General features: G+C 60.7%; 52 protein-coding genes and 2 pseudogenes (2 of these 54 only partly in view). 20 read left to right on the top strand and 34 right to left on the bottom strand.

Features of this window, described 5'->3' with window-relative positions:
• From tdh to FJ979_RS14910, 13 genes and pseudogenes are all read right to left on the bottom strand, one after another.
• Positions 1-287 carry the beginning of an L-threonine 3-dehydrogenase gene (gene tdh / locus FJ979_RS14965; RefSeq protein WP_140581838.1) on the bottom strand. Its footprint begins 748 nt before the window's first position, so the window shows 287 of its 1035 coding nt (coding positions 1-287); its start codon is at positions 285-287; the stop codon falls past the left edge of the window.
• Complete coding sequence (locus FJ979_RS14960; protein WP_140581916.1) at positions 287-1474, bottom strand: glycine C-acetyltransferase; 1188 nt, start codon at positions 1472-1474, stop codon at positions 287-289. Before FJ979_RS14960 ends, tdh begins: the two co-directional genes overlap by 1 nt.
• Positions 1475-1512: 38 nt before the next feature.
• Complete coding sequence (locus FJ979_RS14955; RefSeq protein WP_140581836.1) at positions 1513-2457, bottom strand: homoserine kinase; 945 nt, start codon at positions 2455-2457, stop codon at positions 1513-1515.
• Between the two features lie 37 nt (positions 2458-2494).
• Entirely contained in the window at positions 2495-3922 is a 1428-nt protein-coding gene (gene thrC / locus FJ979_RS14950; RefSeq protein WP_140581833.1) for a threonine synthase, read from the bottom strand.
• 167 nt (positions 3923-4089) lie between these two features.
• Positions 4090-5412: an FAD-binding oxidoreductase gene (locus tag FJ979_RS14945; RefSeq protein ID WP_140581914.1), complete on the bottom strand. Its 1323-nt coding sequence runs from the start codon at positions 5410-5412 to the stop codon at positions 4090-4092.
• 273 nt (positions 5413-5685) lie between these two features.
• Positions 5686-5814: pseudogene (locus FJ979_RS33070) on the bottom strand (IS481 family transposase); the annotation flags it as partial.
• Positions 5815-5925: 111 nt separating this feature from the next.
• Positions 5926-6277, bottom strand: a pseudogene (locus FJ979_RS33065) (IS481 family transposase); the annotation flags it as partial.
• Positions 6278-6351: 74 nt separating this feature from the next.
• Positions 6352-7662 (bottom strand): FAD-binding oxidoreductase, encoded by a 1311-nt coding sequence (locus tag FJ979_RS14935; RefSeq protein WP_140581830.1) that lies wholly within the window; start codon positions 7660-7662, stop codon positions 6352-6354.
• Positions 7663-7717: 55 nt separating this feature from the next.
• Entirely contained in the window at positions 7718-8596 is an 879-nt protein-coding gene (locus tag FJ979_RS14930) for an ABC transporter permease (protein ID WP_140499530.1), read from the bottom strand.
• 32 nt (positions 8597-8628) lie between these two features.
• A complete protein-coding gene (locus tag FJ979_RS14925; RefSeq protein WP_140499531.1) occupies positions 8629-9579 on the bottom strand; it encodes an ABC transporter permease in 951 nt (316 codons plus the stop codon).
• Positions 9580-9659: 80 nt separating this feature from the next.
• Complete coding sequence (locus FJ979_RS14920; RefSeq protein WP_140581828.1) at positions 9660-11330, bottom strand: peptide ABC transporter substrate-binding protein; 1671 nt, start codon at positions 11328-11330, stop codon at positions 9660-9662.
• A 23-nt stretch (positions 11331-11353) separates the two neighbouring features.
• Positions 11354-13018 (bottom strand): ABC transporter ATP-binding protein, encoded by a 1665-nt coding sequence (locus FJ979_RS14915; RefSeq protein WP_140581825.1) that lies wholly within the window; start codon positions 13016-13018, stop codon positions 11354-11356.
• 791 nt (positions 13019-13809) lie between these two features.
• Complete coding sequence (locus FJ979_RS14910) at positions 13810-14697, bottom strand: LysR family transcriptional regulator (protein WP_140499537.1); 888 nt, start codon at positions 14695-14697, stop codon at positions 13810-13812.
• A gap of 73 nt (positions 14698-14770) precedes the next feature.
• Here FJ979_RS14910 and FJ979_RS14905 point away from each other — a divergent pair, with 73 nt between their 5' ends.
• The 6 genes from FJ979_RS14905 to FJ979_RS14875 all read left to right on the top strand — a co-directional run bounded on the left by FJ979_RS14905 (position 14771) and on the right by FJ979_RS14875 (position 21653).
• Positions 14771-15817, top strand: a complete 1047-nt coding sequence (locus tag FJ979_RS14905) for a four-carbon acid sugar kinase family protein (RefSeq protein ID WP_140581823.1) — start codon at positions 14771-14773, stop codon at positions 15815-15817.
• A complete protein-coding gene (gene pdxA / locus FJ979_RS14900; RefSeq protein ID WP_140499541.1) occupies positions 15814-16806 on the top strand; it encodes a 4-hydroxythreonine-4-phosphate dehydrogenase PdxA in 993 nt (330 codons plus the stop codon). The genes FJ979_RS14905 and pdxA overlap by 4 nt, the downstream gene beginning before the upstream one ends.
• Positions 16807-16827: 21 nt before the next feature.
• Positions 16828-17892, top strand: a complete 1065-nt coding sequence (locus FJ979_RS14895; RefSeq protein ID WP_140499543.1) for a cupin domain-containing protein — start codon at positions 16828-16830, stop codon at positions 17890-17892.
• A gap of 794 nt (positions 17893-18686) precedes the next feature.
• Entirely contained in the window at positions 18687-20012 is a 1326-nt protein-coding gene (locus tag FJ979_RS14885) for an FAD-binding oxidoreductase (RefSeq protein WP_140555434.1), read from the top strand.
• An 80-nt stretch (positions 20013-20092) separates the two neighbouring features.
• Positions 20093-21166: a tartrate dehydrogenase gene (locus FJ979_RS14880; RefSeq protein WP_140523338.1), complete on the top strand. Its 1074-nt coding sequence runs from the start codon at positions 20093-20095 to the stop codon at positions 21164-21166.
• Between the two features lie 10 nt (positions 21167-21176).
• Entirely contained in the window at positions 21177-21653 is a 477-nt protein-coding gene (locus FJ979_RS14875) for an Lrp/AsnC family transcriptional regulator (protein ID WP_140499549.1), read from the top strand.
• 173 nt (positions 21654-21826) lie between these two features.
• Here FJ979_RS14875 and FJ979_RS14870 read toward each other — a convergent pair whose 3' ends face one another.
• The gene (locus FJ979_RS14870; RefSeq protein ID WP_140581820.1) at positions 21827-23203 is read right to left on the bottom strand and encodes an aspartate aminotransferase family protein; all 1377 of its coding nucleotides are present in this window, start codon (positions 23201-23203) and stop codon (positions 21827-21829) included.
• A gap of 13 nt (positions 23204-23216) precedes the next feature.
• Positions 23217-24056 (bottom strand): GNAT family N-acetyltransferase, encoded by an 840-nt coding sequence (locus FJ979_RS14865; RefSeq protein ID WP_140581818.1) that lies wholly within the window; start codon positions 24054-24056, stop codon positions 23217-23219.
• A 321-nt stretch (positions 24057-24377) separates the two neighbouring features.
• Here FJ979_RS14865 and FJ979_RS14860 point away from each other — a divergent pair, with 321 nt between their 5' ends.
• Entirely contained in the window at positions 24378-25067 is a 690-nt protein-coding gene (locus FJ979_RS14860) for a haloacid dehalogenase type II (RefSeq protein ID WP_140499555.1), read from the top strand.
• A gap of 156 nt (positions 25068-25223) precedes the next feature.
• Here the strand turns inward: FJ979_RS14860 and FJ979_RS14855 are convergent, their stop codons facing one another.
• The 5 genes from FJ979_RS14855 to argE form a co-directional block, all read right to left on the bottom strand.
• Complete coding sequence (locus tag FJ979_RS14855; RefSeq protein ID WP_140581815.1) at positions 25224-26699, bottom strand: NAD-dependent succinate-semialdehyde dehydrogenase; 1476 nt, start codon at positions 26697-26699, stop codon at positions 25224-25226.
• Positions 26700-26718: 19 nt separating this feature from the next.
• Complete coding sequence (locus FJ979_RS14850; RefSeq protein WP_140499559.1) at positions 26719-27762, bottom strand: tartrate dehydrogenase; 1044 nt, start codon at positions 27760-27762, stop codon at positions 26719-26721.
• Between the two features lie 229 nt (positions 27763-27991).
• A complete protein-coding gene (locus FJ979_RS14845) occupies positions 27992-28348 on the bottom strand; it encodes a cupin domain-containing protein (RefSeq protein ID WP_140499561.1) in 357 nt (118 codons plus the stop codon).
• 14 nt (positions 28349-28362) lie between these two features.
• On the bottom strand, positions 28363-29286 hold the full coding sequence (locus tag FJ979_RS14840) for a glyoxylate/hydroxypyruvate reductase A (protein ID WP_140581813.1): 924 nt from the start codon (positions 29284-29286) through the stop codon (positions 28363-28365).
• A 17-nt stretch (positions 29287-29303) separates the two neighbouring features.
• Positions 29304-30428 carry an acetylornithine deacetylase gene (gene argE, locus FJ979_RS14835; protein ID WP_140581810.1) on the bottom strand — a complete coding sequence of 375 codons (1125 nt, stop codon included), beginning with the start codon at positions 30426-30428 and terminating at the stop codon, positions 29304-29306.
• Positions 30429-30654: 226 nt separating this feature from the next.
• On the opposite strand from argE, the gene FJ979_RS14830 reads away from it, so the two are divergent.
• Positions 30655-31533 carry a GNAT family N-acetyltransferase gene (locus FJ979_RS14830; protein ID WP_140581808.1) on the top strand — a complete coding sequence of 293 codons (879 nt, stop codon included), beginning with the start codon at positions 30655-30657 and terminating at the stop codon, positions 31531-31533.
• 225 nt (positions 31534-31758) lie between these two features.
• Here the strand turns inward: FJ979_RS14830 and FJ979_RS14825 are convergent, their stop codons facing one another.
• Positions 31759-32289 carry an NADPH-dependent FMN reductase gene (locus FJ979_RS14825; RefSeq protein ID WP_140559993.1) on the bottom strand — a complete coding sequence of 177 codons (531 nt, stop codon included), beginning with the start codon at positions 32287-32289 and terminating at the stop codon, positions 31759-31761.
• Positions 32290-32919: 630 nt separating this feature from the next.
• Complete coding sequence (locus tag FJ979_RS14820) at positions 32920-33261, bottom strand: hypothetical protein (protein ID WP_140581805.1); 342 nt, start codon at positions 33259-33261, stop codon at positions 32920-32922.
• An 83-nt stretch (positions 33262-33344) separates the two neighbouring features.
• Between FJ979_RS14820 and FJ979_RS14815 the strand changes: the two genes are divergently transcribed.
• Positions 33345-34019, top strand: a complete 675-nt coding sequence (locus tag FJ979_RS14815) for a hypothetical protein (protein WP_140559995.1) — start codon at positions 33345-33347, stop codon at positions 34017-34019.
• A 926-nt stretch (positions 34020-34945) separates the two neighbouring features.
• On the opposite strand, the gene FJ979_RS14805 is transcribed toward FJ979_RS14815, so the two are convergent.
• From FJ979_RS14805 to FJ979_RS14790, 3 genes are all read right to left on the bottom strand, one after another.
• On the bottom strand, positions 34946-35560 hold the full coding sequence (locus FJ979_RS14805) for a DsbA family protein (RefSeq protein WP_140581803.1): 615 nt from the start codon (positions 35558-35560) through the stop codon (positions 34946-34948).
• Between the two features lie 46 nt (positions 35561-35606).
• The gene (locus FJ979_RS14800) at positions 35607-35972 is read right to left on the bottom strand and encodes a nuclear transport factor 2 family protein (RefSeq protein WP_140559997.1); all 366 of its coding nucleotides are present in this window, start codon (positions 35970-35972) and stop codon (positions 35607-35609) included.
• 555 nt (positions 35973-36527) lie between these two features.
• The gene (locus FJ979_RS14790; protein WP_140559998.1) at positions 36528-36800 is read right to left on the bottom strand and encodes an MFS transporter; all 273 of its coding nucleotides are present in this window, start codon (positions 36798-36800) and stop codon (positions 36528-36530) included.
• Positions 36801-37124: 324 nt separating this feature from the next.
• Here FJ979_RS14790 and FJ979_RS14785 point away from each other — a divergent pair, with 324 nt between their 5' ends.
• From FJ979_RS14785 to FJ979_RS14775, 3 genes are read left to right on the top strand one after another with little or no spacing between them, the layout of a single operon-like run.
• A complete protein-coding gene (locus FJ979_RS14785; protein ID WP_140559999.1) occupies positions 37125-37652 on the top strand; it encodes a MaoC family dehydratase N-terminal domain-containing protein in 528 nt (175 codons plus the stop codon).
• Positions 37653-37675: 23 nt separating this feature from the next.
• Positions 37676-38149, top strand: coding sequence for an acyl dehydratase (locus FJ979_RS14780; RefSeq protein ID WP_140560000.1), 474 nt, complete (start codon positions 37676-37678; stop codon positions 38147-38149).
• Between the two features lie 9 nt (positions 38150-38158).
• Positions 38159-39112, top strand: coding sequence for a hydroxymethylglutaryl-CoA lyase (locus FJ979_RS14775; RefSeq protein ID WP_140560001.1), 954 nt, complete (start codon positions 38159-38161; stop codon positions 39110-39112).
• Between the two features lie 129 nt (positions 39113-39241).
• On the opposite strand, the gene FJ979_RS14770 is transcribed toward FJ979_RS14775, so the two are convergent.
• The 9 genes from FJ979_RS14770 to FJ979_RS14730 all read right to left on the bottom strand — a co-directional run bounded on the left by FJ979_RS14770 (position 39242) and on the right by FJ979_RS14730 (position 49686).
• Complete coding sequence (locus tag FJ979_RS14770; RefSeq protein ID WP_224704926.1) at positions 39242-40177, bottom strand: NAD(P)-dependent oxidoreductase; 936 nt, start codon at positions 40175-40177, stop codon at positions 39242-39244.
• A 53-nt stretch (positions 40178-40230) separates the two neighbouring features.
• The gene (locus FJ979_RS14765) at positions 40231-41382 is read right to left on the bottom strand and encodes an enolase C-terminal domain-like protein (protein WP_140581798.1); all 1152 of its coding nucleotides are present in this window, start codon (positions 41380-41382) and stop codon (positions 40231-40233) included.
• Positions 41383-41387: 5 nt separating this feature from the next.
• Positions 41388-43571, bottom strand: coding sequence for an acetate--CoA ligase family protein (locus FJ979_RS14760; RefSeq protein ID WP_140581795.1), 2184 nt, complete (start codon positions 43569-43571; stop codon positions 41388-41390).
• 38 nt (positions 43572-43609) lie between these two features.
• Positions 43610-45130 (bottom strand): tripartite tricarboxylate transporter permease, encoded by a 1521-nt coding sequence (locus FJ979_RS14755; RefSeq protein ID WP_140560005.1) that lies wholly within the window; start codon positions 45128-45130, stop codon positions 43610-43612.
• On the bottom strand, positions 45118-45615 hold the full coding sequence (locus tag FJ979_RS14750; protein ID WP_140560006.1) for a tripartite tricarboxylate transporter TctB family protein: 498 nt from the start codon (positions 45613-45615) through the stop codon (positions 45118-45120). Before FJ979_RS14750 ends, FJ979_RS14755 begins: the two co-directional genes overlap by 13 nt.
• Before the next feature lie 39 nt (positions 45616-45654).
• Positions 45655-46689 carry a tripartite tricarboxylate transporter substrate-binding protein gene (locus FJ979_RS14745; protein WP_140560007.1) on the bottom strand — a complete coding sequence of 345 codons (1035 nt, stop codon included), beginning with the start codon at positions 46687-46689 and terminating at the stop codon, positions 45655-45657.
• A gap of 75 nt (positions 46690-46764) precedes the next feature.
• Complete coding sequence (locus FJ979_RS14740; RefSeq protein ID WP_140560008.1) at positions 46765-47796, bottom strand: tripartite tricarboxylate transporter substrate binding protein; 1032 nt, start codon at positions 47794-47796, stop codon at positions 46765-46767.
• Between the two features lie 236 nt (positions 47797-48032).
• Complete coding sequence (locus tag FJ979_RS14735; RefSeq protein ID WP_140560009.1) at positions 48033-48884, bottom strand: enoyl-CoA hydratase/isomerase family protein; 852 nt, start codon at positions 48882-48884, stop codon at positions 48033-48035.
• A gap of 121 nt (positions 48885-49005) precedes the next feature.
• Complete coding sequence (locus tag FJ979_RS14730) at positions 49006-49686, bottom strand: GntR family transcriptional regulator (RefSeq protein WP_140581793.1); 681 nt, start codon at positions 49684-49686, stop codon at positions 49006-49008.
• Between the two features lie 182 nt (positions 49687-49868).
• Between FJ979_RS14730 and FJ979_RS14725 the strand changes: the two genes are divergently transcribed.
• The 8 genes from FJ979_RS14725 to FJ979_RS14690 all read left to right on the top strand — a co-directional run.
• Positions 49869-50552, top strand: coding sequence for a metal-dependent hydrolase (locus tag FJ979_RS14725; protein WP_140560011.1), 684 nt, complete (start codon positions 49869-49871; stop codon positions 50550-50552).
• Positions 50553-50761: 209 nt separating this feature from the next.
• On the top strand, positions 50762-51922 hold the full coding sequence (dgoD, locus tag FJ979_RS14720; RefSeq protein ID WP_140560012.1) for a galactonate dehydratase: 1161 nt from the start codon (positions 50762-50764) through the stop codon (positions 51920-51922).
• Positions 51923-52014: 92 nt separating this feature from the next.
• Positions 52015-52968 carry a hydroxymethylglutaryl-CoA lyase gene (locus tag FJ979_RS14715; protein WP_140581790.1) on the top strand — a complete coding sequence of 318 codons (954 nt, stop codon included), beginning with the start codon at positions 52015-52017 and terminating at the stop codon, positions 52966-52968.
• A gap of 289 nt (positions 52969-53257) precedes the next feature.
• Positions 53258-53962, top strand: a complete 705-nt coding sequence (locus tag FJ979_RS14710; protein ID WP_181171877.1) for a GntR family transcriptional regulator — start codon at positions 53258-53260, stop codon at positions 53960-53962.
• Positions 53963-54369: 407 nt separating this feature from the next.
• A complete protein-coding gene (locus FJ979_RS14705; RefSeq protein WP_181171878.1) occupies positions 54370-55359 on the top strand; it encodes a tripartite tricarboxylate transporter substrate binding protein in 990 nt (329 codons plus the stop codon).
• A 20-nt stretch (positions 55360-55379) separates the two neighbouring features.
• The gene (locus tag FJ979_RS14700) at positions 55380-55844 is read left to right on the top strand and encodes a tripartite tricarboxylate transporter TctB family protein (protein ID WP_140560016.1); all 465 of its coding nucleotides are present in this window, start codon (positions 55380-55382) and stop codon (positions 55842-55844) included.
• A gap of 20 nt (positions 55845-55864) precedes the next feature.
• Positions 55865-57391: a tripartite tricarboxylate transporter permease gene (locus FJ979_RS14695; RefSeq protein ID WP_181171879.1), complete on the top strand. Its 1527-nt coding sequence runs from the start codon at positions 55865-55867 to the stop codon at positions 57389-57391.
• 71 nt (positions 57392-57462) lie between these two features.
• Positions 57463-57501: the 5' end (the start) of a CoA transferase gene (locus FJ979_RS14690; protein WP_140560018.1), read on the top strand. It continues 1218 nt past the right edge of the window; only the first 39 of its 1257 coding nucleotides appear in the window; its start codon is at positions 57463-57465; its stop codon lies off the right edge, out of view.

The raw sequence follows: 57501 nt of genomic DNA, 5'->3' as shown, positions 1-57501 counted from the left end.
ACGATGTGGCCTTCGCCCGACACACGCTGGCCGACCTTGTATTCGGTGACCGCGGCGCCGAAATCCGCAACGGTGCCGACGAATTCATGGCCGGTCACCATCGGCACGGGCACCGTCTTCTGTGCCCACTGGTCCCAATTGTAGATGTGGACGTCGGTGCCGCAGATCGCGGTCTTTTTCACCTTGATCAGGACGTCGTTGGGGCCGATTTCCGGCACCGGCACCTCTTCCATCCAGATGCCCGGCTCGGCGCGAGTTTTTACAAGTGCGCGCATCATGTTGGACATCAGCTAATCACTCCGAGTTCGCGGCCGACCTCACCGAACGCTGCAACCGCCCGGTCGATATCGGCTGCCGAATGGGCGGCCGACATCTGCGTCCTGATCCGGGCCTGGCCCTTGGGCACGACGGGGAAGGAAAACCCGATCACATAAATGCCGCGCTCGAGCAGCATGTCAGCCATCTGCAAAGCCAGCGCGGCATCGCCGATCATCACTGGAATGATCGGGTGGTCAGCTCCGGCCAATGTGAAGCCGAGCTTTTTCATGCCGGAGCGGAAGCGCTCCGCGTTCTCATAGAGACGTTCACGCAGCCCTTCGTTCCTCTCGATGATGTCGAACACCTTAAGCGATGCCGCCGCGATCGCTGGCATCAGTGTGTTGGAAAACAGATAGGGTCGCGAGCGCTGGCGCAGCCAGTCAACGACCGGCCTGCTCGCCGCCGTGTAGCCACCCGAGGCACCCCCCAGCGCCTTGCCTAGCGTACCGGTGATGATGTCCACCCTGCCCTCGACGCCGCAATATTCCGGCGTGCCACGGCCATGCTCACCGACGAGGCCGACAGCGTGGCTGTCGTCCACCATCACCATTGCCTCATATTTTTCTGCGAGGTCGCAGACGCCCGCCAAATTCGCGATGATGCCGTCCATCGAGAAGACGCCGTCGGTGGCGATGAGCTTGAAGCGGCTGCCTTCAGCCTTTTTCAGTTCTTCCTCAAGGCTCCCCATGTCATTATTGGCGTAGCGGAAGCGTTTCGCTTTGGAGAGCCGCACACCGTCGATGATCGAGGCATGGTTGAGCGCGTCGGAGATGATCGCATCCTCTTCGGAAAACAGCGTCTCGAACAGGCCGCCGTTGGCGTCGAAGCAGGAACCGTAGAGGATCGTGTCTTCCATGCCGAGGAAGCTCGATATCTTTGCCTCGAGCTGCTTGTGTTCCTCTTGTGTGCCGCAGATGAATCGTACCGAGGCCATGCCGTAGCCGTATCGGTCGAGCGCGGCCTTCGCCGCCTCGCGCAGCTCTTCGCTGTCAGCGAGGCCGAGATAGTTGTTGGCACAGAAATTGAGCAGCTTTCGGGCGCCAACCTCGATTTCGGACCACTGGGGCGAGGTGATGACGCGCTCGCGCTTGTATAGGCCCTCCGCCTCGATCTGCGAAAGCAACTCGCGAACGCGGTTGTTGAGAGTCGGTGCCATCCTGCTTTTGCTTCCATTGGTGATCTTCGCGGTCTTGCTCATGCGATTTCTCCCCTGTGCACGCGTAACATGCGCTCGCAGTGGCTCGGATCGTGTGCTTTGAGGATTGCAGCCTCCCGAGGCTGGTGCAGGTCCCAGAGACGCGATAGCCAAAAGCGAAATGCTCCAGCGCGTTGCATCGCGGGAAGCAATATGCGTTCGGCTGGAGTAAGCGTTCGAACGGACTCATAGGCGCCTAAGAAAGCGGCTGCTCGCTCACCGTCTTGGCTGCCGGTGCAGTCATCGACGCACCAGTCATTGAGGCATACGGCAATGTCAAATAAGAAGGCGTCGCATCCGGCGAAGTAGAAATCAAAGACGCCGGTCAGCTGACCACCGTCAAACAACACGTTGTCACGAAAGAGATCAGCGTGCACCGGCCCCTTGGGTAGTTGCCGGTAGGTGGAGGACTGGGCAATTTGGTTCTGAAAGGCCAATTCCCTTGTGAGCAGCGAGCACTGTTCCTCAGATACCCAGCGGCCGACCACAGGCACCACCTCGTTCCACCATTCGAGACCACGCGGATTGACCTGGTGTCGTGGATAATCGGTCCCAGCCAAGTGTATTCGCGCCAGGGTCTCCCCGATAGAGCGACAATGCGACACTGTCGGTGCTGTCACGCTCTCGCCAGGAAGCCTGTTGACGACCACCGCAGGGCGATCTTTCAGCGAATGAAGGATTTCGCCTTTGACGTTGGCAACCGGATCCGGGACCGGCAGGCGCCGCGCCGCAAGGTGCTTTATAAAATGGAGGTAGAAAGGCAATTGTTCGAATGTCAGGCGCTCAAACAAGGTGAGCACATACTCTCCGGTTTCGGCATCTACGAAGTAGTTCGTGTTCTCAATTCCGGTCGTGATGCCGCGAACAGAACGCGGCCAGCCTAGACCCAGCTCCCCAAAGAAGGCTGCGACTTCGTCGAATGACAGCTTCGTATATACAGCCATGGCGGAAATAACGATCTCCGATTGCTCAAGCAGTTCTTCAGCAGGCCGCACCCTGCACGATTTCGGCGATGTAGGTCTTTACGGTCTGCGCATCGGCGGGAATGACCTTAAATCGTCTCGGCAAATCTTCTATTCCATCGAACCGTTCTGGACGATCTGGCTCGCGGCCCAAAGCCTCCCTGATGGTCCCCGCAAATTTGACCGGCAGGGCCGTCTCGAGCACGATCATCGGCATCTCCGGAACGGAGTGCCTGCGTGCGACCGTGATGCCGTCAGCAGTGTGTGGGTCGATTAACGCGTTGAAGCGGCGCCACGTGTCACGGATCGTCTCCAAGCGGTCGGCGTGCGTGCTCTTGCCGCTGTAGAAACCAAAACGAACCGCCACCTGCGCAAAGGCGGGATCACCACTGAGATCGAACGATCCTCTTCCCCCGAGCTGGTTGTCGAACATTGATTTCGTTCGGCTCGCATCGCGACCGAGCAGGTCGAAGACGAAACGCTCGAGATTGGAGGCCTTGGAAATGTCCATCGATGGGCTTGATGTTTCATACGTGTCCGCTCGGCCCCGCACGCGATACACGCCGGTGCGGAAGAACTCATCGAGCACGTTGTTCTCGTTGGTTGCAATGACGAGACGGGATACGGGAAGTCCCATCATGCGCGCGACGTGACCAGCACAGATGTTTCCGAAGTTCCCTGAAGGAACGGTGAAGTCGACCTCTGATGTGTTCCCCGCGGTGACCTGGAAGTAGGCGGAGAAATAGTAGACGACCTGAGCCATCAGCCGGGCCCAATTGATCGAATTGACGGCGCCTATGCGGTGGCGCCTCTTGAAATCACCATCGCCGGACACGGCTTTCACGATATCCTGGCAATCGTCAAACACCCCTTCGATGGCGATGTTATGGATGTTTTCGTCCTGCAGGCTGAACATCTGGGCTTGCTGAAAGGTGCTCATGCGTCCGTGCGGCGACATCATGAAGACCCGCACCCTCTTCTTGCCGCGCATGGCATATTCCGCCGCGCTGCCCGTGTCGCCACTGGTCGCCCCGAGGATGTTTAGTTCCTCACCACGCCGCGCCAGTTCATACTCGAGCAGATTGCCAAGCAACTGCATCGCCATGTCCTTGAACGCCAGCGTCGGGCCGTTCGACAGTTCCGCCACGTGGAGACACGTCTCAAGCGCGCGCACCGGCGCGATCCTGGTGGTTCCGAAAACCTCGGGCGTATAGGTCTTTGCGCAGATGGCCTTCAGATCGACGGGCGGAATATCGTCGATGTAGAGCGACAGGATCTCGAAGGCGAGGTCCGGATAGGACAGCCTTCGCCACCGATCCAGCATTGGGTCATCCACAAACGGGTACGTCTCGGGCACATAGAGCCCGCCATCCGGCGCCAGACCTTCAAGCAGGATCTCGCAGAACTTCCTGCGTTCGGAATGGCCGCGTGTGGAGATGTAGTGCATGTGATGCTCTTCCCTGTAGACGCGATCGTTCAGCCGGGCCGCAGCGCCGCATGGTCAATGGGCCGCCAGTTTTAGCGGTCAGCGTTGGGCCCGCCACCACGCGATCTTGTCCTGCAGGCCATAGCGGCGATTGTTTGTGCGCGTCAGGCCTGACTTCCGGCTGATCTTCAGATAGCGGCGATGTCCAGCTTCGAGCCGTCGACCAGACGCGACAGGCGGAATGGTGTAGGATCGACGCAAGGGGTGTCGTTTACGACAAGCTCTGCGGCCAGATAACCAAGCCCCGGGCCCAAACCGAAGCCGTGGCCCGAGCAGCCCGCCGCGAGGACGAGACCTTTCACCGCATCCACCTGCGACACCACAGGCACTGCGTCGGGCGTGCAATCGACGAAGCCGCCCCAGGCACTATCGATCTCTATGTCGCCGAGTTGGGGGAAGGTCTTCCGGACACTCTCCACGACTTGGCTTACCAGCCATTTTAAGGGTGGAGGATCCAGCACCCGATTCTGTTCGAAGATCCGATCGTCGCTGGTCAGCAGCGCCGGCATTGAGTCCGGCCCCGAAAGGAACGATTGACCGATGCCGAGCCTGACGTTCTTTAGGCGACGCAAGAATTGCGGCATGAATTCCCGGCTATACCGGATCGCTTGGGGCGTGATTTCGAGATTCGCCTTGCCGCTGATCGCAAGCGTATAGCTGCCGTCCAGTCGGCGCGTGATCGTGCAGTAGGGTGTGGAGACCGCCTCGCCTATGTTGATTGTCGGGGTGGAACGCAGCGCGGTCTGCCGGATGCTCGCTAGGGGGAAACTGATCCCGAGCGGCCTAAGGAAGCGCGAGGACCAGGCGCCAGCGGCGCACAGCACCGCGCCGGTTCTGATGTAGCCCTTCTCCGTGTGCACGCCCGCGATCTTGCCGTTGGCCAAGTCGAGCGCCCGCGCGGCGCATTCCTGGTGGATGGTGGCGCCCAGAGCTCTGGCCCCATCGGCGATAGCCGGCGCGGCGAGCGCAGGTTCGGCCTTACCATCCCGATCTGAATAGGTCCCGCCGACCCATTTGTCGCGCGCTTCGGGGACGCGCTCGGCCACCTCCGCCCGGCTCAGCATGCGGGTGTCGACCTCGTATTCCCTGGCGACCTCGCGCCACCTTTCCCAGCCGGCGAGCACAGCCTCGTCGTGAGTCGCATAGACGAGACCGCAGCGTCGAAATCCAAGGTCCCGATTGATATCGCGCGTCAGCTCGTCCCACAGTCGCATGGAGATCACCGAGAGCGGCAGTTCGCGCCGATCGCGGTTCTGCTGGCGGCACCAACCCCAGTTTCGGCTCGATTGTTCACAGGCGATGTGGCCCTTCTCTAGCAGAGCCACAGAGAGGCCACGCTTCGCCAGGAAATAGGCGGCCGTAGAGCCGAGGATGCCGCCGCCGACGATGACGACATCGACTTCGGCCGGGAGACGCTCATCGCTGTGAATGCGTTCGACTCGGGGCGACATGTTCCAACCAACCTCGGCTGCCATGAAGGCGGAAGCAAAGTTCCGATCAGCCCTTCATCGCATCGTGCGCTCGAAAGAATGTGCCGAAATCATCTAGGACTTCGCCAGATGTGCGCGCTTTTGATCCCTTGATCGATACGAACTGCTCAGGCCCGACCGAGTTCCAGTTCGGCGCAGGGCGGCGTAACCTGCTCGCGAGTCCGTTGGATCGCGCTTGAGGGTCTTGAGCCTGCGTGCGAAGTTGTAGGCGGCAACGAAGTCGGCGAGGTGTTACCCGAACTGCTCGTGGCTCTCCTAGCAGAAGCGTTTGACCGTGGCGTCCTTGATCGTGCGGTACATCCTCTCGACCTGTCCATTGGTCCAATGATGCTTGGCCTTAGTCGTACGGTGCTCGATGTCGTTCGTGGCCTAGGCATATTCGAAGGCGTGCGCCCAGAAGCGTTCGCCCGTTGGCTATAGCCCCTTTGATCAGCGGCGCGGCCGAGCCTCCGGCATTGGGTGTGGTGAACTGCTTCCATCGTCGGTGAGCACTGAGTGGATTTATAGGGAACGGCCGCGATCAACCGGAGCAGGAACTCTCGGGAGACGACAGTGGTGGCCTTCTCATGCAATTCCATGAAGGCGACCTTCGAGGTACGATAGATGGCGACGAACTTGTGCTGCTTGCCCTGATGCGGGATCGTCGGCTGCAACGCATAGAAGCAGTCATCCTGCGGCGGCAGCGTATAGCGTCGAAAGGCGACGATGACGGCCTCTTCATCGACCGTGAGCAGGGTCGACCGCGCCTCCTTCGGCGCAATCGGCAGATCGAGGACACAGATTCGACTCTGCAACTTCGCGACGGTCTTCTTCCATAGCGCTTCGCCGGCGCCGTCAAGCTCCGCGGTGCTCCAGCCGGGCCGCAGCGACGAATGGTCAAAAAGGCCGTCACCTTTGGCCTCAGCGGCTGGCGCGCCAGAAGGCGATACGGTCCTGCAACCGATAGCCCTGGATAATCGCAGGCATGAACCACGGAGTGCCGCGATAGAGCGGGATGGCGGAAGGCGGTCGAAAGTCGAACGCTGTGCGCGACTGCTCACCATGCCCGATCAGCTTGTGGGCCGCACGCATGCCGATCCATGGCGCCCAGACCACGCCCGAACCGCAGAAGCCGGTGGCATAGACCACACCTTCCTTCTCGAAGATTCGGGGCAGCATATCGCGGTTCATCGCGACGTTGCCGAACCAGCAATGCGAAAGGCGCACGTTTTCCAACTCCGGGAAAAGGTTCACCAGGCCCTTGCGTAGCAGAAGTTTCGGCGCCACCGGATCGCCGACGCGAGAACTGTCGCGCCCGCCCAGCAGAATGCGTTTTCCGTCGGGCGAGGGACGATAATAAAAACCGAGTTGCCGGTTTTCGGTGATCGTCATCAGCTTCGGCATCAGTTGCGCCATGACATCGGGCGCAAGTTCCTCGGTCACGATGATCCGGCTGCGGACCGGAACCAAGCGGCGACGCAGGAAGGGAGCGGCGCCGTCGGTATATCCATTGGTGCAGACCAGAACCTGCCGTGCATCGACCGTCCCTGCCGAAGTCACCACGCGGAACCCCGAACCGTTCCCCTCGATCGACTTGACCACTGTATGCGAATGGACCGTCAACCCGGATGCGAGCGCCACCCGCAGGAGCTCAGCGTGGAACTTTGCGGGGTGCAGCCCGCCAATGTCCATCCGAACGGTTCCGCCGCGGTAGAAGTCGGTGCCGATATAATTTCGCTGCTCGGCATGCGGAACGGCGTAGGACTGGATCCCCAGTTTCTTCGCCAGTGTCTCGGCGCCACGCGCCATTATCTCATACTGTTGATACCCGAAAGCGCCTTTGAACTGGCCAACCAGCCGGAAGTCGCAGTCGAGCCCTTCGGTCTTGATGAAGTCGTAGAGGAATTCGCGCGCGATCTTGCCCTCGGCCTCGATCGCCATGGCCTTCTCTTCACCGAAGCGCCGGGTGATCGTGGCATGGTCCGGCCGGATGCTGCCGCTCGTAATCCCGCCGTTGCGCGTGGAAGCACCCTCGCCCGGATGCATAGCATCGAAAGCGGCGACCGAGCGCCCCTCGCGCGCCAGCACAAGCCCAGCCGAAAGCCCGGCATAGCCGGCGCCGACAATCACCACATCGAGCTTCTTTGCCAGCGGCTGCCGCGGCAGCGGCATGACGGGCGCCGCTTCCCACCAGTAGGGCGTGTTCTTTTCGGCGACTTTGGGCTCTTGCACGTGACTGACTTCTCTTGATGTTCCAGGGATTAAGAAAGCGGCCGCTCGCGGCACTTCAAATATGGTCGTCCCGGACGTCCAGCGCGTCACGCAGTCCGTCACCAATGAAATTGAAACTGGTCACCGCGATGGTGATTGCAGCTCCGGGAATGATGGCCAGCCAAGGTGCGCTGCCCAGATATTGCTGGGCGCCGTTGAGCATGTTGCCCCAGCTGGGCAATGGCGGCTGAATTCCGTAGCCCAGGAAGCTGATGTAGGCTTCCATTAGAATGGCGCGCGCGACCGTCAGGGTGGAAGCAACGATAATGGGTCCCATGGCGTTGGGCAGTATCTCGCGGAACATGATGTGGGTGCCGCTCAATCCCAGCATGCGCCCGGCCAGGACGAACTCGCGTTCCCGCAACGAGCGGACTTCCGCTTCCACGATACGGGCAACCTCCATCCAACTGGTGAGGGCGATGATGACGGTGATCATCACAGGACTGGGCTTCAGTGCCGCAGCCAGCGCCAGGAGCAGAAAGATCGAAGGGAACGACAGGAAGCCATCGACCGTGCGCATCAGCGTCGCCCCGATCCAGCCGCCGCGATAGCCGGCGATCACGCCGACAAGCGTGCCGACGAGGGTCGACAATACCATGGCGAAGAAACCCACCAGCAGCGAGATTCGTCCCGCCATCAACAATCTTGCCGCAAGGTCGCGGCCAAGCGGATCAGTGCCCAGAAAGTGGTGGCCCGTCAGCGGTGGGGCAAAGCGGGCCCGCAGATCGATATACAGTGAGTCATAAGGCAGTAGATGGGGGCCGAGCACGCAAGCAAGCACGAGGAAAATGATCATCGCCAACCCGAGCAGCGCCAGGCGGTGTCTCATGAAACGAAGCGCCGCGCGGTTGTTTGTCCATCGGCTTGGAGCTGCATTTGCGGTGAGAGCGGTCATATCGGCTGTCTCCTGTCGGGGAAGTTGCGCGCTCAAGCCAGGCGAATACGTGGATCGACAATAGCGACGACAATGTCGGCGATTAGGTTTCCAAGCAGAACGAGGATGGCCGAGAACATCAAAAGCCCCATCACAACCGGATAGTCGCTATAGCCAAGGCTATCCAGGAACAACCGTCCCATTCCCGGCCAGGTAAAGACGGTTTCGGTCACCAGAGCGCCGGTGAGAACACTGGGAAGCTGCATCCCGGCCAAGGTAATCATCGGCAAGAGTGCGTTGCCGACGACATGCCTCATCAGAATCCGCCGTTCGCTCAATCCCTTGGCCCGAGCCGTCTTGACGAAGTCCTGGCTGATGGCGTCGAGGGTCGCCGTCCGCATGTAGCGGCTCCAGATCGCGACATGGACCAGCGACAGCACGATGCTTGGCAGGATCAAATGGTGGAGATATCCCAGGATCGAGGCATCTCCGATCTCGGACATATTGCCCGCGGGCAGCCAGCCCAGCTTCAGGGAAAAGATGTAGATGCCGACGAGTCCGAACCAGAAGGTAGGGACCGACAAAGCGATCATGGCACCGACAGTCGCTAGATAGTCGAATAGCGAGTAGCGGCGTGTGGCGCCCCGAATTCCAATCCAGGCGCCAATGGAGATCGCAATCACGGTTGAAGATCCCATCAGCAGCAGCGTGGCGAACACGTGGCTGCCAATGATCTGCAATACCGGCGCTCCGTCGCGGAAGGAGTGTCCCCAGTCGCCCTGCAGCAGCCGCCATGCCCAGTCCAGGTATTGGATCCATATAGGCCGATCGAGGCCAAGCAATCCCTTCAGCCGCTCGATATCCTGCTGGGTCATTCCGGGATCGAGCCCGAATTGCGCCAGTGGGCCGCCCGGGAGGAGGTTCAGAATGCCGAAGCCGATGATCGAAACGATCACAAGCAGCACCAGGCTCTGCGAGAGGCGATTGAGCAGGAAGCCGCGCATTCTGAGTCCTCCGTTGTGGGTTGGCGATTTTAGGCTGTTGCCGTCGCCGCAGTGAAATCCGGCGACGGCAATAGGATGGATCAGGCCTTCCAGCGCCAGTCTGCGGCATGCCACGACGCGGTGCGCGTGTTGGCATTGGGCTTGAAACCGTCCAACCCTGCCTTGCGTCCGAGCACGTTGGTGATCGCTAACAGCGGCAGGAAGGGCAGATCATGACGCACCACTTCCTGCACGCGGTTATAGATCCCGTGCCGCTCTTCCTGATCGAAGCTGCGAGCACCCTTTTCAAGCAGGGCATCGACTTCGGGGTTGGAATACTGCCCGGTGTTCGAACCGTGCCCGCCTTGAGCAGCGATTGCCTTCGTATGGAGGCGGTTTGTGGCGTCGGGGTCCGCGGCAATCAGATAGGTAACGCCCACCATGGCGGTGTCGAACTGCGACTTCAGCCAGAATTCGCCCCACATGACCGCAGCCGGCAAGTTCGAGATCGTCATCTCGACGCCGATCTCGGCAAACGTCTGCTGCAGGAACTGCTGCGTCTGCTCGCGAAGATTGTTGCCTGACGTCGTCGAATTGGCAAAGGACAGTCGCACTCCATCCTTGGCGCGAATTCCATCCGGGCCTGGCGCCCAGCCGGCCTCATCCAGAATTTGTCGCGCGCGGTCCATATTGAATTCCTGCGCGGGCAGGTTCGGATTGTAGTAGTAGGACTCCTTCGGCATGAAGGTCTCGGTGAGAGTGCCCACGCCGTAATAGATCGTGTCAACGATCGCTTTCCTGTCCATTGCGGCGTAAAGCGCCTGGCGCACTGCCAGGTCCTTGAACTGCGGGCGCCCCAGATTGAGGTAGATCGACTCCACGGATGCGCCGGTCTCCAGTGTCACCACGCGGTCTGGCAATTCGCGGGCTTCAGCATAATGGTCGGCGGTAATGTAGGATTGATCGACCAGGTCGACGTCGCCGCTCTTGAACTGCGTGTAGAGCACCGTCATATCGGGGATGTATTTGAAGATGAGCTGCTCGACATAGGGGCCCTCGCCGGCATGCTCGGGGTTGGCGACGAGCTCGATATGGTCGCCGGCTACCCGTTGGCTCCACTTGAAAGCGCCGGTGCCGATCGGCGCCTGGTTGAACGCCGCTGTATTCGGATCGCCCTCTTTCCCCAGGATGTGCTTGGGCACTATGAAGGTTTCGGCCAGGAACGACAGATAGGGCGCAAAAGCCTCCTTCATCCGCCAGGTGATCTCGGTGGGCGAAACCACCGTAATGTCCTGCACGAGCGAATGGCCGCTTGTACGCCAAGCGCGAAATTTCGGGTTGGTGATGAGCTCAAGGGTGAATTTCACGTCCTCGGCCGTGAAGGGCTCGCCGTCGTGCCAGCGAACATTGTCACGTAACCGGATGCGCCAGTTGAGACCATCCTCCGAAATGCCGCCGTTCTTCTGGCTTGGCACCTCGGCCGCGAGGTTCGGCTGAAGGACACCTTCGGCATCCATCCTGACCAACGCATCGAAAACCGAGAAATGGACCGCGTCATCGACTTCGATATGCGCCATCAGCGGATTGAACACCGTCGGCTCTTGTGAGAGGCCGACGACGACGCGACCGGCCGGGCCCGTGGCAGGGGTCTTGGCGAAAGCGGACTTGCCCAGAAGATTGGGCGCGATCAAGCCTGCAGCCCCACCTAGCGCCATCAGTCGGAGTGCCTGGCGTCTCGAATAGTTGGATGTAGTCGTTGCATTTTTGGTCATCGTAGTTCCTCTCTTGTTATTTTTCATGCGTTTGCTGCAATGGGACGGGCATTGCCTGGCCGCTCCCCCGGAATCGCCGCCACGAGTTGGCGCGTGTAGGCTGCTTGCGGGTTCAGGAATATCTGCGAGGGCGGTCCGCGCTCGACGATCCGGCCCTTCTGCATCACGGCGATTTCATCGCAGATTTGGCTGGCGACTCGCAGGTCGTGCGTGATGAAGACCATCGATACGCCAGTCTCGCGCTGGATCTGGTCCAGAAGCTGCAGGATCTGCGCCTGGATCGACACGTCGAGCGCGGAAACCGCCTCATCGGCAATGAGCAGCTTCGGTTTGAACATCAGCGCGCGCGCGATGCCTATGCGCTGGCGTTGCCCACCCGAGAACTCGTGCGGATAGCGGCCGAAGGCGCCGACATCGAGACCGACATGGGCCAGGAGCGCCCGCGCTTCCTCGCGCGCTTGGGCGTAAGGCATTCCGTGTGCCACCGGACCGACCGTGATGATATGGCCGACCGTTGAGCGTGGGTTCAGAGACGCGAAGGGATCCTGGAAGATCATCTGGATCCGCGGTCGAAGTGGGCGGAACTTCGCTTCGGAAAGCTTGGCGATGTCAGATCCCTCGAACAAAATCTCGCCGCCGTCGCTGTCCAGCAATTTGATCAGAAGCCGGCCCAGCGAGGATTTTCCTGAACCGCTCTCGCCTACGACGCCCAGGGTGCGGCCTTGCGCCAGTTCGAACGAAACCTCGTTCACCGCCATCACAATCCGCTGCGCTCCGAATAGCGCGCTGCCGCCATGATAGGTCTTCACCAGACCTTCGACTTTCAGGATCGGCTCCTTGCTGGCGGCTTCCGCACGAGGGCGATCTTCGCCGGTCAGATGCGGTACGGCCGCGATCAGGCGCTGCGTATAGGGATGCTTGGGCGACTTCAGCACCTGCTCGGCGCTGCCCTGCTCGACGATGTGACCTTTTTCCATCACCACGACGCTGTCGGCGATCTCCGCCACCACGCCAAAATCGTGGGTGATGAACATCACGCTCATGCCCTTGCGGCGCTGAATGTCGCGGATCAACTCCAGAATCTGTGCCTGGGTGGTCACGTCGAGCGCAGTGGTTGGCTCATCGGCGATCAGCACCGTCGGCTCGAGCGCCAAGGCCATGGCGATCATGACGCGCTGTCGCTGCCCGCCCGAAAGCCGGAAAGGGTACTGATGATACATGAGTTCGGGATCTGGCAAGCCCACTTCGGTGAGCAGCTCAATGGCGCGGTCGCGGCAGGTTTTTGGCGTGCCGTATCCATGCGCGGCCATGACCTCGTCAATCTGCGCGCCCACGGTCATCAGGGGATTGAGCGCCGAGAGCGGATCCTGAAAGATCATCGACACGACCCGACCACGCAGGTTGCGCAGCTTGTCGGGCGACATGCCGATGATGTTCATCCCCTCCAACTGTATTGAACCCGATGAGAGGCGGATCACCTTGGGCAGGAGCCCCATGATCGCGTTCGCCGTGACCGACTTGCCTGATCCGGACTCGCCTATGATGCAGAGGATCTGGCCGCGTTTCAGATCGAACGAGATATTCTCGACCGCATGGACCCGCTCCATCCCGGCCGGCAGGCTTACGGTCAGATCGCGCACCGAAAGCGCTATGTCATGGGGGGCAACAGCCTGGATGCTTGCGACCATCTGGATCAGATCCCCTTCAACCGAGCGGGTCCACGCTGTTGCGGACCGCATCATCGCCCTTTGAGCAGAAGCGCCTCACCGCAACAGCCGTAGCCTGGGCATCTCGACGCTTCGCACGCTGAGGCCGCGAGAGACGGGTTCTGCTCATCCAGGCCACTCCCTTATGAAAATCCGGCCGTGTACCGAACTGTGTTCCCTTTTCTTGGAGAACTCACCGATGGGGCAAACTGTGCCTTATCGGATGTCCTCTGGAGCCTGCCCGCCATAAAGAGGTTGGCTCCGTTCTTTCAGCCAGTTTGACTGTTCTGTTTCCGCAGAGTCATCGAAACTTGGCCCGCGAGCAGCACGAACTTCTGAAAAGAGCGTCCGAATTGGCATTTCACTCTGTTTGGCCTGATGATGATAGCGTGGGATAGGTGAGAGTCTGAGAGTGATTGCCCCAAAAATGAATGAGCAATGAGGCCAGCCGCCGTGCCGACCTGTCCAAGGCGGGCACGGCATTCCTTGTCACAGGAATTTGCACGATCCGCCGCGCCGGGATTTTCCGCATTTGAAATGGATTGGCACCCATCCAGGCGTTGAAGGTAGGTAGTAACCGGCGTCACCTGTACGAAGCCCGTGATGCGCCCATGCGATGCCTCATCAGGATGCCTGTAAAATGGTAGTGCGGAACCAAGCACGGCAAACTGTGCCGCTCATCGAGAAACTCTACCCGGCCTATCAATGCTCGGTTGCTGCTTTTCGATGCCGGTCGACCACATTCAGCTAGGCGAAGCTCGCAGGGCGCTCTTTCAAAGGTGCTGGGGGCTCAGGCCGCTGAACTGCGCTTGGAGCCACTCTGCGAGTTCAAACTCCACACCTTGCAGTTCACTCGACCCCAACCATATCAACCCATATTGACTGCCGTCGGGGTCAAAGCCAGCAGGCGCCGCCAGGCTTCCTCGTTCCACATCGTCAACCGCGAGTACGAGCGGACTGAGGGCTACACCCAAGCCTGCGGACGCTGCCTCGACGATCAGCGCGTGATTGTCGTAGTATCGCATTTCTGTGGGTCGACGCGCCGACGGATGGGTCTTCAGCCATTGCGCCCACGCGTCAGGTCGAGTCTTCGACCCGAGAGCGAGATAGTCGCCACGTTCGAACGCTGGCACCACTTCCGGCCTCATAACGGGCCCAACCGTTTCGGGGAAAAGGGTCCGGACGTTCCATGTCTCGGGCACAGCGAAGTCCAGCCGTCGAATAGCGAGATCGACCTGTTTCTTGCGAAATTCCACAAGCCCACCACCCACGGAGAGGTGGAGGGCCATGTTCGGATGCGCCACTTGAAGCGCCGCCAGGCGCGGAATAAGCCAACGCATGGCAACTGAAGGCTCGCAGGAGAGCACAAGGGCATTCTTCCCGGCATTGGCGGTACGCAGGCTTTGCACTGTGGTGGCCAACTCACCGAAGAACTTCCCGAGAGTCAGGTTGAGTGTCTCGCCAGCCGGGGTGAGCCGCAGGCCTCGCCCATTCTTTTCAAACAACCTGACCCCGATGTCATGGGCGAGTTTGGTGATACGGCGACTCACGGCGCCGTGCGTGAGCGCAAGCGAGTCTGCTGCAAGCCGGACCGAACCCAGCCGCGCTGTTGCTTCGAACGCTCGCAGGTCGTCGAGCGAAGGTATGTCCGAGCGATCCATCAGTGACAATCTATCACCGATTTCGTCAGAAACTATCGCTATTCATACTTGGCGACGTTTTGTTAATTGATGCATGCGCACCCATCATCAACCCAGCATAGCGGTCCTCGCCGATGACCTCACCAGCGCGGCAGATGGCGCAGCACCTTTCGTCGCCCGCGGCTTGACTGCATCGATCGGCAGACGCCAGCTTCCGAACCAAGCGGCAGCGGTAATCGCAGTCGATAGCGGTTCGCGGTCTGCTACTTCGTCGCAAGCGTTCGAGGCGGTCGCTCGATTGACCGCACGACTTGCCAGCCGTGCCGTGCTCTATAAAACGGTGGACTCCACTCTACGCGGCCACGTAACGGAGGAGCTTGAAGCATGTTTTGCGGCGAGCGGCCGCAAATCGCTGCTCTTCGCGCCGGCGTTCCCCCAGGCCGGACGTACGACAGTGAGGGGCATTCAGTTCGTTGACGGCATCCCGGTGTCGGAAAGTGCGTATAGCCATGACCCCGTGCATCCCGTGCGGCATTCCGCGCTAGTCGACCTGGTCCCCAACTGCATCAAGAATGTCAGGCTGCTTGATGCAGAAACGCAGGAAGAACTCGATTCGCAGATTGCTTCCATCGAGGATCCAGAGTCGGTCCTTTGGGTTGGTTCTCCCGGAATGGCTGCAGCCCTATCGCGGCGTTTTGTGCAAGCGAAGACCCCACCGCCATTGCTCGATGGCATCAGTAGCGATGTCTTGGTCGTCATTGGGAGCGCAAATTTGCGCAGTCATCAGCAGGCAGACCAACTCCAGGAGGTCAGGGGCGTGATGCTGCTGCGCGGACCAAGGGCGCGCGAGGCGGACTCGGCAGCGGTGCTGCGCCGTATCGCACAAGACGCAGCGCAAGAGCTTCAAAGCCCACGCTTCGGCGCTTTGATCGCCACCGGCGGCGACACGATGGACGCGATCCTGGATCTTCTCAACGTCCGTGAGTTCGAGATCCTGCAAGAACTCGATCCCGGATTCCCACTTGGTCTCGCCAGGCTTGGCGATGGGCGCTCGCTCCTGTTCGCGATGAAGGCCGGTGGCTTTGGCAGTGACGACGCCCTGACGCGCGCCGTCGCGCGGATACGTGGAGCAACCCAATGAAGAACATTCCCCCGCTTGCTCTCACGATGGGCGACGCCTCCGGCATTGGACCGGAGATCGTGGCGAAGGTGCTTGCGAAGGGCGGCGAACGCGTCGTCGTGTTCGGCAGCTATGTTGTCATGCAGGATATTGTACGCCGGCTCGGGTTGAACATCGAGGTGCGACGCATCAACGCTGCCGATGCAGCTCAATTCGAGCCGCGGCGAATTGAAGTTATCGAAACCACCCGCATTACCGGGTCCCCACCAATCGGGCGTATCAGCGCGATCTCCGGGCAGGCGGCCTTCGACGCCATCGTTGCAGCGATCGCAGCAGCGAAGTCCGGACAAGTGAGCGGCATCGTCACGGCCCCGATCAATAAAGAGGCGATGGCCAGCGCGGGAATCCGCTACCCCGGCCATACCGAAATTCTGGCCGACTACGGCGGCGCCAAGCGCGTGGCGATGATGCTTGCGAACGATGACATCCGCACGGTGCTCGTCACGATCCACACGTCGCTGAGCAAGGCGATCGAACAGGGCGATTTCGACGCTCAGCTATCCGCCATTCGGCTCGCCCACGACGGTGGAAAAGCTCTCGGCTTCGCGATCCCGCGTGTCGCCGTAGCAGGTCTCAATCCGCACGCAGGTGAAGGCGGCCTCTTCGGGGACGAGGAAATCCGGATCATACAACCTGCAATCGACGCGGCCCGAGCCGAGGGCATCGACGCCACTGGCCCTTATCCGGGCGACACCGTCTTCATGCAAGCACGTCAAGGCCGATTCGATGTTGTGGTGGCACAATACCACGATCAAGGGCTGATCCCTGTGAAGTATCTCGGGTTGGAAAAGGGCGTGAACATCACGCTTGGCCTGCCGTTCGTCCGCACCAGCCCAGATCATGGCACGGCCTTCGACATCGCGGGCCGGGGGATTGCAGACCAGGCCAGCTTGGAAACGGCGCTTGCCTACGCCAAGCGGCTGGTAGCGGCGCGAACCAAAACGAACTAGATTCGAAAGGAACCACCACCGATGGGGTTACGCTTTATCTTCATGCTTACGCGCAATGACCGCACGGTTCCGGACGCGTCGCAGCAACTTCAAACCGCGCTCAGCTTTGGCGTGCGGCACATCGGGTTCAAGGACATCGGCGTGCCGATCGAGCAGCTGAAAGGCCTCAATGCAGCCATCAGGACGGGCGGTGCAACTTCCTATCTGGAAGTCGTGTCACTGGACCGCGAAAGCGAAATTGCTTCGGCAAAGGCAGCTGCCGCAATCGGCGTTGACGTTCTTCTTGGTGGCACGCGGGTCGACGATGTGCTGCCGATCCTCAGGGACACCGGCATCCAGTACTTCCCGTTTCCGGGTCGGATTGCCGGTCATCCGAGCGTGCTTGAAGGCGCCATCGACGAAATTGTCGAAAGTGCCAAGACGATTGCAGGGCGCGATGGAGTGCATGGCCTGGACCTGCTGGCATACCGTTCGGCGCAGAACGTGCCCGAGTTGATGAAGGCTGTCTGCGCTGCGGTCACCAAGCCTGTCTACATTGCAGGTTCGATCGACACCCCTGAACGAATCGCAGTCGTCCAAAGCGCAGGCGCAGCTGGTTTTACGATTGGGACTGCGGCTTTGGATGGCAAGTACCCGGCCAATGGGAATGACCTACCAAGCCAACTCACCGCGATCATTCGCGACGTCGCTGCCCTGAACAAGCACCTTTCGCCAATTCACAAGAAGAATTTGTCAATTGAGTTTGCCGGGCTGCACGCGCCTTGGGAGCCTAAAGTCGAGGTGCATGTCAACAACATGCAAATCCAGGTCGCCCTGTTCAAGGGAAGCTCTAACTGGTCATTTCGGCAGCACGACGATCAGCTGTTCTTCGTTCACCGGGGACGCCTGCTCATGAAATTTCGTGACCGTGAAGAGATCATCGAACCCGGAGAGTTCATCGTCGTTCCATATGGCGTTGAGCACAGTGCGGTGGCCTTGGGCGAGGAAGGATGTGAAGTGTTGCTGGCAACGTCAACCGCTCTACCCTGCTACCCACCCGCGGGAACTGATCTCGCACACTCTGAGCGATCCCAGTTGACTGCTTAGCACGACGGAACCGACTGCTAGGTTTCAGTGAAATCATGACGCAAGGCGCAAGAGCAATCATGACCGTGGCTATAGTGCTGCATCGCGCCGACGGCGCACCCGTTGCAAGCTCTTTCCGCAGGGCAGCGTTCGGCAAGGACGACCCCTTGGTGGGGCATCGCGAAATCGCCTGGGAAGGACCGGACTCGATGATCGTGGGCCGAACCAGCTTTATTGGTGAGCTCGAAGTCGCAAGCTTCCCCCACATCGAAACCATCGTCGTGGTGGAAGGAGAGCTGATCCCCACGGCGACCGGGACGGCCCGCTGGTGCTCGGGCCGCAAGCGGCGTTGTCATCGGATGTGGCACCGCGCTTCGGATCCAGAGCGGATCAGGCGTGCGGTTTTCGTTCTGCGCAGCCGCTTGCGACAAACCGACGAAGCCCGGCCTTGTCCAACTGTTCGCCGACGCCGACATCAAGCCGTCTGCTTCGCTACCGGCCGAGGCCTTGCTTGGCCCGGCCCCGCAATGCCGCAGCGACAACGTCTTCTCCAGCGACGGCGCGGATTGCCATGCGGGCACGTGGGATTCGACCCCATAGGCCGCTTACGCAATCGACGCCCCTTCACACGAGATGGCTTTGAGGCTTCAGCCTACCTCCCCTCTGTGAGGTGGGACGCCAGCGAGCTTTTCACGCAATAATTTGCATGTCCTAAGGCTCACTAACCGCAGGATATTCCGTCCAGGCACACAACTCCGCAGCCTGTCTATTCTCGGCGCGGGTTAGAATGCTTCAGAGTAACCGGAGTCCCGTAGATGCCCGCGCCGCTAATGCACATCGAGTGCAGCCCTTCCCTGCCCCGCGAGGCGGACGTCGTCGTGATCGGCGGCGGCGTCGTGGGCGTGTTCACGGCGTATTATCTCGCACGCCGCGGCTTCAGCGTCGCCCTGGTCGAGAAAGGGCGGGTGGCCGCCGAGCAGTCCAGTCGAAACTGGGGCTGGTGCCGCCAGCAGAACCGTGATGCGCGCGAGCTGCCGATGGCGACCAAGAGCCTCGATCTCTGGGAGAAGGTGGCACAGGAGACTGGCGAGAACACTGGATTTCGCCGGTGCGGGCTCCTCTATCTCTCACAAGACGAAAATGAGCTGGCGGGCTGGGCGAAGTGGCGTGACTTCGCCGGGACAGTGGGCGTTACGACGCATGTGCTGAGCGCGGAGGAAGCCACCGAGAAGGGCAAGGTGACCGGACGCAAGTGGAAGGGCGGCGTTTTCTCACCGACTGACGGAACGGCGGATCCGTCCAAGGCAGTGCCGGTTGCCGCCCGCGGTATCATGGCGGCCGGCGGTACCGTCCATCAGCATTGCGCGGCGCGCGGGCTGGAGTTGAGCGCTGGCAGGGTCAGTGGCGTCGTTACGGAAGCGGGAACCATCCGTACGAAGACCGCGGTCATGTCCGGAGGCGCGTGGGCTTCCTCCTTCTGCAACCAGCTTGGTATGCGCTTCCCGCAAGCTGCCGTGCGTCAATCCATTCTAGCCGTGGCGCCAGGCGCAAGCGGCCTGCCCGATGCCCTGCATACAGCGAGCGTCTCGCTGACGCGGCGCAGCAACGGTGGATACACGCTGGCTATCAGCGGGCGGGCTCGCGTCGATCCAACGCCGCAGCAGTTCAGGTTCAGCCGCGAGTTTATCCCGATGTTCGCCCGCCGCTGGCGCAATCTCGCCCCGGGCGCCTTCGAGGGCTGGCGCCAAGGCCATGAAAGCCTGCGCAAATGGGGCCTTGACGATATTACGCCAATGGAACGGAACCGGATTCTCGACCCGAAGCCCGACATGGGACAGATTCGACTGACATATCGAAGAGCCTGTGAATTGATCCCCGAACTCCAGCGCGTCGCAATCTCCGATGCCTGGGCGGGCTATATCGACAGTACACCCGACGGCATTCCCGCGATCGGTGAAGTGGAGGGGATTCCGGGCTTCATCCTGGCGGCGGGATTCAGTGGTCACGGCTTCGGCATTGGCCCCGGCGCGGGGCATATGATCGCCGACATCATTACAGGCAGCGAGCCTATTGTCGACCCGCGTCCTTATAGGCCCGAACGCCTGAAGACCGCTGCGTGGGGCAAGGTCGCTGAATTCTGAGAAGATCAACTTACAGGTAACAATCGGTCGCACACGAGATTAAGGCTGCGAGCAGCCGTGCTGAAAACAGGGAAGTGACGATGCGCGAATACGAGATTGCCGCCATTCCTGCCGACGGGATCGGCCCGGAGGTGATCGCCGCCGGTCTCCAGGCGCTTGAGGCGCTGCAGCAGCGCTGCGGCGACTTCAAGCTGCGCGTCCAGCACTTCGACTGGGGCTCGGACTACTACAAGGCCAATGGCCGGATGATGCCCGAAGATGGAGTGGCGCAACTGAAGCGCTTCGATGCCATCTTCTTTGGTGCGGTCGGCGCTCCCGATGTGCCCGACGACATCACGCTTTGGGGTCTCCGGCTGCCGATCTGCCAAGGCTTTGATCAATACGCGAATGTGCGGCCGACCAGGATATTGCCGGGCATCGTTTCGCCGCTGGCGGGCGTTGGCCCCGGCGATCTGGATTGGGTGATCGTGCGGGAGAATTCGGAGGGTGAGTATTCCGGCCATGGCGGCCGTGCCCACCGCGGCCTCCCAGAGGAGGTCGGAACCGAAGTCGCGATCTTCACGCGCGTCGGGGTCACGCGCATCATGCGCTATGCATTCCGGCTGGCGCGGTCACGGCCGCGAAAGCTCCTGACTGTGGTTACGAAATCCAACGCGCAGCGTCACGGCATGGTAATGTGGGATGAAATCGCAGCCGAGGTGGCGCAAGAGTTCCCTGACGTCTCGTGGGACAAGATGCTGGTTGATGCTATGACGGTGCGTATGACACTCAAACCTCGCAGCCTCGATACGATCGTCGCCACCAATCTTCACGCCGACATTTTGTCGGACCTTGCGGGCGCGCTGGCGGGCAGTCTCGGCGTTGCACCGACCGCCAACATTGATCCCGAGCGGCGCTATCCCTCGATGTTCGAGCCAATTCACGGATCGGCCTTCGACATCGCCGGCAAAGGTATTGCCAACCCGGTCGCCACCTTCTGGACCGCTGCCCAGATGCTCGAACATCTGGGCGAAAGCGCAGCCTCCGTCCGGTTGATGAGCGCAGTGGAAACAGTGACCAGTGAGGGCGTGCTGACGCCGGACGTGGGTGGCACAGCGACCACGCAGGACGTGACGGACGCCGTCTGCCGGACGATCCGCAGTTCGAACGTGTGACAGGTTTGCGATGAAGCTCGACAAGATCGACATCAAGATCTTATCCCAACTGCAAAAGAACGGGCGGGTCACCAACGTCGAGCTTGCCGACCTGGTCAACCTCTCGCCGAGCCCTTGCCTGATGCGGGTGAAAAAGCTTCAGGCGGAAGGCTTCATTACCGGCTATTCCGCCCAGATCGATGTGTCCAAGCTCGGACAGACTCTAACGATCTTCACCGAGGTCACGCTCAAGCACCATCAACAAAACGACTTCGCGAGGTTTCTCACAGCCGTTCAGAAAGTGGATTCCGTCATCGAATGCCATCTGATTTCGGGCGGGTATGATTATCTTGTGAAGTTCGTCACAGCGGGCATAAGCGAGTATCAGACGATCATGGAGCGCATGCTCGAACTGGATATCGGGATCGACAAATATTTCAGCTTCGTCGTGCTGAAGTCACCGATCGTAAAGTCCCATTTGCCTCTCGATGTCATTTTCGACAAATGAAAAGCCGCTCCGCGGTCTGAACACCTGGAGCGCGCGCCGGTGTTTTCTTCTGCTGAGGTCCCATAGCTGCAAATTGCTTGGCACCTGGCGGAATGCGGCACCACCCTGAGGGTTTGCTTCGTCCCCGCTCGGCGTCTGCCGCCTGGACGGGGGAGCTCCGGCGATGGCGAGGATCAGCCCTTCATCGCCGCCCGCACATCCTTGTCTTCGAGGGTTTGATCCAGCGTCATCCGGGTGCGTTCCAGGATACCATCGATTTCGTCGTCCGTGCAGCAGAGCGGTGGTGCAAAGCCGAGAATGCCGCTGTTGAAGGCGCGAATGACAAGGCCATTCTCCCAAGCGCGGTCGAAGATGCGGCGTCCCGGATCTGCCGCCGCCGGCAGCGGCGTTTTGCGCGCCTTGTCGGTCACCAGTTCGACCGCGGCCAGCATGCCGCGACCGCGAATATCGCCAACCAGCGGGTGATCGGCGAGCGAGCGGAGGCCCTTCATCAGGCGCCTCCCGGCCTTCCGGCCGTTCTCGAGCAAGCCATCTTCATAGAGACGCAGGCATTCCAGCCCGACCGCCGCGCTCACCGGATGGGCTGAGTAGGTATAGCCGTGGCCGACAGCCGTTTTGCCGGCCCCGTCCGCGATCGTATTGTAAACATGGTCGGTCATGAAGACGGCGCCCATCGGCACGTAGCCCGACGTCAGTCCTTTTGCCGTGGTCATCAAATCCGGCACGACCTCGTCTTCCTCACATGCGAACAGGGGCCCGGTGCGGCCGAAGGCGGTGATGACTTCGTCGGCAACGAACAAGACGTCGTGTTCTTTGCACACGGCGTGCAGTGCCTTCAGCCAGCCTGCCGGTGGAACCAGGACACCGCCCGAACCCTGGATGGGTTCGGCGTAGAAGGCCGCGACGCGATCAGCACCCAGTTCGGCGATCTTGTCCCGCAGTGCCGCGACCGATGCGTTGATGATCGCCTGCGGGTCGGAACCGACCGGATTGCGATAGGCGTAGTGCGAAGGTATCTTGTGCTGCCAGTCGTAAGGCACGCCGAAGCCAGCATGGAAAGCCGGAAGCGCGGTCAGACCTGCGCCAACCGTAGAGGATCCATGGTAGCCATACTCGACCGAGATAAACTGGTCTTTTCGCGGCGTCCCCTTGGCATGGTAGTAATAGCGAACGAAACGGATCGTGCTGTCAATCGCGTCGGAACCGCCCAGCGTGAAATAGACATGGGTCAGATCGCCAGGCGCCAGTTCGGCAAGGCGCGCTGCGAGACGAATGGCGGGCTCAGATCCTAGCCCGAAATATCCTGTCGCATAAGGAAGCTCTCTTAGCTGCTTCGCCGCTGCTTCGACGACGCTTTCTTGCCCGTATCCGATGTTGACACACCAGAGACCCGCGAACCCGTCCAGCAAGGTTTTCCCGCTTGCCTCGGTCACCGTTGCGCCCTTGGCGGATTTGAGCACCCGCACGCCCGTTTCTTCATGGCTCCGATAGCTTGAAAATGGGTGAACCAGATGTGCACGATCGAGTTCGATCAATGAGTTGGCCAGCATTTCTTCCTCCGATTCAGCCTAGCGCCTGACTAACGAGCGCATAAGTTTGGTGTGACCTGATTTCGACCTTCGGCTCGTCTGCGGTTCGTCGCATCGTGATGCCACCGCCGACGTGGGCCAGCCCGCGACGGGTGAGCCACTCGCCGAGAGCCGTGGATTCGTCGGTGTCGATACGGACAAACTCGCCCGCACTGTCGGCCAGCAGGAAGTCGATCAGGCATCTCGCTTCGTGAAGCTTCCTCCCCACCACCGGCCCAATCACCAGCCCTCGGCCAAACCGACGAACTGCGGCAAACGCCTGAACATTGCCTTCATCGCGAACGACGGCGAACTTCGCGCGCTCGCGCAACGAGCGCATGAGCGCCGACCGGTCATGACCAAACGCCGCGCGATCCAGAGCAACAAGGCGCGCGTGGTCGCCGTCCTTGCCCCATGACACATGTGCCGGTGCGTCTACAGACGGCGCCAGGCCCTGGTGTTGCACGATCTTGCCGGTCGCGACGAATCCCAGCTTCTCGTAGAGCGCGAGCCCTTCCTGCGTCGCCACCAAATAGCAGGTGCGCCCGCCTGCCTTGGCAAGCGCCTCCTCCATCAGCTTGCGACCGAGCCCGCGACCACGCATTGCGGCATCGACAATGACCATGTTGACGGTGGCGGCATCGTCGCCATAGGGCGTCATCAAGATCGTCCCCACCACTCGTCCTTCCTCCTGGACAACGACGCCTTGGCTGAGCGATTGCATCAGTTCCCAGTCTTCACGACGGTGCGGCCATCCAACATGACGTGACAATTCGAGAGCATCCCTCAGATGCGCGAATGTCATCGTTTCCAGCGTAATTTGCTGCGTGGTCATGGTTCAGTCCGGGCCTGAATTCTCTGAGCTCAAGGTAGGCTGCCGCAGACAGCAGTTCCTTCCGACCAGGAGCTGAGCGATAGGTGTTTTGACTTTCCTTTGCCGCCGGCGCCGCATGTTATGCGGACGGACAGCGGGCCGATCGCGCTCCCCTCGCAGACCGAAACGGTCTCGGGCGCAACTCTCTGCCAAGGCTCTACCGCGATACGAAACAATCTGCTTCGGGGCGCATCGAATGCGGCGACTCGTCTTGTTCGGCTCTCATTATGATCCTCGCTGTTAAAGGCACGCAGTGCCGAAAGATTGGAAGGATCGACGCCCATGACCCAGTTCAGACCGAAATACATCATTTTCGACTGCTACGGCACGCTGACCAACTTCGACATGGCCGGCGCGGCGCGACGCGTTTATGGCGCGCGACTATCCGCAACCGTGATGGCGCAGTTCATCAAGGACTTCTCGGCCTATCGTCTCGATGAGGTTCTTGGCGCCTGGAAGCCCTACAGCGAGGTCGTGCACAATTCCGTGGAGCGCGCCTGCAAGCGCAACAATGTGACGTTCCGGCCTGAGGACGCCCAGCGCATCTATGCGGAAATCCCGACATGGGGTCCGCACCCGGATGTACCGGCGGGGCTGGCCAAGGTCGCCAAGGAGATTCCGCTGGTGATCCTGTCGAACTCCATGAAGAGCCTGATCATGTCGAACGTGGAGAAACTCGGCGCACCTTTCCACATGGTCATCACGGCCGAGGAGACCGGCGCCTACAAGCCGCATATGAAGGGCTTCGAGTATATGTTCGACAAGCTCGGCTGCGGCCCGGAAGCCGTTACGCATGTGTCGTCCTCGTTCCGCTACGATCTCATGACCGCCTATGATCTTGGCATCAAGAGCAAGGTCTGGGTGAATCGCGGCCACGAGCCCGCGAACCCCTTCTACGAATACACCGAGATCAAGGACATCGGCGGTCTGGCCGGCGCCGTCGGGCTGGAGCCCGTTCGTGAATTCGCCTGAACGTCTGTTGTTAGTGCAGTCGCGCCAGGCTGATACCCTCCCACCACGTTAATGATCACTGGTCGCAATACGGAGAAAGGGGCGGTTTTCACCGCCCCTTTCTTGTTGTTCCAACACTTTGGAAGCTGCAGGTGTCTCCACCTGCTTGCAAGACAACTAGTTAAGTCCGCCAACATGAAGCGTCTTGACCTCGAGATATTCCTCGATGCCGAGCTGCGATCCTTCGCGCCCCACCCCTGACTGCTTGACACCGCCGAAAGGCGCAACCTCGGTCGAGATGAGGCCGGTGTTGAGCCCGACCATGCCGAACTCCAGCGCCTCGGCCACACGCCACGAGCGCTTGAGGTTCTCCGTATAGAAATAGGCAGCAAGGCCAAATGGCGTACCGTTCGCGATCGCGATAGCCTCTTCCTCCGTCTCGAAGCGAAAAAGCGGCGCCACCGGACCGAACGTCTCTTCCGATGCCAGCAGCATCTCGGTCGTAGCCTCTCCCAGCACGACGGGCCGTGCATATTGCTTGCCGTCCGGCACTGTCTCGCTCTGGGCGATGATCCGCGCGCCTTTCGCCTGTGCATCCGCGATATGACGCTCGATCTTGTCGATCGCGGCCGCGTTGATCATCGGGCCGATCTCAGTGCCGTCATCGGTCCCTGCGCCAACCTTCATCCCCGCTACGCGCTGGCTCAGCTTTTCGGCAAAAGCGTCGTAAACGCCCGCTTGCACCAGAATCCGGTTCGCGCAAACGCAGGTTTGACCCCCATTGCGGAACTTGGATGCGATCACCCCCTCGACTGCATTGCCCAGATCGGCGTCGTCAAACACGATAAAGGGCGCGTTGCCGCCGAGCTCGAGGCTGAGCCGCTTGATGCTATCGGCCGCGCCACGCATGAGCAGCGCTCCTACGCGGGTCGAGCCGGTGAACGAGATCTTGCGCACCGTCTCGTTGGCCATCAGTTCGTTGCCGATTTCGGTGGGCATGCCGGTGACAATGTTGATCACCCCGGCCGGAATACCTGCCCGTTCCGCCAGAACGCCGAGCGCCAGCGCCGAGAATGGCGTGAATTCCGACGGCTTAATGACAACCGTACAACCCGCGGCCAGCGCCGGCGCCACCTTGCGCGTGATCATCGCGTTGGGGAAATTCCATGGCGTGACGATGGCACAGACGCCGACGGCCTCCTTCAGCACCAGAATGCGGCGCTCGGGCGTTGGCGACGGAATGGTCGAGCCACCGATCCGGCGTGCTTCTTCGGCGAACCATTTCACGAAGGAGGCGCCATAGCGGATTTCACCGCGTGCCTCCGCCAGAGGCTTGCCCTGTTCCAGCGTCAGCAGCAACGCCAGGTCCTCTTCATTTTCCCGTATCAGGCTGTGCCAGCGTTCCAGAAGCGCTCCGCGTTCGGCATGGGTCCTGGCCTTCCAGTCCTTGAACGCCGCCTGGGCTGCATCTATTGCAGCCCTTGTCTCATCTCGGCCCATGTCGGGCACGGTTCCAAGCACCTCCAGACTGGCCGGATCGGTCACATCGACAGTCGCGTTGCTGTACGCATGCTGCCAGACATCGCCAATCAGCCCCCGCTGGCGAAACAGATCCCCATCTTTCAGGAAACCAATCTTCGTAATTGCGTTCATGGTCTTTTCCTCTGCTCTTTCAGCTTAGTCCTGCCAGCACGGCCCGCGTGATTGCTTCAGTGCTGTCCTTACCCGCAATCGTGCCTATTCCGCGTGCGGTTGCGGACTCGATTGCCGACATCACTTCGGCCGCGGCCTGCTCCTCGCCCAGATGCCCGAGCATCATGGCGCCGGACCAGATCGCGGCGATCGGATTGGCGATGCCGAGATGCGCGATATCAGGTGCCGAACCATGGACAGGCTCGAACATGGAGGGCGCGCTGCGATCGGGATTGATATTGGCGGAGGCGGCGTAACCGAGTCCGCCCTGGATGGCCGCTCCAATATCGGTGAGGATGTCGCCAAAAAGGTTCGAGGCGACGATCACGTCGAGGCTTTCAGGCGCCAGCACCATGCGGGCGGCAATGGCGTCGACGTGGTAGGGCGAGACCTCCACATCGGCATAGTCTTTCGCGACCTCGCGCGTGACCTCATCCCAGAAAACCATGGAATGTCTCTGCGCGTTGGATTTGGTGACGGATGCGAGCTGCTTACGACGCGTCCGCGCCTGTTCGAAACCGAAACGGAGGATTCTTTCGACGCCCTCACGCGTGAAGATTGCCGTCTCGATCGCGACCTCTTTGGTCGTACCGGAATGAATGCGCCCACCGGCGCCGCAATATTCGCCTTCCGTGTTCTCGCGGATGCACAGTATATCGAAACCCTCACGACGAAGGGGGCCCTGAACGCCTGGCAACAGCCTGTGCGGCCGTATGTTGGCATACTGCGTGAATCCTTTGCGGATTGGCAGGAGCAGTCCGTGAAGCGATACGGAGTCGGCCACCTTCGCTGGCCATCCCACAGCGCCGAGGTAAATCGCATCGAACTTCCGCAGCATCTCGACGCCGTCAGGCGGCATCATCGCACCGGTTTCCAGATAGTAGGCGCACGACCATGGAAATTTCGTAGGATCAAGGGCGAAACCGCCTCGCTTTGCCGCCGCCTGCAGCACCTGCCATCCCGCCTCGGTCACATCCTTGCCGATGCCGTCGCCGGGAATAAGCGCTATCGTGTAAGCCTTCATTGAGATCCTCCTGGAGACCGATGGGCACCGAAGGTCGCAGCTTGCTCAACACGGCAGCGACATTCGGCATCTCGTACCTGGTTTCATCGGAACAATAGTCGACAGCACGCCGCATTTTTCGCCGAGAATGAGCCGCCCGGCCGCGTCGAATCGCGTCGGGCGGAACCTGGAAAGTCGATTGTTCTGGAACCGCCGCGCGGACTATTCGGCCGGACCTTGAGCGTTGAGCTCAGTCGTAAACGCTGACGTAGATCTTGCGCACGGTTTCGATCGTGCGCCAGACGCCGACAAAGCCGGGCTTCATCACGAAACTGTCTCCGGTACGGTAAGTCTTGGTCTCACCGCCCTTCTCCTCGATCTCGACGAGACCCGAAACGATGTGGCAGAATTCGCAGGTAGTGCCCTTGATAGAATGCGTCTCGCCGGGCGTCGCCTCCCAGACGCCGGTCAGGACCTTCTCGCCTTTCGAGGCATCCTGCGCCCACGTCTTGAAGGATGGATTGCCCGAAATTAGCCGCTCTGGAGCCGGTAATGCCTGCTTCGGCGCGAAGGCTGGATCTGTGTCGATCGTGATCAGAAGTGACATGTCATGTTTCCCTGTTAGTAGCCGAGTGTCCGATCGACGAGGCCGATCAGTTCTTCCCCGGCGCGGTGGCGCCGGATATTGTCCACGACGGATTGCGCCGCGGAATCTGCTTGCGTTATGGAAGCGATGTGCGGCGTGATCGCCACCTTCGGGTGCCGCCAGAGCGGATGGCCGTCCGGCAGCGGCTCGGGATCGGTGACATCGAGCATTGCGGCATCAAGGTGCCCGCTATCGAGAGCCTGAAGCAGGGCGGTTTGGTCTAACTGCGGCCCGCGGCCGACATGCAGCAGCCTCGCCCCGGCCGGCAGCAGGGAAAAGAGTTCCGCATCGAGAATGCCACGGGTTTCCTCCGTCAGCGGCAGCAGGCAAACGAGAATATCCGTCCGTGCGAGGAAACCGGCAAGCTGATCCGCTCCATAGAAGCAGGTGACGCCGTCGATCTCCTTCCTGCTTCGGCTCCAGGCAGCGAGGGGAAAGCGAAACGGCAGCAATCGCTCGATAGCCGCCTGCGCCAGCATGCCGAGGCCGAGAAAGCCCACGCGGCGCTCGGCGGCTTGCGGAGCGGCAAGACCGAGCCACGACTGGCGCTTCTGCTGTTCACGATACGCCACCATATCCCGGTGGAGATTCAGCACGCCGAGAACGACATATTCCTGCATCATGCGAATGATGCCGTCCTCGACCATGCGCACCAGCTTCACCTCCTGAGGCAGGCTTTCACGCTTGAACTGGTCGACGCCGGCGCCAAGCGAAAACAGCACTTCGAGATTGCGATAGCGCGCGATGTCATCTGGTGCCGTCCAAGTCAGGAGGTAGCGCACCTTCTCCGGGTCGACACATTCGCTGCTGTGGAACAATTCGACGTCCGGGAGCTCGCGTGCGAAAACCTTGCGGAAGACTGCTGCGCGCACCGGGTCGGAATTGAAAAGAAAAGCCATGAAACCGCCCTCTCCCGCTATACGGCAAGGCGCTTGCCGAGACGCTCGATCATGCTCTGGCAGGCAACAAGTTCGCCGATCTCAATATATTCGTTGGCACGATGAGCCCGGCTGATATCGCCGGGACCGCAGATGATCGCGTCGATGCCGGCCTGCTGATAGAGACCAGCCTCCGTGCCGTAGCTCACCGCAGACAGAGGCTCCCGCCCCGTCAACTCGGTCAGAAGGGCTGCCAAACCACTCTCCTGCGGGAGCGAAAGCCCCGGATACGCGCTCAGCTCATGCCACGCCACGTCAAAGCCGCTGTCACCGAGCGCGATTAGCTGGGCCTTTACCGGCTCAAGCAATGATGATGGGGAAACACCAGGCACGGCACGGACCTCGATATCGGCGGTGCAGCGATCAGGGATGATGTTGACGGCTTGGCCGCCAGCGATGACACCAACCTGCAATGACGAGTATGGAGGCGCGAAATCCGTGTCGAACGGCCCATCCGCGAGGGTCTGACCATAGGCCACGATCTGCGTGACGAGACCTGACATTGCATGCACGGCATTCAGTCCCAGCTCGGGCCGTGAAGAATGGCCGGACCGTCCTATCACCTCGAGCCGCGCGGCCGCCTTGCCTTTGTGCCCCCGCACGGCTTCCATCCGGCTCGGCTCACCGATAATCGCGCCAAGCGGCTTCTCGCACAGGCTTGGCAGGGCGGCGATGAGATGCGGCACACCACGGGCACCCGCCTCCTCGTCATAGGAGAATGCGAGATGAATGGGCCGCTGCAAGTTCGTCGCCGCAAGCCGCGGCAGCGCGGCCAGCACGCAGGCAAGAAAGCCCTTCATGTCGGAGGTGCCCCGGCCATGAAGCCTGGCGCCATCGTGGCGCAGAACAAAGGGATCCGAGTTCCATTCCCGCTCACCGGCCGGCACGACATCCAGGTGGCCCGACAAGATGTAGCCGCAGGCCCGCCGCGGCCCGATCGTGACAAACAGGTTGGACCGGTCGCCTTCGGGGCCGCAAAGGACGGTCGTTTCTGCTCCGGCCGCCTCGCAATATTCACGCACCCAGTCGACGATCGCGCCGTTGGGCGAGCCCACGACCGAGGGGAACGCGATCAGCGTCGCTAGAATTTCTTCGACATTCACCGGGCGCCGCTCCACTCGCACTTCGCTGGATGCGACAAGTGTGGCAGCAGGCGAGAGCATTCCGTGCCGAATGAAGCTATGCTTTGGCCGAAGATTTCGAATATTGGCCCGGAACCAGCGAAACCTGCTGGCTTTCGGGTGCAATCATAAGGCAAAGACGGCTGCGGCACCGTCAGCGACGACAGGACGTGCTCGCGAGTTGGATATAAGGAGCAGGTCGACTGAAATGCAGAGATCAGTGCGCCTGAAGTCTTTCGAACTGGTCGCGCGGGACATCGATGATGTTGACGTCGAGTTGCTGCACGCGCTGTCGATCTCAGTCCGCTGGCCGCATCGGCCAAAGGACTGGGATCTTCTGCGCCGTGCCGGCCGCGGCATTGTTGCCGTAGACGGCATTGGCCGGGTTTTCGGCAGCGCGATGTGGTTTCCGCAAGGGGACGATTTCGCCACCATCGGCGTAGTCATCACAACGCCCCGCACACAAGCGCAAGGAGGCGGCCGATGGCTCATGGACCAAGTGCTCGAGCAGTGTGGCGATCGCAATTTGGCGCTCAACGCCACCCATGCCGCCTATCCTCTCTATGTCTCACTTGGCTTCACGAGCGAGGGGATCGTATATATGCGCCAAGGAGAGGTTCCGCCGGCACTCCCTGCCCTGCCTGATTTGGAAGGTGAATTGCAGACGCTGCCGAGCGACAGGCTGAATGAGATCATCGAGCTGGATACGCGCGCGTTTGGCACAAACCGCGAGAGGCTGCTCGCATTGCTCTCAGCGGATGCCTCGATCTGCACTTTGAGCCGTGGCGGCGAGATCGTCGGCTACTCCATGTGTCGCGAGTTCGGGCGTGGCTACGTGATCGGCCCGATGGTCGCGCGCAGCGATCTGGACGCGGTCCATCTCACAGCCGTCCATCTGAGAAATCTTGCAGGACGCTTCGTCCGAGTCGATACCCGGGAGAAGGATGGCATGTTTGCCGCGTTTCTCGAGCAGTGCGGCCTTGGCATTGCCGAGACCGTTACGACAATGTCCAAAGGGCGTCGCTTCCTGAACCGGGAAGAAAACGGAGCGTGGGTTTATGGATTGGCTGGCCACGCATTGAGCTGACTGCGGCACCACAATGCGACCGAAAGGCGCCACTGCAGATTGTGGCAGTGCGGTTTCCACGACTATGCCTTCGTAGTGGCATTTCTGGGTTACCCGTTCCCTTGAAGATATCTTCGGTGTGGCCCATCCGCCATCAATCACTCTCGCATTGTTGCGAAAGGCAGCAAGCAGGCCGCCCTTCCCTCAGCCTCCGGATCGCAGCCGTCTAGGGGCTCCGTGACAACATCAGGCATCCTTTGGAAGCACCTGAAGGACCCGTGCGATGAACATATGGAACTCGGCCATGTAGTTGCGCAAGAACTCCTGCGTGGATTCGACTGTGACTTCGCCGCCGTCCGTGATCAGGCCCGGCGTGAACTGGATGTAGGCTTCCGGAGCGTTCATCTGCGGGGAGTTGCAGAAGCTCAGCACGCTGCGCAGGCTCTGCTGGGCCACGGCGGTCCCTATGGTTCCGGGCGAGGTCCCAATGACAGCTGAGGGCTTGCGGGCGAACGAGTTCTTGCCATAAGGGCGGCTGGCCCAGTCGATTGCGTTCTTCAACCCACCTGGGATCGAGCGGTTATACTCGGGCGTTATGAAAAGGACTGCCTCCACCGCGGCGATAGAGTCTTTGAAAGCGCGCGCGACAGGTGGAAACTCAGCATCGTAGTCGTAGCTGTAGAGCGGCAAATCCTTGAACGAAATCTCCGACATTTCAAGCTCTGGTGGAGCAAGCTGCACAAGCGCTTTCGCAAGCTTGCGATTGATCCCCTGCATGACGCTATGGCAAAAACATCGTTCAGCAGCTTCGTGCAGTCAAGCGCCTACGACACCAATGTAGAGCGCGGGCACTCTCGTGATGTCGCCGCTGGGGATATGTTGCCGCAGAACAGAGTTCACTTGAGCCCAGTGTCCGCCGAAGACAATCGAAGCGTATTCAGCGACAACATGGCGCCAGGGTTTACGACGGCGGTACGTGGCCGGACTGTGTGCGCCATCGGTGTTGGTGCCTAAGTACAATAGGTCCGAGAATCCCTCAGTCGGATGAAGTGAGTTCGTGAACTAAAAAAGGCCGGACTGATAAGCCCGGCCAGGTTTGAAGATAAATACCTCCTGAGGGGAACGCGTCGACGTATGGGGGAAACTCTCGACGCAACACCTATGTGGGACGTGTAGCTTCTCTTACAACGACAGGGTGGTGGACCACAATCGCTGCTCCGTCGAGCCAGGGACGCAAAGCTCGCTTTCGGTTGCCGAGCAGATGGGATAGGAACAGCGACTTCGCTTCTCGCTTCCCATAGATGCCGAGCGACGTCCGCCAGGCCCCGCGCGACGCGGTGGGGACTATCCAGGTCTATGTTTGTCTCTTCGACCACAAACGCCTGGACGGCCTCCTTGCGTCTGGGCTCATAACGGATCGCCGAGACGCAGGCATCGAGCGCCCCGCGGATCGTATGGCGCTGAACTTCGACCGTCTTCCATTTGCGATCGGCCGTCCTGGCCGTGGTTGCGCACTACGGGGCTAGTCAGCTTCGACCGTGCAATGGAGGCCAGCTTGATAACATGCCCACCCGCGTCACGCTCGTCCTCGCTGATGTGGCCGTTCGTCATCAGCCAAGCCAAGATCTGCGGTGCCGACATTGCCGTGGTCTTAGGTTGCTGGAGTTCGGCAATGTTGTCGTTTGCGGCTTCGAATGGATCCTGCGTCGGAGTCTCGTCGACCTGGCCGGCGCGGATGGCAGCGTGCATTAAGTGTCCTCGGTATGGTGGACTTGTGAGCAGTCGTATTTAGTGGTTTTCTAATTCAGCAACCTTGTACGGAAGGTGATCACATGGCGTCGCCTGTGTTTAAGATTGAGCTCGAGAGCGATGTCGAGTTCGGCGAGATGGTATCGTTGATGGGATGTTATAGTGACGAGGAATATAGGAGCCTTGTCCAACAGCGATGCAGTGATAGCCACCGTCGGGAAGTGCTCTTCCGAAACATCGCGTTCGTGGATGATGTCACGAATGCGTTCGCTCCATTGAATGCGAAAGTCGAACATGAGATCGCGGACGTCGAGTCTATCGTTAAGCGGAATAGGAAAGCGAACAAACTGTTTAACGAGATTGATCGGCTGGGTGGCTCTAGGGGCTTCGACGATCCTTTCGAGGAGACTTTCAAGTTCAGGGCTGAGCAGCACTTGAGTGGTCCCGAGTTTGCCGATCTAGCGAAAATCATCATCTCGAGCGGTGCCTTAGGAGCGGGAGGCGCCGCCGTTCTGAAAGCCACTAAAGACATTGTGATAAAGTGGCTCGACAACCGCGGAAAGAAGAAGGTGAAAATCTCGCTCGGCTCCGGGAAGTCGATCGAGATCGTAGGACCTATCAGCGACCGCAAAGTTTCCAAGATGCTGGGCTTTCTGCAGGAGGGGCTAGACGACATGCCGGAACCGGCACGGCCCAAGCTGGCTGGTGATCCAGATCCTCCAACCAAGCGGAGAGGTAAGGCTCCTCGATCGATCTGATCGCTCATTCAACGTTTCATTCCTTCTTCTGTGTCAACTTATCAACTTTTTGAACTTTTCCCAACGCCCGTACAGCAAAGGGGAAAGCCGTAGAAACCAGAATCTAAAACCAATGGGCAAGGTTCAATAGTAAGAGGTTTAAATATATTTTCTTCTCTATATGTATTATGTCTTTACGTTTCGTCATGTCACGCCTACTTTTCATACCGGCAAAGTTAGCAAAAAACTTCAAAAGTTCGAAGGCCATTTTTGCCACCCCGAACTTTTGAAGTTGTAGCCAACTTTTCGCGCCTCCAGAAGTTTGAAGGATGCTCGAGCGCCCGGCTTCGACCGACCCGACAAGTCTACCGCCTTCCCGGTCTCGATAAGCCATGTGAGCGCCTTGGCAACGTCTTCGCTGTCGGCCTGGCTGAGGCCCTCCCGCTGCAGCAACTGAGGCCAGGGCAAGGTCTTCTCCTCGGCCTGCGACAAAGCACGGACAATCGCCTTCCGGCTTCTGCCATGGATCCAGCCATGTGCTGTTCGGCACCGTCAGTGGTGGCCTGAATTGAACGGTGGACGATCGCCCATCCCCATCCCACGTCATGGGCGGTTATCACCGGGTCTGACGGACGCCATCGCCAGGAATCCGGCGAGGACCGTAGCCTTGTCGCCATAGCGGCGTCCGAGGGCGCCGCTAGGGAAGGCGATCAGGACGCCCGACGCAAAATAGACTCCGATGAGGATCCCAATGTCGGCCAGACTCGCTCCGAGGCTTTGGCTAAGCTGCGGCGCTATGGATCCTACGCTGACGAGCTGGAAGGCGAAGGCGGCGCGAGCGACGAACAAGACAGCAAGAATGGTCCAGCGGCTTCGCACTTGAATCCTCCCCTGGGCTGACAATCGGCGCATGGTTTTCCATCAAATGCGTCGCCCACTCAGTCCAATCAATCATGATTCAATGTTTGCAGATCATGTCGGCCAGCAGCCCAGGAAAGCGCCTCTTCTAGCCGGTCGTCCCCCCAAAACGTTTCGCCATCCACGACGAAAGCCGGGGAGCCGAAAATGCGATAGCTGCGGGCCACATCCGTTTCAGCCTTGAGCCGCTCATGGGCGCGGGCGCCGTCGGCCTTGGCAATCACATCGTCGACATCATGACCGAGGGGAGTCAGCACATGCCCCAGATGAGCGCGACTACCCAGTTCCATGCCTTCCAAGTACCACGCCGTGAAGCTTGCGACGGTATAGGCCTCACACCAGCCCTCCTCGGCCGCCACCATGGCGACCCGGTTGGCCAGAAGGTCCGGATCGGTCGGCCAGATGGGCGCCCTGACGTAAGGCACGCGGTGCTTCGCCGCGCGCCGCTCCACATCGCGCCACATGTATTGCACCTTTGCCGTCTGGGTGCGGAGGGCAATGTTGTTCTCGGCCATGACGGTGCGGACATTGAAGGGGCGCCATCGAACGGCAACACCCGACTGTTTCGCCATAGTGTCAATGCGCATCACCGACAGATATGCGTAGCCGCTCCCAAAGAAATAGAAGAAGTCAATCTGCTTCATTTCCACCGCCTCCGCGCCGCAGCCAACTCGGCAACGAACCAATGAATCAGTCAGTGCTGTTAAGGCTGCACATGCGTATGAGCCATGACCCGTCGGCCTGTCGTTCGAAGACGTCGACAGACGTACCGTTGCCGACCTCCAAGCCCTCGGTATACGTGGCCAGGCACCAAGCCAACTCACCAGATTTGCCCGCGTGTATCACTGCCATTTTCTTGTGGGTCGCCTCCCTGTGCCCGTTCGTCCAGGTTGCGTGGAGAGCTTCGACAGCGTCGCGGCCCCGAGCAGGAGACGCGTAGGGCGAATGCAATTCGGCATCGGCCGTAAACATGGCGCCGCATGTTTTGGCATCGCCAGCACGATAGGCAGCCACATAGGAATTCCAGAAAACCTGCAGTTCCTCGTGGATCGACATGGGACGGCCCTCCGGTAGCCAGTTTACTATATTAGCGGTTTCTTAGATGTGCGACAATTCTCCCATGCTGGTCCGCCGCTGGCCATCTTCCCACCTAGCCGTTATCGCGGTGGCCCCGGGGTCGGTCTCCGCTTCTGGCAGTATGCGACCTCACACCGCGCACGGGTGCGCTTATGGGATGTCGGAAAGGCGGGCTCTACGTCTGAGTTCAGCGGAGATTAGATATTCAGGAGCAGACCGTCCACGCCTCGGTCGCCTCACCCCCTCCACACCGTAGAGCGGAGAACGGCCTGCATATGCTCTGCCAAGTCGAGTTCACCGCGCGCCTCGATCTCTAAAAGGTACCGAGCCTTGGCTAGGCGGTCCGCTTCCCCCACCGCAGGGTAGCCGCAGATGGCGAGCAGCGTCCTCTCCTCCTCCCGGCTGGCTCTGTCGGACTCTTTGCTTCCACCGCCCATGTTATGCAGGGCTTCACCGAACGCAGCATAAGCTATCTTGTGCGCCTCAATCAGCGCTAGCAGACTATCGGACGGTCCTCGGTCTCGATCTGACGGCTCAGTACCGATTGCCATTGCCGCAACTGTCGAGGCGACGACTGCGCTGCCAGAGTGGAGGAGCAAGGCGCGGCGGTTGATAAGCCACGACCACGCCGGCCGTGCGCTCGACGCTATGGAGATCGCCGGCGATGATTGGCAGCGCCGCGGCGACGATCGTCTGATCGATCACGGCGAGGAACATCGGCAGCATGATCGACGGGAACAGCGTCAGAAAGGAAGCCTTCGTGGAAGCGGCTTCGGCTGACGCAAGGGTGGGATCGCTGGCGGACATGGCTAATGCCGGGCGCAACGGAGTGGCCTGCCGGTCACCATGGCCGGTGCCCTCGCTGCGATCGGCAAGCTTGCCTAGGACGAGCAGCCGTCACATTGGCCGCCCGAGCCACATGTTTGCGGTGAAACAGGCTTGTGCGCATATGGCTGCCTCCCTCGCAGATTTTATGCAATCCTTCTATCATAGATCAAATTTTTGCTTGATGTATATAATGATGGCGTTCTATGTTGATCAAGGGAATAGCCGGGCGGGCGCTGGACGCAACGCCGGGAAGGTGTGCGCCCCGATCCAGAACGTCCGTCACGCAGGGAGGAACAGATACGCATGGTCAACTACATTACAGATGAAGTGAAGGCCCTGATCGGATTGGAATCCGAGTGGGAGGAAGGCTGCGATCCGGTCGAACGCGGCCAGATCCGTCGTCATTTCCAGGCCACTATGGACAATGACCCAGTTTACTGGGACGACGCGCATGCCGCCGGCACGAAATTCGGTTCGGTCGTCGCTCCGCCGCTGTTTCCCTTGCACGTTCTGCGGCCAGCGCCCGGTACGCCCGACCCGTTCGAACGCGCCGCCAAAGACCCAGACTTCGATGGCTCCGTGCGTGGCCTGATGAAAGGCCTCAAGCCCCTGCCCATTCCACTCACGCGCGTGCTCAACGGCGGCAACGAGGTCGAGATCTACCAGCAGGCGAAACCTGGCGAAACCGTTCGGGTCCGCTCGAAATATCTCGACATCTACCAGAAGGAGGGCCGGACCGGCACGATGGTCTTCCTGCTGACGGAGACTGTCTACACGAACGGCGATGGCGAGCTTCTGCTCAAGGCCATCCAGACGCGTATCCTGCGCTGACCGTTCGATTCCCGGAGGAACCCATGACACAAGTTTATTTCGATGACGTCGAAGTCGGATCGACCATCCCGCAGATCGCCAAGGGGCCGATGACCACCGCCCACATCATGCGTTGGTCGGCTGCCATGGAGAATTGGCACCGCATCCACTACGACAAGCCCTACGCAACCGAGCACGACAAAGTTCCGGACGTCCTCATCAACGGGAGTTGGAAGCAGCACGTGCTCTCGCAGATGTTGAAGGACTGGGCGGGCGCCGGAGGCTGGCCATGGAAGATCGCTTTCCAGTACCGCGAAATGGATCTGCCGGGCGACACCATCACCGGCTGGGGCAAGGTCACCGGCATGTCCGAGAAGGACGGCCTCGGCCACATCGAACTTGAGATCGGGCTTCGCAACTCGCGCGGCCTCGATTCCACCAAGGGCACGGCAACCGTTGTGCTGCCGAAGAGAGGCGGCAAGCCGGTCCCATACCCGTTTGTCGCACCGAAGGCTTAGGAGGCAACGATGAGCGATCTGCCCAAGAAAGTCACGATCTACGAAGTCGGCCCGCGAGAAGGCTTCCAGTTCGAGAAGAACTTCATACCTACGGAACGCAAGTTGGAACTCATCAACGCGCTTGCCGATACCGGGGTTAGCGACATCGAGGTTACCTCCTTCGTCAACCCAAAATGGGTGCCGCAGATGGCGGACGCTGACGAGGTCTCGGCCGGCCTCAAGCCGAGGAACGGCCTGCGCTACTCCTGTCTCTACCTGAATACGCAGGGTCTCAAACGGGCGGCGGCCACCGGCAAGTACCATCTCGACGGTTCGCTGAAGCTGGGCGCCAGTCCAGCCTTCATCAAGAAGAATACCAACAAGACCATTGAGGAAACGGTTGCAACCTACCCCGAATGGATCGAGACCTATCGTCAATTGGGTGTTGCGGTGGAACAGGCGACCGTCAACGCCGCGTGGGGCTGTAACTACCAGGGCGAAATTCCCGTCGACTGGGTCTTGTCGCGCATTTCAACCATCGAGGAAGTCATCAACGACGCTGGCTCCAAGCTGAAGCGGCTGCTGATCTCGGATACCATGGGATGGGGCAACCCGTTGCAGACCAAGCAACTGCTCGGTGCGATCCGCAATCGATGGCCGGACGCCGAACTGCGCATCCATCTGCACGACACGCGCGGTCCGGGGCTGACCAATGTCTATGCCGCGCTTGAACTCGGGGTCGCGCATTTCGATTCCGCCGTCGCCGGCCTCGGCGGCTGTCCATTCGCCGGTCATTCTGCGGCGGCGGGCAACATATGCACGGAAGATCTTCTGTTCATGCTGCAGGAAATGGGAATCGAGACTGGCATCGACCTGGAAAAAATGATCGAGGCGGCGCGTCTTGCCGAACATGTCGTTGGTCATCAATTGCCCGGCAAGGTCATGAAGGGTGGCTCCCTGGCAAAATACCGACACGCCGCCTGATTTCGGTGTGTGGAAACGGGGATCCTGCCGCCGATAATGGCCTGCCGAAACGCAGGCCCTTTTGTTTGAGCCGCGCTTGGATCGGGTCAGCGTTCGAGAGAACCGCTGATCCGATCCAGTGCAGTTGCCCTACGGCGTCATGTCCGCAAGGTTGACGACGTTGAGTAGGTCTCGGCCATCTGCCAGCCGATCGAGATTAGCGAGCATCTGGTTCCAGATCCGCTCACGCGATTGCCGGCTGGAACCGGCGCTGTGTGGTGTCTGAACAACGTTGTCCAGGCTTCGCAACGGAGACTCCACCGGCAGTGGTTCTTTCGCATAGGCGTCGAGCGCGGCCCGAATCCGCCCGTTTCGAAGGGCATCAAGCATTGCCTCCTCGTCTACAATCGCTCCGCGGGCGATGTTGACCAGAAGCGCATCCCGCTTCATCGCGGTGATCTCGGAACGGCCGACCATGCCTTTTGTCGACGCATTCAGCCCAGCGGCGATAACGACGATGTCGCTGGCGCGCATGAGAGTGGGAAGGTCGACAAAGGCGATATCCGATCTGCCTTCGGCGGGGACGGTGCGGGTATGAACCAGCACCCCGGCGCCGAACGCCAGAAACCGCCTGGCGAGATCGGCGCCGATCGAACCGAAGCCAAGGATGCCGACGGTCTTGCCGCCGATCTCCTCGCCGCTCCAGACCTCCGCGCCGGACCAGCCACCCACACGCATGCTTTCGACTTGCCAGACCAGTCCGCGCAGGGCAGCCAGTACCAGCATGAAACAGTGCTCGGCCACGGCATTGCTGGTGGCTTCGGGTGTGTTTGCGACGCGGATGGCAAGCCGCCCCGCGGCGGATAGGTCAATACGGTCTGTACCGATGCCGACCTGCTGCACCAGGCGCAGGCGGCGTGCGTGCCCCAGCAGATCCTCGTTTACCCAGACGCGGCGGGTGACCAGCGCATCAGCATTGCCAAGAGCGGACGCCAGAGCAGCAACGTCGTCGTGACGCACGTAGGCGACATCGTGGGACAATGGCGGCGTCGTCTCGGGTTCGAGGAAACCGTCCGTGCCTATCACAATACGCAATACCTGCCTCCCTTGCCGCTGCCCAGCCGCCGTTGGCACGGTCGCTAGGCACCCGATCGCGCGGCCGTTTGCCGGCGCCATTCCTCGTGGTCGAACTCGATGCCGGCACCCGGCTGCTCGCTCGGCCGCACGCGCCCGTTCTCAGGTTTCAGTTCGCCCAGCATCAGTGGCGGCGGTGCTTCGTCATTCGGGCCATAAAAGACAAGGTATTCGGCGAGCGGGCAATTGGGCGTCGCCATCATCAGATGGGTAGCCCAGGGCTGGAGGACACCATTGTGCGGTATGACCGGAATTCCATGAGACGATGCCATTGCCGCGACGCGGCGGATTTCGGTGATGCCACCGCACCAAGCGACATCGGGTTGCAGGATGTCGGCGCAGCCGCGTTCGATGAGATCGCGAAAACCCCAGCGCGTATATTCGTGCTCTCCGGTCGCGACCAATGGGCCATTAAGACGGCGGCGCAGTTCCACATGGCCGTCGAGATCGTCGGGCAGCAACGGTTCCTCGATCCAGCGAACGCGATACTCGGCCGCGGCCCGTGCGAATTCGAGCGTGTAGTCCACTGTCCAGGACATCCAGCAATCGACCATGATGTCGATGTCGGGACCGACGGTCTCACGCACCTCGGCGACGCGCTCAACGTTGCGTCGAAGGCCCTCCTTGCCGTCGGGAGGCCCATAGGCCATGGGCAGCTTGGTTCCTATATAGCCCTCCTTCACCAGGGCGTCGGAGTCGGGATGCGTGGCGTAGCAGGGAAGCGAGGCGCGCATCTCGCCGCCCAGGATGCGGTAGAGCGGCTGTCCCATCCATTTGCCCAACAGGTCCCACAAGGCGAGGTCGATGCCAGAGAGAGCCATGACCGGCGCACCCTTGCGTCCGTAGGCGAGGGTGGAAAGGTACATCTGGTCCCACAGCATTTCGATGTTGCGAGGATCCTTGCCGACCAGCAGGCCCTTCAAATGCTGGGCGACGATCGTCTCTACGATGGCGCCGCCGCGTGTCATTCCGACACCCGTCAAGCCATCGTCGGCGATAATCTCGATGAAGACGTCCTGCGCGTTCGGTCCGCGCCAACCGCCGCGTTTGCCGCCGTACTCGGGATAGGCCGACATCGGCGTCGAGACGCGGATCTCGTTCAGCCACGAACCGCGCGGCGGCGGGGCGATATAGGAGCGGACATCGAGAATACGCATGGGTATCAACCCGCCTTCCGCTTTTCATGAAGCGTTTGCCGCGGACGGCAGACGACAAGCGCGTCCAGCGCGGTCGTGCCCTGCCCCTCACCGAAGACCGCCAGCGGGTTGATATCGAGACTTTCGATCGCATCGCGGGCATCCGAGGCCAGCTCGGATACCGCGACCAGCGCCTCGGCGAGCGCCTTGCGGTCGAACTTCTGGCTGCCTCGAAATCCGGCGAGCAGGGTGGGCAGCGCCCGCACCTCGTCGATCATCTCCTCGGCCTCGCGCCGGTTTACCGGACACAGCCGCCATGTCGCCGCCTTCAGCGCCTCGGCCAGAATGCCGCCGAGACCCAGCATGATCACGGGGCCGAACTGCGGGTCCTGCGAGGTGCCGACAATGAGCTCGATACCGCCACTCCTCATGCGCTGCACGAGGACGCCGGGGATGATGGCCTTCGGCGCATAGGACTTCGCCGATGCCATGATGGCATCGTAGGCCTGTTCGAGGCCCTCGGCGTCCTTGATGCCCAGCCGGACGCCGCCAGCCTCTGTCTTGTGCGAAATGTCCGCCGAGACAATCTTCAGAACGACCGGGTAACCGATCGCTTCGGCTGCCTTGGCCGCGTCCTCCCGGTTCTTGCAAAACTGTTCCGCAACGCCCGTAATGCCATAGGCCGCCAAAACCTGTTTGCTCTGATATTCATCGAGGCCGGTTTCCGCTTCCGCAAGAGCGGCGCGGACCGTCTCGAGATCGCGGCGGGCCGCTGGGCGGGTCGCCCCGGCCTCGGCAATCGAAAGTTCTCTCGTGCGGTGATAGGCGATCAATCTGCGCGCTGCCTTGGCGGCCTTCGCCGGGAGATAGAAGAGCGGCACGTCCGATGCCTGGAGCCGCCTCAAGGCGTCGAGGTCGCGGGCGTCCTGGGTCGAGCCGGTCCATGTGAACAGGATGGGTTTGCGGGCCTGTTTCGAGGCCTCGATGATCGTGTCGGCCTGCATGGCGCCGCCGACGCTCGACATCAGGACGAGATCCTGCTCGCCCTCCGAAAGCAATATATCGAGCACGCGCGGGAAATCCGGGCCCGTGCCGAACCCTGTCAGATCCGCCGGATTGGCGGCCGACCCGCGATCACCCATGATCTCGAGAAGCTGGCCCCTTACGCCGTCCGACAGAACCGGCACGTCGAGCCCCTCCTCGGCGCATTTGTCGGCCATGAAGGAGCCCATGCCGCCCGACTCGGAAATCACTCCCATGCGTTTGCCGCGAGGCCTGATTTTCATGCGGAACATTGCGGCGGTTTCGAGAAGCTCGTCATAGTCATCGACGCGGATGACGCCCTTCTGCCTGAACAGCGCGTCCTGCACGTCGTCGGAGCCTGTCATCGAGGCGGTGTGGCTGCTCGCCCCGCGCGCGCCGGCCTCCGTGCGGCCGATCTTGAGCAGCACGAGCGGCTTGCCCGCCTCCCGGGCCATGTCGGCCGTCTCGACGAATTTCTCGCCGTCCTTGAAGCCCTCCACCACGGCCGCGACGGCGCTGATCTCGGGATCACGCAGCATGTACTGGATGAAGTCCGAGGATTCGAGATCAGCCTCGTTGCCTGTGGCGACCATGTACCGGAAGCCAATGCGCTTGTCCTCGGCTGTGCAAAGCAGCGGGCGATAGGCCGTGGCGCCGCTCTGCGAGACCAGGCCGATCGTTGGGTTGAAGGCCAGCATGTCGGGGCCTATGCGCGTCGAAGGCGTGGTCCAGCTCTTGCCCGCGACATTGGCGAGGCCAAGGCAGTTCGGACCGCACACGCGAATGCCGCTGTCGCGGGCCAGTTGCCGTAGCTCCGCCTGACGCGCCCTGCCCTGGTCGGTTGCCAGTTCGGCGAAACCGGCGGAGATGATGAGCGCCGACTTCACCCCCCTTTCGATGCATTGGCGGAAGGCAGGCAGGACCTGCTCCGACGAGACCACGATGCAGGCCAGGTCCACGGCTTCGGGCAGGTCGACGACGCTGGGATAGCTGCGCACGCCGAAGATCTGGTCGCGATTCGGGTTGACGGGATAGAGCCGTGCCGAACTTCCGGTATTGACCAGGTTTGGAAGGAACCGCCCGCCATAGCCCGGCTTTTCCGTTGCGCCGACGATGGCAATCGAGGCGGGGTTGAACATGGCATGGATCGATCGGAACTTTGCCTCGTCGTTGCTGGCCGGCTTCACGTCTTGCACTCCTGATTCAATTCTTGGATGGCTGGCTCTCAGGCCTTAGGCGTCATCGAAGGTCCAGGCACCGAATGCCGGGCTTTGGAGATCAGCAGGCGCAAAAGCGGCAGGGCCAGCATGAGGACCACGACAACCATCAGGGTTCCGGAAATCGGCCGGTCGAAGAAGATGAGCGCATTGCCCTGCGACATCATGAGCGACTGCCTGAGTGCCGTTTCCAGACCGTTGCCGAGCACCAGCGCGAGCACCATGGGTGCCGCGGGGTAGCCGAACTTCTTCATGAAGTAGCCGAGCACGGAGAAGATCAGCAGGACCCACAGGTCGAACATCGAGGCGCTGACGCTGTAGACGCCAACCACCGCAAAAACGATAATCAACGGGCCGAGGATTGTGAACGGGACGCGCAGGGCCTGCACGAACGCCGGCACGAAAGCGATGTTGAGCACCAGCAGCATCACGTTTCCGATATACATGGAGGCAATCAGGCCCCAGACGAATTCGGGATGGCTGGCGAACAGGAACGGCCCCGGTTGGATGTTGAACAGGGTCAGCGCGCCTAGCATCACCGCTGTCGTGGCCGAACCTGGGATGCCCAGTGTCAGCATCGGGATCATCGAGCCGCCGGTGGACGCGTTGTCGGCCGAACCCGGACCGGCGACGCCGGCGATCTCGCCCGTGCCGAACCGCTCCGGATGCTTGGAGAACTTGCGCTCGGTGACATAGGAGAGCAGCGCCGCGACGGCGCCGCCGGCGCCGGGCAGGATGCCTACGAGAAAGCCGATCACGGTGCCGCGCGCGATGGGCGCGGCGCTTTCCCTGATGTCCTGCGGGGTGATCATCATGTCCTTGAGCGAGGCCCTGATGACCTTGTAGCTGGCCATCTGCTCCAGGGTCAGCAGCACTTCCGCGATGCCGAACAGGCCGACCGCGATCGGCAGGAATTTTATGCCGTCGGCCATCGCGAGCGACCCGAAGGTAAAGCGCTGATAACCCGTGATCATGTCGAAACCGACCAGCGACAGTGTGAGGCCGAGAAACGCCATCAGGTAGCCCTTGAGCTTGGCATCGCCCATCAGGCCCGCCACCGCTCCGAGGCCGAGCAGCATCAGCGCGAAATACTCGGGCGGCCCAAAGCTCAGCGCCCATCGGGCGATAGGAGGCGCAAACAGCATGAGCATCACCACGCTGAACGTGCCGGCTATGAAAGAGCCGATGGCTGAGATCGTCAGCGCCGGACCGGCGCGCCCCTTCTTGGCCATCTCGTAGCCATCCAGGCAGGTCGGAATGTTGGAGGCCTCGCCGGGAATGCCGACCAGCACCGAAGTTATGCTGCCGCCGAACATCGTTCCGGAATAGATGCCGGCCATCAGGATCATCGCGGTGACCGGTTCCATTCCATATGCAAACGGCAGCAGCATCGCGATGCCGGCGACCGGCCCGATGCCGGGCAGCGCGCCGATAAGCGTGCCGGCGATCACGCCGATCGTGCAGAACAGCATGTTAACGGGCGTCACGGCGACCGAGAAGCCGGTCGCGAGATGGCTCAGAAGATCCACGACCATACTCCCGTGACGTTGTCGCCCAGGAAACCCTTGGGCAACGTGATTTCGAGGGCCACGTCAAAGACCTGGTGAACGAAGATGCCCATGACAAGCGCCACCGGCAAAAGCACGTAGAGCCGACGCATTCCGAGCAGGTAGCCGACCACGGCCACGAACAGCATCGTCGTGGGCACGAAACCGAGCGGATTAATAAGCAGCAGGAAGAGCATGAAACCGGCGAGCATCGAGATAATGTGCCGCCGGCCCGTGGCATCCGGCCAGACCTCGTCCGCAGCCAGCCCATTCCATTCACGGGCCGCCTGGATTGCCACGGCGATCCCGAAGCCAAGCACGCCAAGCGAGGCCCAGAACGGCAGGAAACCCGGTCCAGGCGCGCCGCGATCGAAATAGAAATAGTCCATCTGCGTAACCGACTGCCACAGAATGACGGCACCGAACGCGGCGAGCAACACCGGCAGAATGATATGCGCTTTACTCACGAGACCTCCCGTCTATCCATGCCAGGCGGGCTGCGGCCGCTATTTGATCAGGCCTATTTGCTTGTAGATCCGCTGGATCGTCTGCATCGTTTGCTGGATGAAGCCGCGCCACTCGGCCGGCCCGAGATACTTGTTCTGGCTGCCGGACTTCTGAACGTAGTCTACCCATGTGCCGTTGGTGCTGAGCTTCTTGAACAGTTCGCCATACCACTGCACCTCCTCGTCCTTCAGTCCGGGTGGACCAAACCAGCCGCGCGCGAGGTTGAGGACGACGTCGTAGCCGAGTTCCTTCATTGTCGGGACGTCCGGCAAGCTCGGATTCCGTTCGGCGTCGAATATTGCCAGCGCCTTGATCTGCCCGGCGCTTATGAGTTCCTGCGCGTTGGAAAGTTGCCTGGACCCTACGGCTACCTGGCCCCCAAGCACGGCCGCCTGCACTTCGGCGCCGGAGGCGAACGGTATCTGGTTGAATTCGACCCCGGCCGCGGCGCCGAGCGTGTTGGCCACGACGCTGTCCCAGCCGGACCCGCCGGCACCCGCCATGGTCACCGAACGTGGTTTCTTCTTCAGCTCCGCCGTCACATCGGCGAGGGTGTTGTAGGGTGAATTGGCTGCCGCGATCACGACGGAGGAGTCGAGCGTCGAGAGGGCAAGCGGGGTGAGGCCCGTCAGGGGATCGACGGGCGATTCGCCAAGAACCGCCTGCAGCAGCAGCGCTCCACCGCCGGGCATGAAAACATAGGGATCGCCTTTGCGGTCGGAGACCAGCGCGGTGCCTATCAGACCGCTTGCACCTGGCCGGTGGTCGAGCGTCATCGGCTGGGACAAGTACTTCGCCTGCGCCGAAATCTTCGCGACCGCATCCGATATCTGCGACGGTCCCCCGCCCGGCCCCCACGGGACAAGAATGGTGATCGGCTTGCTTGGGAAAGCGTCCAACGCTTCGGCGCTGCCGGCGAAGAGGCCCGAGCCCGCCGCAATGCCGGCGATCATCGAGCCCTTGAGCACCTGCCTGCGGTTCGGCGAAAGGCCCGCCAGACGGCGTGCCGCATCGTTTTGGAAATCATCCATCATCAGGTTCCTCCCGTTTGACGTCTGGCAAATGCCATTAGGCAGCTGACCTCGTCGTCCGAGGCCGGCTGAATAGCGTTACTTCACGACACCGATCTTGCGGTAGATGCTGCCGACGGTGTCGAGGCCGTCCTTGATGAACTTCGCCCAGTCTTCAGGTCCCAGATACTTGTTCTGGATGCCGGAAGAGGTACAGAAGTCCTGCCAGGCCTTGGAAGCGCCGACCTTCTTGAAGAAGTCGGCGTACCAGGCCACCTCCTCTTGCTTCAGGCCAGGAGGCGCGAACCAGCCGCGCGACAGATTGAGCACCACATCGAAGCCAAGCTCGCGCATGGTCGGGACGTCGGGAAGGCTCGGATTGCGCTCGGCGTCGAAAATGGCGAGCGCCCGAACCTGCCCCGCCTTCAGAAGGTCCTGGGCGTCGGACAGCTGACGGGTGCCGACGTCCACCTGCCCGCCAAGAACGGCTGCCTGCACATCGCCGCCGCCTCCGAATGGTATCTGGTTGAACTGGACGCCCGCCAGATTGTTCATGACGGTCTCAAGCATGCCGTCCCAACTGCCCGGTCCGCCGCCGGCGCCGGCCAGGGTCACGGAGCGGGGCGAGGACTGCAGTTTCTTGATGACGTCGGCCATCGTCTTGTAGGGGGCGGCCGTGCGGGTCATGACCACGGAAGAATCCACCGCGTTGAGCGCCAGCGGCGTCAGATCCTTCAGCGGATCGACTGGGGTATCCTTGACCACCACCTGAGCCAGCAGCGCACCGCCACCAGGCATGTAGGTATATGAATCCCCCTTTCGGTCCGCGACCAACGCGGTGCCGATGAGGCCGCTGGCTCCCGGACGATGGTCGAGCGTAATGGGCACCGGCGAGAATTTTTGCTCCATCCCAATCTTGCTGACCACGTCGGCGATGGTCGATGCACCGCCGCCGACACCCCAAGGCACCAGACATGTTATTGGTTTGTTTGGAAACGTGTCGGCGGCGAAAACGCTGGTTCCGGAAAAACCCAGTCCAACGGTTCCGGCGACGGCTCCCATGAAGCCTCGACGATCGAGACGAATGTCGCCAATCCCGTCCATGGCGCTCGATTGCTGCACTGTGCTCATGTGTTTTTTCCTCCCATGAAGCGTTCTCCCCCGCAGTGCGAGCCCGCTCTCACTGCGCTTTCGCCGGTTGCCGGTCGCTGGACCGATCTCCTCCTCCGGCGCATCATCCGCCCTGCCATTGGTCAAGGCAGCTCCTCCGCAGATTTTATACACTATGACATAACTATATACAACTCGCAATTATTAGATGAAATCCTTGGCTTGCCTCGCCCGCAGAACGAGAAGCAAGGGCTCGCTTAACGCCGCTTCTTGTCGATGAAGGCCTGTTGCGCCTCGACGCGCTCGGACGTCTGGTGCAGCAGCTTGCGGCACTCCGCCAGGAACTGTTCGGCCTGCGTATGCCCGGCAAGATCAAGAAGATAGGACATGGCACGCTTCGTATAGGCCATCGCCTGCACCGGCTGGCCCGCCAGCTGTTTGGCGATGGCGGCGACGGCTCCGTCGAGCTCGCGATCCTCCACCGCCTTGTAGACGAGCCCCCACCGCTCCGCCTGCTCGCCCGACACCCAATCGCCGGTCAGCAACATGCCAAGCGAACGGGCGCGGCCAAGCGTGAACAGCGGTAGTCCAGGCAAAGTCCCCGCTTGCACCTCGCGGATTGAAAAGCGCGCACTCTTCGAGGCTACGGTGATGTCGCAGCATTCCGTGGCGATCGCGCAGCCGCCGCCGGCGGCAGGACCGTGGACACGGCCGATGACCGGCTTTGGCAACTTGCGCAGGCGATCGCGTGTACCAAGGTTCAGGCGACCGTAAAGCGCGCCTTCGGCAGGGGTGGCCCTTGTCGATTCCTTGAAGTCGCGCCCGGCGCAGAAGGCCGGTCCGTTACCGGCTAGAACCAGGACGCGGATGCTGTCGTCAGCTTCCACGATATCCAGCGCCTCGAGCATTTCCGTGAAGAAGCGAATGGTGAGCGCGTTGCGTTGCTCCGGACGGTTGAACGTTACCGTGGCGATGCCGTCCCTCGCCCCGAAAAGAAGCGTCTCGAAGTGTCCCGCCTGCTCGGCAGCAGTCGTGACAGTCGGTGTTTTGCTTGCTTTACCAGTCATGATGTTCCTCCCATTGGTGACCGCCGCCTCCTGCTGCGGCATCGCGATGCCTAGAGCCGGATGACTTCAGGCCGAATCGGCTTGCAATCTGAATCCGTTTCCAAATCGAAGAGACAGAGCACGATGTCGCCCGAAATCGCTTCACACTTTTCGACATCAGGCTCTAGCATTCGCGCTTGGCGCGAATGCTAGCCACAAGATCGGCCTTGGCACCGTTGGCGTGATCGCGAACCAGCGTGATCAGGCGAGCAAGCTCCTGATTGCGCAGGGCCTGTAGAATGCGTTCGTGCTCTTCCACCATGTCGAACATCCGCGCTTCGCTGTAACCGTAGCGCCCGCGCAATGTCCCAAGAAGCTTGGCGAAGCGGTCATAGATTCCACGCGCTTCCGGATTGTCGGAGTGGAAGTAGAGAAGATCGTGGAACCGCAGATTAAGTTCGAAGACGGTATGGACGTCTCGCCGTTCGGCGGCTGCGGCGAGTTCCTCATGCAATGCGACCAGCTTGGCCATGGTGGAGTTCGTCATGTTTGGGAGCGAACTGCGCACCAGCAGCACCTCGATAGCCGTTCTGAGATCGTAGATATTGGCGACACGGCCGGCGTCGAGCGACAGAACAGTCGCCCCGCGATGCGGCAGGATGGTTACAAGCCCCTCCCCCTCCAAGGCCTGCAGGGCTTCCCGGACCGGCATCTGGCTCAGGTTGAAGCGCTGCACGAGGGAGCCCGTGGTCAAGCGGGTGCCGGCCGCAAGTCTGCCGGACAGGATCTCGGCGCGGATGAAATCTCTTATTGCGGCATAGGCGGGGACGCCGGGCAGCAGATCCAGAGGGGTGTCGACGTTCATTTGTTTCGCTCCGTCGGCCGCCAAGTTTGATATAATATTTGTCTTTAGATCTAATCATACGTCAATGTCAATTTCCCGCATGGGCGACAAAGGGTGCAGCTTTTATATAAGATAGCATGATTGTATCGAATTGGCTTAGGCGTTAAATGAGGTCGGCACTCACCGAAGCAAGGAGCAAAGTCATGGCTCAAAACAGCCTCAAGTGGCTCGGACAATCCGGCTGGCAGATCACCACCTCCAAGGGCAAAGTCCTGTTCATCGACCCATGGCTGACCGGAAATCCCCTGGCGCCGGTCAAGATCGAGGATTTGCCCGCGGCGGGCTTCTTGTTGCTGAGCCACGACCACGCAGACCATGCCTCGGATGCCGTGGCCGTCACCAAAAAGACCGGCGCTACCTTGGTCGGGCAGCCTGAAACCATGGCCATATACAAGGAAAAAGGCGCCCCCAACACGCTTGCCATGAACACGGGAGGCAGCATCGATCTCGATGGGGTCCAGGTGACCATGACGGACGCCTATCACACCAGCGCTAGCGGGACCCCGGCGGGATATATATTGACGTTGGAGGACGGCAAGGTGGTCTATCACGCGGGCGATACCTGCCTGCATGCCAACATGTCCACATGGGGCGAACTGTTCGATATCGACCTCGCCCTTCTGCCCATCGGCGGCCGATTCACAATGGACGCTCGTCAAGCCGCGCGCGCCCTGAAACTGCTGCGCGCCAGAGCGGCGGTGCCGATGCACTACCGTACCTTTCCGCTGCTGGCGCAGAGTGCCGACGAGTTCGTTCAGCGCGCCGCGCAGGATGCTCCCCGGTCCAAGGTCCACGTTATCGATCCCGGCGACGAGTTTCTTCTGTAGGACTGTAGGACGACCCCAATCCGGAAGCATTTTCCGAGACCGCCATTGACAGCCGGACATATTATATATAATCGACAGCTATATGATCTTATCGATAGTCATTTGATAATAAGATGCTAAAGGTGGACCGCCTGGCGCGAGATGGTAGCCGGGTGTGCTGAAGCAGGCCTCGACGTCCATCGGGAGCAGTCTAGGGTCGAGGACAGAACTTGAAGATAACGGGCATCGAAACTTTCGTCGTCGACTGTTACCGGACGAACTGGATTTTCGTCGAAGTGCGAACCGACGAAGGCATAGTGGGCGTCGGCGAAGGCAGCATCGAGTATCGCGAACACACGGTCTGCAAGGCGATCGAAGAACTGTCTCCGATACTCATCGGCGCCGATCCGTTCGCCATCGAAGGGCTGCACATGCTGATGCAGCGCGAGAGCTACTGGTGGTCCGGCCCGATCCTGAGTACAGCCATCAGCGCCGTGGAACTCGCGCTTTGGGACATCAAGGGCAAGGCCCTCGGCGTCCCGGTTTACCAGTTGCTCGGAGGCAAGGTGCGCGACCGCATCCCGGTATACGCCAATGGCTGGTTCGCCGGGGCGCGGACCGGCGAGCAGTTCGCAGAGAAAGCCTGTTCCATCGTGGAACAAGGGTTTCGCGGCCTGAAACTGGATCCGTTCGGTCAAGCCTATCTCTCCATGACGACAGCGGAACTCAACGAATCCATCGGCAAGATCGCCAAGATACGCGACGCGGTGGGACCGGACATCGACATCATGGTCGAGGCGCACGGCCGCTTCAACGTCATGACCGCCATCGAAGTCGGCAGAGCGCTGAAGGATTTCAGGATACGCTGGCTGGAAGAGCCGACAGTCCCCGAGCGGAACACCGCGATAGCCCAGGTGCGCAAGGCAACGCAGGTGCCTATCGCCGCGGGCGAACGCAGCTATTCACGTTTCGACTTCGGTGAGTTGCTCGCCTGCGAGGCGGTCGACGTCATCCAGCCCGATATATGTCACGTTTCGGGGCTTCTGGAGATGAAACGCATCGCCGCGCTGGCCGACACCGAGCTTATCCCCGTGGCCCCGCACAATGCCAATGGCGCGGTCTGCCATGCGGCGGGCCTGCACTTCGCGGCCAGCTGCAACAATTTCATGGTCCTCGAGACGTTCGCCATCGATGTGCCCTGGCGCAGGGAGATGACGACCGAGGACTGGACGTTCCAGGACGGATGCCTGCTGGTGCCCGAGACGCCCGGCCTGGGCGTGGAACTGCGCAAGGAAGCCTTGTGCAAGCATCCTTACAAGCAGCATAGCCTGCGCCACTTCACCGGCAAGCTGACCGACATCAGACCGCCGGACTCATGCCGCTGGTTCTGAACCGCTGTCCGCCCTTTGATAGCGGCAGCCGACATCTCGGGGCACCTATGGGCTCCGCCATACGCAAGACCATATGAAGAAGGGTGTACGACATGCTGGCCACGGAAAAGATTAAGAAGGTCCACATTATGGAAGTCGGCCCTCGGGACGGTTTCCAGTCCGAAAAGCAATTCGTGCCGACCGAGAAGAAGATCGAGATCATCAACGCACTGTCGCGGACTGGCGTGCCTGAGATCCAGATCACGTCGTTTGTCCATCCCAAGGCCATTCCGCAGTTCGTCGATGCCGAGGACGTGGTCGCCGGGATCGACATCGTACCCGGTGTCAGCTATCGCGTCATGACGCCCAACATGCGCGGGTTGCAGCGCGCCCTGCCCTTCAAGGACCGTATCACCACAGTGAGCTTCATGCTCTCGGTGACCGAGTCGCACAATCGCGCCAATGGCAACCGATCGATCGACGAAACGTTGGAAGAAATCGCACGCATGGCGATTATCGCCCAGGATGCGGGTTTTACGGTGTCGGGCAGCATGATTTGCAGCCTCGGCTGTCCGTTCGAGGGACAGGTTTCGACCGATCAGCTCGAACGCGTGGCGGACAAATATCTTGGACTCGGCATTACAAATATGTCGCTTGCGGACACCATCGGCGTGGCCAATCCGAAGCTGGTGCACGACATCGCTTCGCACATGCTGAAGAAGCATCCGCAAGTCACCTGGAACCTGCATCTCCACAATACGCGCGACATGGCCCTGGCAAACACGCTGGCAGCGATGGAGGCGGGGATGTCGCGGTTCGATGGCGGCGTCGCCGGGCTCGGCGGTTGTCCCTACGCGCCAGGCGCGACGGGCAATATCGCCACCGAGGATATGGTCAATATGCTCCACGGCATGGGAATCGAGACCGGAATCGACCTCGACAAGCTTTTGGCGATCGCCAATTCCCATAAGGCCTTCATCCCACACACCCTCGACAGCGCTCTGGTGCGCGCCGGGCGCGGGAACGTACTTCTGCCCGCGCCGGAACGGCAGCAGAAAATCGCCTGACGCAGGCAGTCCGGCCGTCCTACTGTACTGAGAACCCGGCGTTCGTTCGCCGGGTTCTCCGTGTTTGTCCGCGACCACCGTAGCAGTGGATCGAGACATCGCCGCACCGCTGTGTGCATGGACGAGCGCATCATGGTGTGCTAGACAGCTAAAGGTGACGTCTTACTGGTGAAGGCAAGAATGTCTCGAAATATAATTGCAATGCGCAAATATATTTTCTCCTCACCGAAAGAATAGTTAGCGGTCAGAGTCGTAGCATCAGATGAATCGCCAAAGTCCACGGGGGCAAATGTCGACGAAGCTGGAGATTGAATCGGGCATTCCGGCCTATGCTGCGCTTCGCGATAGGCTACGCGCTGAAATCCTGTCGGGCAAGCTGGCCGCAGGTGCCCGCCTCACCACGGCATCGCTGGTCGAGCGCTTCGGTGTCAGCCAAATGCCGGTTCGCGAGGCGCTGCAGGCACTCGAGGGCGAAGGGCTGATCGAGATCGCACCGCACCGCGGGGCAGCGGTCTTGCCGCTCGACGAGACGCGCGTTCGCAACATCTACGATCTGCGCGGCGCTCTGGAATCGCTGCTGATTCGGCTCGCCGTCCCCAATCTGAGCAACCGGGCCATGGCCGAGATTGCGGCCACTCATGAACGAATGAAGGCCGAGGTCGGTCAGCAGGATCTCAGCCACCTCTTTGCGCTCAACAGCCAGTTCCATGACCTCATTTACCGGCACGCCGACAATGCCGAGGCACTTGCCATGTACAATCGCTACGCAAGCCTGCTTGGCACACTGCGTGAGGCATTCGGCTTCAGCGTCGCGCGGATAGGGCGCATGATGATCGAGCACGAGGAAATCCTCATGGCGCTACGGGCACAGGACGAGGAAGTTCTCACCGATCTTATCGAACGCCATTGCGAGGGCGCAAAGCTCGACATGCTTGCCCTGATGCATAATGGTGTCACCAGAAAAAAAGCGCCCCCCGCTCAAAACAACCTTTGATGCGCTTACCGAGGCGAGCGTCCTGGCGACCTTGACGAGCCGTCTCGCGCCCGGCCATCCATCCTTGTTCCAAGACACCGGCGACGCGACCTCCCCTGTCGTTCGCCACGACCGTTGTGCATGTCGTTTCACGCGAATGCACTGGGACCATGTGCGCCCTGCGTTCGAGCAACTCGCCGTCCCCCCACGTTTTTGCCGATCGCTCCCGGCTAACGAAAGTGTGATGGCCCTCCCGACTGTTGTTGACCCTGCCATCGAGTTATATATAATAGCGTGGTATTTAATACAATATTAGACGGGAGGCTCTGTGGCGGATCGGCCGAAATAGGTTGTCCCGTTCAACTGTTCAAATGGCCCTTTTGGCCCGGCACAGCTGGCCGAAACAGCCGAAAACACGGGAGGAAAAAATGGTTTCGAAATTTCATTCATTGATCCGCTTCGCAGCCGCGGTGGCGATCACGGTATCGGCGGGCTTAGCAGCCACGTCGGCGGTGCGGTCCGAGGACTATCCCAACCGGGATATTACCTTCATCGTCCCCTTCAACCCCGGAGGAGGCACGGATCCGATTTCCCGCTTCTACTGCGCCGAACTGGAGAAGGTGCTCAACGTAAACATCAACGTCATCAACAAGCCGGGCGGCTCCGGTTCGATCGGCATCGGCCAGATCGTCAAATCGCCGGCCGACGGATACACCATTGGGATTGCTACCAATTCGGCGCTTGCCTATCAGCCCTTCATTAATGACGGCTTGGCCTGGAAGTCACCTGACGACTACCAGCCGATCATCAAGCTCGACGATCTTCCGGCCATTTTGGCGGTGCGCGCCGATGCGCCCTGGAAAACGTTCGAGGACTTCATGGCGGACGTCAAGAAGAACCCGGGCAAGATCAGGCTTTCCAATTCCGGCGTCGGCACGCTACCCGACCTGCTCATCCAGCAACTGGACAAGAATGCCGGCACCAGGATCGCCAGCGTGCCATTCACAGGCGGGAGCGGCGAGGCCATGGTGGCGCTGCTTGGCGGCCGCGTCGAAGGTTACATCGGCTACGGCGCTGCGGTGGTGGGACAGTTGAATGCCGGCAAGGTCAAGATCCTCGCTCATTTCCAGAAGGGCAAGCTGGAATACTTCCCCGAAGCCGAATCCGTGATCGACGCCGGCTACGACGTCAGCCTCAGAACCGCCAACTATGTGGTCGCCCCAAAAGGCCTGCCCGACGATGTGAAGAATAAGCTGGCGGAAGCTTCCAAACAGGTCGTCATGAGCGATGCTTTCCTCGACTTTCTTAAGAAGCAAGGCTTCCTGCGCGACGCCAAGGGCCCAGATGAGGTCAAGGCGGAATTGGTTCAGTATGGAAAGGACTTTTCAGACCTGATTCAATTCATCGGCAAAGAATAGGCCAGCGTGACCTAACGACCATGACGTTCCAGAAGCGAACCGTCTATCTCGTTTCCGGGATCGTCGGTATTATCCTCGCAGGTGCCTATCTGGCACTCGCGGTCCGTCTGCCCTTTGGGCGGATGGACCGGCCGGGAGCGGGAGTGTTTCCGGTTTTTGTCGGCATCATTCTCATCATCGCCAGCTTTGCCGCGCTTTGGGAAGGCTGGCGGATGAACTCCATTCCATCGATCAGATTTCCCGTGGGCACCGACCTCAAGAGGGTGCTTGCGCTTGTTGCGCTGCTGTTTGGCTATTTTTTCGCACTCCCCTGGCTCGGACAGATCGTCGCCGGCGCAATCTTCTGCATGCTGTTGATGCGGGTTTTGTCGGATACGTCCTGGTTGCGCATCATTGCCTATTCGGTGACCCTTTCGCTCATCCTCGACCTGGTATTCGAACGACTGCTGGCCGTGCCGCTTCCGCACGGCGTGCTCGGACTCTGAAGGCCGAAAGGATCTATCCCGTGAATGCGCTCGACGGAATTATCTACGGCTTCGGTGTCGTCTTCACCTATCAGAACCTGCTGGCGGCCTTCGCGGGCGCCTTTGCCGGCACGGCGATCGGCGTTCTGCCCGGATTGGGGCCGACGGCGGGCATCGCGATGATCCTGCCCATCAGCTATTCGTTCGATCCGACCACCGGCCTCATAATGATGGCCGGCATGTATTACGGCGCCATGTATGGCGGCTCGACCACGGCGATTCTGGTCAACATGCCTGGCGAGGCCGGATCGATCATGACCTGCGTCGATGGCTACGAGATGACCAAGAAAGGCCGCGGCGGGGCGGCACTTACCATCGTAGCGGTCGGATCCTTCATCGGCGGCACTTTTGCCACGCTGGGTGTCATGCTGTTTGCGCCGCTGCTGGCGGATTTCACCATCGAATTCGGCCCCATCGAATTCTTCGCCATGGCGGCGGGAGGCTTGCTCCTGTTCTCACGGATCTCGGGCGGCACGTTCGCGGCCGGGGTATTTCCGATGGCCATCGGCCTCGTACTCAGCACAGTCGGACAGGAGGCTGTCAGCGGACTGAACAGATTCACGTTCGGGTTCACGGAACTGAGCCTGGGCATCGAACTGGTCGCCGTCGTGGTGGGCGTCTACGGCGTCGCCGAGATCATGTCGGTGGTCGAGACCAAGGAAAGCCAGGTGCGCCCGGCTAAGGTCAAGATACGCGAGTTGCTGCCAAACCGCGAGGAGTGGCGCCGCTCATGGGCGCCATTCGGACGCGGTACCGTTCTCGGCTTCCTGCTTGGACTCTTGCCTGGCCCACACACCACGCTGTCCAGTTTCATATCCTACAGGCTGGAGCAAGCGGTTTCCAAATATCGTCACGAGCTTGGCACTGGCGCTATCGAGGGCGTTGCCGGACCGGAGACCGCCAACAACGCCGCCGCCACCGCGACCATGGTGCCACTCCTGGCGCTTGGCCTGCCATTCGGCGCCGTCACGGCGCTGATGTTGTCGGCCATGATGGTTCAAGGCATTCAGCCTGGCCCGATGCTGGTGATCACGCATCCGGAGATTTTCTGGGGCCTGATCGCCTCGATGTACGCCGGCAACGTCATGCTGCTGCTGCTGAATGTGCCAATGATCGGCATCTGGGTATCGATGTTGCGCATACCGTTGCACATCTTCCTTCCCGCAATCCTGCTGCTGGCCATCATCGGTGCCTACAGCGTCAACAACAGCATGCTCGACGTGTTCGTGCTGATCGTGATGGGCATTTTTGGCTACATCCTCAAGAAGTGCGACTTCCAGTTGGCGCCGATGGTGATTGGCCTCGTGCTGGGGCCGATGATCGAAAAGGACCTGCGCGAAGGAATGTTCATGAGCCTCGGAGATGTCAGCGCCTTCTGGACCAGCCCCGTCGCAATCGTCATCTGGCTGATCGTGCTGGTTACGCTGCTGGGCTCACCCGTCCGAAAGCTGGTTAGGCGTATACTGGGCGTACCCGAAGGCGAGGCAATCCCCAATTCCGAAGAATAGCCTAAAGCCGCCGCGAGACGACACGAACACCCGCGCTGGGCGGCCAATCGACGACAAGGGAAGGACAGTACATGGCCGAAGAACAAGCCAAAACCGACAATGTGGGGCCG

This window comes from Mesorhizobium sp. B1-1-6 (genome assembly GCF_006443035.1).
Taxonomy (GTDB): domain Bacteria; phylum Pseudomonadota; class Alphaproteobacteria; order Rhizobiales; family Rhizobiaceae; genus Mesorhizobium.
The sequence above is the reverse complement of the archived record's forward strand: the minus strand, read 5'-3'. Positions and strand labels throughout refer to the sequence as shown.

What these genes read in the sequence shown, in the direction of transcription:
- FJ979_RS14915 (WP_140581825.1), bottom strand. Translation starts at nt 13,018, where the DNA reads ATGGTCGCAAGCATCCAGGCTGTTGCCCCCCATGACATAGCGCTTTCG.
- FJ979_RS14945 (WP_140581914.1), bottom strand. Translation starts at nt 5,412, where the DNA reads ATGTCGCCCCGAGTCGAACGCATTCACAGCGATGAGCGTCTCCCGGCC.
- FJ979_RS14800 (WP_140559997.1), bottom strand. Translation starts at nt 35,972, where the DNA reads ATGTCGATCCACGAGGAACTGCAGGTTTTCTGGAATTCCTATGTGGCT.
- FJ979_RS14815 (WP_140559995.1), top strand. Translation starts at nt 33,345, where the DNA reads ATGGCGTCGCCTGTGTTTAAGATTGAGCTCGAGAGCGATGTCGAGTTC.
- FJ979_RS14840 (WP_140581813.1), bottom strand. Translation starts at nt 29,286, where the DNA reads ATGGCTTTTCTTTTCAATTCCGACCCGGTGCGCGCAGCAGTCTTCCGC.
- FJ979_RS14855 (WP_140581815.1), bottom strand. Translation starts at nt 26,699, where the DNA reads ATGAACGCAATTACGAAGATTGGTTTCCTGAAAGATGGGGATCTGTTT.
- FJ979_RS14730 (WP_140581793.1), bottom strand. Translation starts at nt 49,686, where the DNA reads ATGAACGTCGACACCCCTCTGGATCTGCTGCCCGGCGTCCCCGCCTAT.
- FJ979_RS14870 (WP_140581820.1), bottom strand. Translation starts at nt 23,203, where the DNA reads ATGCTGGCCAACTCATTGATCGAACTCGATCGTGCACATCTGGTTCAC.
- FJ979_RS14865 (WP_140581818.1), bottom strand. Translation starts at nt 24,056, where the DNA reads ATGACCACGCAGCAAATTACGCTGGAAACGATGACATTCGCGCATCTG.
- FJ979_RS14930 (WP_140499530.1), bottom strand. Translation starts at nt 8,596, where the DNA reads ATGACCGCTCTCACCGCAAATGCAGCTCCAAGCCGATGGACAAACAAC.
- FJ979_RS14880 (WP_140523338.1), top strand. Translation starts at nt 20,093, where the DNA reads ATGCGCGAATACGAGATTGCCGCCATTCCTGCCGACGGGATCGGCCCG.
- FJ979_RS14825 (WP_140559993.1), bottom strand. Translation starts at nt 32,289, where the DNA reads ATGCAGGGGATCAATCGCAAGCTTGCGAAAGCGCTTGTGCAGCTTGCT.
- FJ979_RS14700 (WP_140560016.1), top strand. Translation starts at nt 55,380, where the DNA reads ATGACGTTCCAGAAGCGAACCGTCTATCTCGTTTCCGGGATCGTCGGT.
- FJ979_RS14850 (WP_140499559.1), bottom strand. Translation starts at nt 27,762, where the DNA reads ATGAAGGCTTACACGATAGCGCTTATTCCCGGCGACGGCATCGGCAAG.
- pdxA (WP_140499541.1), top strand. Translation starts at nt 15,814, where the DNA reads ATGAAGAACATTCCCCCGCTTGCTCTCACGATGGGCGACGCCTCCGGC.
- FJ979_RS14910 (WP_140499537.1), bottom strand. Translation starts at nt 14,697, where the DNA reads ATGGATCGCTCGGACATACCTTCGCTCGACGACCTGCGAGCGTTCGAA.
- FJ979_RS14805 (WP_140581803.1), bottom strand. Translation starts at nt 35,560, where the DNA reads ATGAAGCAGATTGACTTCTTCTATTTCTTTGGGAGCGGCTACGCATAT.
- FJ979_RS14955 (WP_140581836.1), bottom strand. Translation starts at nt 2,457, where the DNA reads ATGGCTGTATATACGAAGCTGTCATTCGACGAAGTCGCAGCCTTCTTT.
- FJ979_RS14885 (WP_140555434.1), top strand. Translation starts at nt 18,687, where the DNA reads ATGCCCGCGCCGCTAATGCACATCGAGTGCAGCCCTTCCCTGCCCCGC.
- FJ979_RS14860 (WP_140499555.1), top strand. Translation starts at nt 24,378, where the DNA reads ATGACCCAGTTCAGACCGAAATACATCATTTTCGACTGCTACGGCACG.
- FJ979_RS14780 (WP_140560000.1), top strand. Translation starts at nt 37,676, where the DNA reads ATGACACAAGTTTATTTCGATGACGTCGAAGTCGGATCGACCATCCCG.
- FJ979_RS14765 (WP_140581798.1), bottom strand. Translation starts at nt 41,382, where the DNA reads ATGCGTATTCTCGATGTCCGCTCCTATATCGCCCCGCCGCCGCGCGGT.
- FJ979_RS14745 (WP_140560007.1), bottom strand. Translation starts at nt 46,689, where the DNA reads ATGATGGATGATTTCCAAAACGATGCGGCACGCCGTCTGGCGGGCCTT.
- FJ979_RS14775 (WP_140560001.1), top strand. Translation starts at nt 38,159, where the DNA reads ATGAGCGATCTGCCCAAGAAAGTCACGATCTACGAAGTCGGCCCGCGA.
- FJ979_RS14875 (WP_140499549.1), top strand. Translation starts at nt 21,177, where the DNA reads ATGAAGCTCGACAAGATCGACATCAAGATCTTATCCCAACTGCAAAAG.
- FJ979_RS14920 (WP_140581828.1), bottom strand. Translation starts at nt 11,330, where the DNA reads ATGACCAAAAATGCAACGACTACATCCAACTATTCGAGACGCCAGGCA.
- FJ979_RS14735 (WP_140560009.1), bottom strand. Translation starts at nt 48,884, where the DNA reads ATGCCGCAGCAGGAGGCGGCGGTCACCAATGGGAGGAACATCATGACT.
- FJ979_RS14705 (WP_181171878.1), top strand. Translation starts at nt 54,370, where the DNA reads ATGGTTTCGAAATTTCATTCATTGATCCGCTTCGCAGCCGCGGTGGCG.
- FJ979_RS14830 (WP_140581808.1), top strand. Translation starts at nt 30,655, where the DNA reads ATGCAGAGATCAGTGCGCCTGAAGTCTTTCGAACTGGTCGCGCGGGAC.
- FJ979_RS14895 (WP_140499543.1), top strand. Translation starts at nt 16,828, where the DNA reads ATGGGGTTACGCTTTATCTTCATGCTTACGCGCAATGACCGCACGGTT.
- FJ979_RS14725 (WP_140560011.1), top strand. Translation starts at nt 49,869, where the DNA reads ATGGCTCAAAACAGCCTCAAGTGGCTCGGACAATCCGGCTGGCAGATC.
- FJ979_RS14790 (WP_140559998.1), bottom strand. Translation starts at nt 36,800, where the DNA reads ATGTCCGCCAGCGATCCCACCCTTGCGTCAGCCGAAGCCGCTTCCACG.
- FJ979_RS14960 (WP_140581916.1), bottom strand. Translation starts at nt 1,474, where the DNA reads ATGGCACCGACTCTCAACAACCGCGTTCGCGAGTTGCTTTCGCAGATC.
- FJ979_RS14740 (WP_140560008.1), bottom strand. Translation starts at nt 47,796, where the DNA reads ATGAGCACAGTGCAGCAATCGAGCGCCATGGACGGGATTGGCGACATT.
- FJ979_RS14785 (WP_140559999.1), top strand. Translation starts at nt 37,125, where the DNA reads ATGGTCAACTACATTACAGATGAAGTGAAGGCCCTGATCGGATTGGAA.
- FJ979_RS14715 (WP_140581790.1), top strand. Translation starts at nt 52,015, where the DNA reads ATGCTGGCCACGGAAAAGATTAAGAAGGTCCACATTATGGAAGTCGGC.
- FJ979_RS14845 (WP_140499561.1), bottom strand. Translation starts at nt 28,348, where the DNA reads ATGTCACTTCTGATCACGATCGACACAGATCCAGCCTTCGCGCCGAAG.
- FJ979_RS14905 (WP_140581823.1), top strand. Translation starts at nt 14,771, where the DNA reads ATGCGCACCCATCATCAACCCAGCATAGCGGTCCTCGCCGATGACCTC.
- FJ979_RS14925 (WP_140499531.1), bottom strand. Translation starts at nt 9,579, where the DNA reads ATGCGCGGCTTCCTGCTCAATCGCCTCTCGCAGAGCCTGGTGCTGCTT.
- FJ979_RS14820 (WP_140581805.1), bottom strand. Translation starts at nt 33,261, where the DNA reads ATGCACGCTGCCATCCGCGCCGGCCAGGTCGACGAGACTCCGACGCAG.
- FJ979_RS14710 (WP_181171877.1), top strand. Translation starts at nt 53,258, where the DNA reads ATGTCGACGAAGCTGGAGATTGAATCGGGCATTCCGGCCTATGCTGCG.
- thrC (WP_140581833.1), bottom strand. Translation starts at nt 3,922, where the DNA reads ATGCACTACATCTCCACACGCGGCCATTCCGAACGCAGGAAGTTCTGC.